The sequence below is a fragment of the Nocardia mexicana NBRC 108244 genome (genome assembly GCF_001613165.1).
Taxonomy (GTDB): domain Bacteria; phylum Actinomycetota; class Actinomycetes; order Mycobacteriales; family Mycobacteriaceae; genus Nocardia; species Nocardia mexicana.
The window spans coordinates 57,672-115,342 of record NZ_BDBV01000046.1 but is presented as its reverse complement, the minus strand read 5'-3'; the positions used below and the strand labels follow the sequence as shown (position 1 = coordinate 115,342).

Genomic DNA, 57,671 nt, shown 5'->3' with positions numbered 1-57,671 from the left:
CGAGACCTCGACACTGCACTGATACGCCAGGCCGCACTGCAGGACCCCGACGGATTCGTCGACTATCGAGATCTGATGGTGATCGACGAGATTCAACGAGCACCGGACCTGCTGCTGTCCATCAAGGCGCAGGTCGACGCGGATCCGCGACCCGGACGGTACCTGCTTACAGGATCGGCCCGGGTGTTGGGTCTGCGGTCGTTGCCCGACACCTTGGTGGGTCGCATGGAGACGATCGAGTTATGGCCGTTCTCCCAGGGAGAGATCGACGGAACACCCGATCGGTTCATCGATGCGGTCTTCGCAGTCGGCAGCAAGCTGCACCATCAGTCCACGGTCTCCCGAATCGAATATGCGGAACGCCTTGTCCGGGGCGGCTTTCCGGAGGCGGTGGCGCGGACCAACGATCGTAGGCGGCGCAACTTCTTCAATTCCTATGTCGGAGACCTGATCACCCGAGACGTCCAACAGCTGTCGGAAATCGAACGCACCAGCGAGATGCGGGCGCTCGTACAGATGCTGGCCGCCCGCTCCGGCCAACTGCTGTCCACCTCGACGCTGGGCAACGAGCTCGGCCTCGGCGCAACAACCGTGAAGAAGTATGTCGCTCTGCTGGAAGAGGTCTATCTGATCAAGCGAATCCCGGCGTGGTCCCGAAACATCAGCAGCCGCGCCACTAGAACTCCGAAGCTGGCATTCGTCGACTCCGGGATAGCGGGCAGCCTGATAGGCACTGATGCCCGCAGCCTGCTGCGCCCAACAGGACAATTCGGCCCCCTCCTCGAGGGATTCGTCCTCATGGAGCTGGCACGCCAGCTGACCTGGTCCGGCGAGGAGGCCGAACTCTTCCATTACCGAACTCGAGACCAGGTAGAGGTCGATGCCGTCCTGGAAAACCGTCGTGGCGAAGTAGTCGGCATCGAAGTCAAGGCAGCATCCACCGTGGGCCCAGGTGACTTCCGCGGACTACGGCATCTTTCCGAACGCCTCGGTGACAATTTCCTGGCCGGGATCGTGCTCCACACGGGATCCCAGACGTTGCCCTTCGGCCCGAAGATGATGGCGATGCCGGTCAGCGCCCTATGGGAGCCTCTCGAGCCCGTGGCCCGCTGACGATCAGCTGGCGAGCGGGCGGGCTCCGCGGACGCTGTACAGCTCGCGGGCCTTGGCAGGGGTGACGGTTTCGGGGGTGGTGGGCGGTTCCATCCGCACGTGCTGCGCGAGGATCTGTCCGGCCATCGGCGCGATGAACGGTGCGGCCTTGATGAGGCCGAACTTGTTGAAACGGGTGAACATCCACACCAGGACCCTGGCGGGAAGTTTGATGCCGAGGTCCACGATGCCGGGGCGGTCGAAACCGCCGAGGCGGCGCATCCATTTCGGCAGCGTCGCGACCGATGCGAGCGAAAGCAACCGGCTGCCAAGGGCATACGAGAGTCCGGCGCCGTTGCGGGGAGAGGTCCACAGCAGGTGATGCATGCCCTCCTCGGCCCGTTCGGAGCTGCACAGACGCGGGCGGACGCGGTCGAAGTAGGCGCGGACCTCCTCGCGGGAGCGGGGCACGTCCTGCGGCTTGCAGGTCTGCAGTTCGGCCGCGATCGCGCACTCCTGCCAGTACCGCGCCTCCTCCTCGGGGGCGAGCGGGCCGGGACCGAACATCTCGTAGGCCTTCAGGACCGAATGCCAGCCGGTGATGTGGATCCACAGCTGCGTCTCGGGGCTGTTGGCGGCGTAGCGCCGGCCGCTGATGGGCTCGATGCCCGTCATCGTGGCGTGCACCTGCATCAGATGCTCGGACGCCCGAATCGCGGTGCGGCCGTCGCCGATCGCGACGATCAAGAAGTAGGCGAACGTGTTGTCCAGGCGGCTGCGGGGGTCGCTGTAGATCCCGCGGGCATCGGCGACGGCCGCGGTCAGGAACGGGTCGAAGTGCTCGAGGACGACCGCGCGCTGGAAGCCGATCACCGCCGTCGGGGCGGTCCAGATCTTCCAGCTGGGCGAGTCCGGGCCGAAGAACCCGAAGTCGTCCCGGCGAAGGGTGGTCGGATCGAAGCCCATCAGCTACTCCTTTGTGCGCTGCCGCGGCGAATACAACGCCACCGTAGCAATTGCGCGCGATGAATACAACGGTCGAGTAATATTCGGACCGGGACCGCCCGCACCTTCGGGTGCGAGTGCTGACACGATGGGCCGTAGGAGGTGAGGTTGCGGTGACGAAATCCCGCGGCGCGGCCGGTCGGCCACGGCGCCGCTACGCGCCGCGCCTGCCCCGCGAGCAGCGGCGCGCGCAACTGCTCGACGCCGCGTTCACCGTGTTGAGCCGCGTGGAGCTGCACGAGCTCAGCATGGAGGCCGTCGCGGCCGCGGCCGGAGTGGGAAAACCCGTGCTCTACACCGTGTTCAAGACGCGCGCCGAATTGGTGGAGGCGCTGCTCGAGCGCGAGCGTGAGCGCGGCCTCGAACAGGTGGCCACCACCCTGCCCACCGACCTGATCGGCGCCGACCCGGTGACCGCGGCCTCGGCGACGATCGAGGCCTTCGTCGGTGTGGCACTGGATAATCCGACCAGGTGGCGCCTGATCCTCGCCACCCCCGGCAGCGCCCCGGACGAATACCGTGCGGCACTGCGGAGTTCGCGCACCGGCATCTTCGACCAGGCCGAGGCGCTGGTCCGGATGGGCACCGCCCTCGATTCACGATGGGCCGCAGTGGATTCCGCGCTGCTGACGAATTCCCTGCTGAGCATCGCCGAAATGCTCGGCACCCTCGCGGTCAGCGAACCGGACGCCTATCCCAAGGAGCGCCTGGAGGAGTTCGTGCGCTCCATCGTCGGCCTACTGGTCGGCGTCCCCGCCGCCGAGCGGCAGTAACGACGCCCTCAGCTCAGTTGCGCCGCACCGAAGGACACGTGGAAGCGCTGGCACCAGATGCTGACGCTGGTGAGCACATTCAGATCCACATCGGGCGGAATGACGTAGTTCTGGCTTCCCTTGTTGCCCTTGAGGCTGCCGAGGTCCTCGTGCCGCCCGTCGTCGAAGACGAACCAGCCCGCGCGGCCCTCCAGGACGGGTGCGTCGGTGAGCCACACGTGCAGGTCCGGCCCATCGGAGGTATCGAGATTCTCGAGGCGCAAAACCCTACTGCCGTCCGGCAATTCGACAACGACGACGCTGCCCGAGGTGCCGTGCTCGTGTGAGACGAACTCGCCGCGGGACAGGATCCGCGGTTCCTGCCGAAGTTCGGCCCCGGCGGTGACCGCAACGGTCGGCGCCGCCTCGTCCACCACCGTGTTGGTGAACAACCGCCACGGCTGGAACAGGGCCAAGCCGACACCGACCCCGATCACTACGATCACGGCCAATGCCCAGGTAATGCGCGAGCGGGCGATCTTACGTACAGATGGCATTTCGGTCCTCCGGACAACGCACGGGTCTTGACCAACTCAACCGCTTCGGCCGCCGGATCGAGCCCGATCCGTGCCGGTCGTCACCGATTCGTCAGACTTCGGGACAGTGCACCCGGGACCACCCAGCCCTGGTTCCATCAGCTGGGCCCGTCCAATCGCGTCGAGGTCCGCCGCATCGACCTGACCCCGGACCTGCCGAGCGTTCCGGGTCTACATCCCCCGCTGCCCCGCCAGTACCTCGCGGAGTGTCTCGACCCACCAATCGAGCATCCGAGCCCGCACGTCTCCGAGCCCGACGCTTCTGCGAAATTCGTCGCCGAACAACGGATCCATCGCGACGGCCTGATGCAGTGCGGCCACCGTCACCTGAACCTCCTCGCGCGACGGGGGTGTGCGGCCGGTGCCCGCGCACTGCTCCCGCGCCTGCGCGTGCAGCCGGTCCACGACGTCGTCGAGCATGCCGAGGCCGGTGTCGCGCCACCCCGAGCGATGTAGGGCGAGCGCCAGTTCGGCGTAGCCGTCGGCATAGAGCGCGGCCAAGGTATGGACCAGCGTCGCCGGATCGACCGGGCCCTCGGCCCACGCGCCGACGACGCCGTCCAGTTCGGCCTTCAGCGTGGCCCCGCCGAAACGCAACAGCGCCTCCAGCAGCTGCTCGCGGGTGCCGAAGTGGTGATTGACGGCGGCATCGGAGACCCCGACCTCGGCGGCGACGGCGCGCACCTGCACCGCGGCAGGACCGCCCGCCGCCAGCAGCCTGCTCGCCGCCTCGAGAATCAGGCGCTTGGCCTCGTCGGGTTTGCGTCGTACGCGGGCTGGCACACTTCCGATACTACCTTGACTGGTCAAGGTATGCCGTCCTACCTTGGAGCCCCAAGGTATCGGAGGTACCGCCGTGCACCACACAATTCCCGCGCTGACCGAACTGGCGGCCGATCTCGGTGTCACAGCCCACGATCCGGCCCCGCCGCGCGCCTTCCGATATCGCCGCGCGGACTGCTCGCTGCACGGATTCGACTGGGGCGGAACAGGTTCGGCGGTCTTCCTGCTACACGGCGGCAGACTGACCGCGCACACCTGGGATCTGGTGTGCCTCGAGCTGCGCACCGGCGTACGTCCGGTCGCACTGGACTTACGCGGCCACGGCGACAGCGACTGGTCCACGGACTACCGCCCCGCGACGATGGCCGCGGACGTGATCGCCGCGGCCGATCACCTGGGCCTGGACCGGGTGCACCTGGTGGGAATGTCACTGGGCGGAGTCGTCGCGGCCCATACCGCCGAGGCCCACCCCGACCGCGTCGCGAGCCTGACGCTGGTCGACGTCGCGCCCGGCGTCGATTTCGACAGCACCCGCCGCATGCGCGCGTTCATCACCGGGCTCGGCCCCGTACGGAGTCTGGACACCGTGGTGGACGAGGCCATGCGGGTCAGTCCCCGCGCTCACCGCGCGACCGTCGCCTATCGGATGAGCACCCTGTTCCGCCGCGGCCCGGGCGGCGAGTGGGTCCCCAAGGCCGACCCGAGCCCGCCCGACTTCCCCGCCATTCTCGCGGCGGTGGATCGCCTCGCCGCGCAAATCACCGGCGTCCCGGTGCTGCTGGTGCGCGGCGCCCGCAGCCGAGTGCTCGGCCGGGCCGCGGCCGAACGACTCGTCGCACAGGTCCCCGGAGCGAAGCTGGTATCGATACCGAACGCGGGCCACAACGTCCAGGAGGACAATCCCGCCGCACTCGCCGCGGCCCTGCGCACGTTTCTGAGTGTGTGACAAAAGGTCAGGCGTTCCGGCCGGGACGGCTACCATGCGACGCATGGCCATCAAACTCGAGAACGTCGCCATCGCCGTTCGCGACCTCGAAGCGACGATCGCCTTCTTCACCGATCTCGGGCTCACGGTCCTCGGCCGCGACACGGTCAGTGGTGAGTGGACCGACACCGCCGTCGGCCTCGACGGCAACCACGCCAAGATCGCCATGCTCCAGACGCCCGACGGTCACGGCCGCCTCGAACTCTTCGAGTACATCCACCCCGAAGCGATCGAGACCGAGCCCACCCGCCCCAACGAGATCGGCATGCACCGCGTCGCCTTCTCGGTCGATGATATCGACGCGGCCCTCGAGACAGCCGCGAAGCACGGCTGCTATCCACTACGCGGCGTGGCGACCTATCAGGACATCTACAAGCTCACCTACGTGCGCGGCCCCAGCGGCATCATCGTCATGCTCGCCCAGGAGCTGAAGAAATAGCGGCCGTCCAGCTTCGATAGGGCGAGTCATCGCCTCGCGGTCGAGACCGGACCCCGGCTTGCGGCGTGGCGATACCCGCTGCCGCGCACGGAATTCCGGCCGCCTGCGCCAGCCAACCGCTTTCGACACCGGCAGCTCTCGGCCGACCTCCTGTCTTGGGCAGCCGACGGATCCGTGGAACCGATTGCCCGAGTTGCGCTGGTGAAACTCCGTGAGCGGCTTGCTCATTGATGATTGATTGAGTGGTGGACAGAGCAGAAACGAGCAAGTACTCTACGACCAATCGATTGCGGCCCGCGCAACCACGGCGGCCGATCGGGATTCGTCCGTTACGTCGTTAAGGGTCCGCCCATGCACGGTGACCTTCCCGCCCCCGACCTGATCGGCACGCTCTCCGGCTATCTGCTCCTGATGCCGCTCTCGCTGGCACACAACCTGCAACTGCTGTTCGCGACGGTGTTCTGAGGGGGAATCGTGCCGAAACGCCTGTTCGCCGTGACAGTGGCAGCCATACTGGCCGCCGCGATCATCGCGGCCTGCGCACCGCGGGTCGTCGCCGTACCGATTCCCGGCGCACAGGCGACCACCCTGTTCGTCCCCGGCGCCGACGGCGTCCTGCTCAATGCCGTCATCACGGCACCGCCAGACCTCGCCGAGCACAAGAACCCGCTGGTCCTGCAGCCGTCGGGCTGGGGTATGCCCGCGATGGGCAGCATCGGATCGGCCTACAGGCTCTCCAGCGGAGCAGGTTTCGTCTCCATCGAGTACACCGCGCGCGGCATGTATCTGTCCGGCGGCGAGGTGGATCTGCTGGGCGACCGGGACGCTCGGGACGCCTCGGCCGTAATCGATTGGGCGATAGCGAATCTCAATGTCGATCCCGATCGCATCGCCATCGCCGGCGGCTCCTACGGCGCGGGCCTGAGCCTGCTCGCGGCCGCGCACGACCCCCGAATCAAGGCCATCGTTGCGGATTCGCCGCCCGCCGACGGAACCGCGGCGCTCGCCCCGAACGGCACCCTGAAGACCGGCGGGCCTGCGGCACTGGCCTTGACGGGCGCGTCGACCAACCGATTCAGCCCCGAGATGACCGCCGCGGGACTGCACGCGATCCTGACCACCGACCCGAGTTCGCTGGCGGCGCTGACCAATACGCGACTGCTGGCCGACGCCGTCGACACACTGAACGCGAACGGGACCGCGGTGTTCCTCGCCCACGACTGGCAGGACTCGCTGCTGCCGGTCGGCCCGGTGTTCCACCTGTTCGACCGGTTGACGGGGCCGAAGATGCTGTACCTGCAGCCGGGCGACCACTCCACCGGCGGCGGGCCCGGCCAGGTGGCGGGCCTGCCGAATCCCGTGTGGGATGCGGGGATTCGCTGGCTCGACCACCACCTCAACGGCGCCCCGAACGGCATCGACACCGAGCCCGTCGTCAATCTCGCCCCGGCCGATGGCGGCCCGTACGACGGCTATCGCTCCGTCGCCGACGCGGTGCCGGCCGCACAGGCATTCCCGCTGTCCGCTCCGGCAGCCGGGGTGCTCGGCGCCGATCCGGGCGATAGCTGGAGTCAGCCACTGCGTTCCGGCGCCACCACCGCCGTATCCGCCGTCCCCTACGTCACCGGATCGCTGGCGCAGCTCGGATCGGCGCCGCCGATCCCGCTCGGCAGCGTGGACCGCACTCTCGCCGGGGTCTGGCACACCGCGCCGTTCGACGCGGGGGCTCGGATCGCCGGAAGTCCGCGGCTCGATCTCACCGTCATCCCACCGACCGCCGATCTCAGCCTGTTCGGCATTCTCTACGACGAGGCTCCCGACGGCTCCGGCACGCCGGTCACATACTGGCCGATCACCCGGCACGACCTGCGGCCCGGGCAGCCGAACGCCGTCGCGTGGGAGCTGTCGCCCACCTACTGGAAGCTCGCACCGGGCCACCGGCTGGCGCTCACGGTCACCTCGCAGGATCCGGTGCCGTTCGTCAGCGCGACGCCGGTGGGGAGCACCGTCACCTTCGCCGCGCCGTCGACGGTCGAGATACCAGTGGGGGCAGCGTGAATCGGGCCGCGGAGCGGTGGCGCGCAGTCGGCTCGAGTCGCGTTGCGGACCGGCAGCGCTCATTCCGGTGCGGTAGTGCGGAATTTCGCGGCACACTGTTGATAGCTTCGGTAATTCTGTTGTCCGCGAGCCTCTTTCAGGTAGCACCCGCCCGAGCGGATTCCGGCGTCGCGCTGCCCGCGACCGTGCCGTCGGTGCAGCAGTGGTCGCCGGGACAGGGCCGCTTCCAGCTCGGCGACGTGGCACGCCTCGTTGCCGAGGGCTCGGCCGAACCCGTGGCCCGCCGCCTTGCGGACGACATCGCCCGATCCACACGGCGGATCCTCGCCGTCACCGAAACCGCATCGCGCCCAGGCGATGTGGAGTTGCGTCTGGCCGACTCCGGTCCGGCGGAACCGGAGTCTTATCGCATCGAGATCGGCGACACCGTCACGGCGACGGCCCGTACCCGCGAAGGTCTCGTGCACGCCGCCCAGACACTGCTGCAATGGTTCGGGGCGACGGCGGCTCTGCCGCGCGGCCTAGTCGAGGATCGGCCGGACTATCCCGAGCGCGGCCTGCTGCTCGACGTCGGCCGCCAGTTCCTGACCGTCGACTGGATCAAGCAGCGGATCCGCGAGATGGCCTACTACCGAATGAATCTGCTGCACCTGCATCTGTCGGATGTAGGCGGATTCCGGCTGGCCAGTGCGACCCATCCGGAGATCACCTCACCGCAGCACTACAGCCGCGGCGATATCGACGAGATCGTTTCCTACGCAGCGGAATACGGTATAGAAGTGCTCCCCGAGATCGACTTCCCCGCGCATATGAACGCGATCCTCGAACCGCATCCCGAACTGAAATTGCGCCCCGCGCAGACCTCTCCGGCCGACGCGGCCGCCGATACCCTGCTCGCCGGGAGCGCGGAGGGCCGACTGGATCTGTCCCGGCCCGAATCGTATCGGCTGGTCGAGGATCTGCTGCGCGAGTTCGTGCCGCAGTTTCCCGGGCGCTCCTTCCACATCGGCGGCGACGAATACGTCCGCGACTACGGCCGGTACCCCCAGCTCGGTGACTACGCCCGCGCCACCCTTGGCCCCGAATTCACCGCCGAGGACCTCACCGTGGACTTCTTCAACTGGGAGGCCGAAATCGTGCGGTCCTACGGGAAGACCGCGCGCGTCTGGAACGACGGCATACCCGACAGCGCCCGCATCCCGGTCGACCCGTCGATCACGGTCGAGTACTGGACCGGCGGAAACCTGCTGCCCTGGGCGGGCGGCGCACGGACCCCCGAACAGCTGGTCGACGAGGGACATCCGATCGTGAACGCCGCCTTCACCCCCACCTACTTCGCCACCGGCGGCTACGCGCAGCCGCTGAACTCCCCGCCGGAACTCCTCTTCGCCTGGGACCCGGCCGTTTTCGTCACCGGCGCCCGACTGCGCCCCGACCAGCGCTCCCGCCTGCTCGGCGCGAAACTACACATCTTCTGCGACGACCCCACCGCCATGACCGAGCAGCAGATCACCGCCCCGGTACAGGAGCGACTACCGATCCTCGCGCAACAACTCTGGTCCGGCACCGACGGCATCGCCTACCCCGACTTCACCACCAGAGTCCGCACCACCGCACTGCCTCCATACTGATCCCCGCACCTCGCACACTCACACGCCCACACACGCCTCCCGCACCGAGCACACTCACACACCCAGTACTCCGCAAACGCTCCCACACCGCGCACACACTCCAGCACCGGTACCCCACACGCACTCCCGCACTCCGCACACACCTCCGCGCCCGCCGCACTTCAGCACCCGCCGCGCTACCGCACCGCAGCCACAACACTCGGTACCCCACACGCACTCCCCGCACCCCACAAACACCCCAGCACCCCGCCGCGCTACCGCACCGCACACACACCACAGCACCCATTCCCCCACACACCCCTGCACCCCACAAATACCGCCGCACTTCGCACACACCCCCGCATCCACACGCACTCCCGGACTCAGCACACACCCCGCATCCACACGCACTCCCGGACTCAGCACACACCCCGCGCCCCGCCGCACTCCGTGCCCCACACACGCTCCCGCACCCCGCACGTACTCCCGCACTCCGTGTCCCACTCACACTCACGCACCCCGTGCGCGCCCTCGCACCCCGTACACGTGCTGCAGCGGGTGCGGGAACGAAGACGGGGTGCGGGAGAGCGACAAGATCACTTCGGGCGACTGCCGGGCTACTGTGGAAATCGGTGGTCCACGACCACGCGGGCCCAAGGGCGGGTTCGTCGGCTATCGGAACGGACACGCGCATGCAGATTCAGGTCAACACCGACAGCACCATTACCGGCAGCGCCGACCTGGTCCAGCAGGCCGAGGCGACGATCGGCACCCACCTCGAACGCTTCGCCGACCAACTCACCCGCGTCGAGGTCCACCTCAGCGACCAGAACGGGGCCAAGGGCGGGTCCGACGACATCAAATGCGTGCTGGAAGCGCGTCCGGCCGGCCAGCCCCCGGTCGTGGTCACCCACCGCGCAGGCTCCGTCGAGGCCTCCTACACCGGCGCCGCCGAGGAAATGAACCGCCTGCTCACCAGCCGCTACGGCAAACTCCGCCACACCAAGGGCGGCGAATCCATCCGCCACCTCCCGGTCGACTAACCGAACCGCCACCGACGCCCCTGACCTCGGGCGCCGGTCGACCAGTTCCCCCGCCCGGTTCGATCACCGCAGACCGATGGCCCCGACGCGGCCGATGGTCGTCGTGCCGTCCGGGTTGTCACCGCCGCGACCGCACAGACCGGCTCCAGTCCACTCCACGTCATGGCGGGCCAGAGTTCGGCACCGGCCTTGCGCGCCGCGAAATGCGGCTGTGCAGTCCGGATTGTCACCGCCACAACCGCACACACCGGCTCCGGTCGATCTCGACCTCGTGGCGGGGCGGAACCTTGGCGCGGTTCGGACTGTGCAGTGCCGGGGAGGCCGTTGCGCGGAGCCGACGACCTGGTCGAGGCCGGGCACGGCCCGGCCGACGTGGCCTCCTTCGGGCGCGCGCTATCATTGTCGGCGTGTCTACCCCCCGAGTTTCTTAGCTGAGGACCTGTTTCCCGGCTAGAAGTCTGTCCTCTGACAACTCGGAGTAATTCTCATGATCACCGTTCGCGGTGTCGAGCTGCGGGTGGGTGCCCGCGTGCTGCTGTCCGACATCTCCTTCACCCTTTCTCCCGGCGACCGGGTCGGCCTGATCGGCCGTAACGGCGCGGGGAAGACCACGCTGCTGCGTGCCCTGGCCGGGCTGGACCGGCCGGCCGCGGGGTCCGTCACCACCACCGGCCCGATCGACGTGCTGGCCCAGGACCCGCGCGACGTCGACCCGCGGCTCACCGTCGCCGACCGCATCCTGTCCGCGCGCGGGCTGGATGTCGCGGTGCGCGACCTGCGCGCGGCCGAGACCGCGATGGCCGAGGCCCGCGACGCGGGCGCGCTCGAGCGGGCGATGAGCGACTACTCAAGGGCCGAGGCCGCCTTCGTGGCGGGCGGCGGCTATGCCGCCCAGGCCGAGGCCGCACGCATCGCCGCCGGGCTCGGCCTGCCCGATCACGCGCTCGATCAGCAGGTGTCCGCCCTCTCGGGCGGGCAGCGGCGGCGTGCCGAACTGGCGCGAATCCTGTTCGGCGGCAACGGCGGAACCCTGCTGCTGGACGAGCCGACCAACCATCTCGACGCCGACGCCGTGGGCTGGTTGCGCACCTTCCTGCGCGGGTTCGCGGGTGGGCTGCTGGTGATCAGCCACGATTCGGCGTTCCTGGCGGGGTTCATCAACCGCGTATTCCATCTCGACCCGCAGCGCGCGGCGCTGGACGTGTACAACACCGACTGGGACCGGTATCTGGCCCAGCGCGACACCGACGAGCGGCGGCGAATCCGGCAGCGCGCCAACGCCGAACGCAAGGCCGCCGCCCTGCACGCGCAGGCGGAGAAGATGAAGTCGCGGGTGGCCACGGCCGTGGCGGCCCGCAATATGGCCCGGCGCGCGGACCGCATGCTGGGCGACCTGGAACCGCGGCGGCGAGCGGAGAAGGTGGCCCGCATCAGGCTGCCCGAACCGCAACCGTGCGGGCGAATACCGCTGGGCGCGATCAGCCTGGCGAAATCCTATGGCGGGCACCGCGTTCTGGATTCGGTGGACCTGGCGGTGGATCGCGGCAGCCGGCTGGTGGTGCTCGGACACAACGGTGCCGGGAAGACGACCCTGCTGAGAGTGCTTGCGGGCCAGGAGGTTCCGGACAGCGGCCGCGTGGTGCCCGGACCCGGGCTGCGGTTGGGCTACTTCGCGCAGGAACACGACACCCTGGACCCGGCGCTCACCGTCCGGGAGAACCTGGCCGTCGCCGCCGGGAACCTGACCGACCTCGAGGTACGGCGGGTGCTGGGTGCGTTTCTGTTCACCGGAACCGACGACGCCGACAAACCGGCGGGTGTGCTGTCGGGCGGCGAGAAGACGCGGCTCGCGCTGGCCGGGCTGGTGCACTCGGGAGCGAACGTGCTGCTGCTGGACGAGCCGACCAACAACCTGGACCCGGCCTCGCGCGGCGAGGTACTCGGGGCGATCGACGCCTATCCGGGCGCGATCGTCATGGTCACCCACGACGAGGGCGCGATCGATGCGCTGCGCCCCGACCGGGTCCTGATCCTGCCCGACGCCGACGAGGACCTGTGGACCGAGGACTACCGCAGCCTGGTCGCGCTGTCCTGACCTGTTGTCACTCGCCGTCCGGAGCGCCGCCCCTCGGGCCCATGGCTCGTGTCCCGGGGGCCGGTTTCAGCAGCACACCGGCAATTCGGCCTGAAAACGCGCACACTGCCGGTTCGGCGACGGCACGGCGGACGTAGGACGTAGGACGTAGGACGTAGGACGAGTATGGACCGCTCCGGACTCAGTCCGCGAGGTCGGCGATGATCTGCCGGGCGACCGCGGTCGTTCCGGCAGCGTCGGGGTGGTACGAGCTACCGACCGCCGACACCGGATCCCCTTGTGCGGCAAGGGGGTTGTTGAAGCCGAACGTCCACGGTTCGGGACTGCAGGCGGTGTGGGCGTTCGCCTCGGGGACGGCGATCAGGCGCGCCCCGGTCGCCAGCGCCGCATCGCGGGTGGCCACGGTCAGGCCGTCGTAGGTGCGCCGAGCGCGGGCGGCCTGTTCGGGGCTCATCGGCGTCGCCGCACAGGGTGTGCCGTCGGCGGGCAGCACGGGCAGGTACTGCACCAGCGCGACCGTGGCCCGCGGAGCCCGCTCCCGCACAGCGGTGACGACCTCGGCGATAGAACGCTCGACATCCTCGAAGGCACCGCGGCCGGGTTCGGTTGTGGCCAAGGCACGATCGCACAGACCGGGCACCGCGCCCACCGCGGCGTGGCAACCGCTCCCGGCGATCATCGAGCCGACCAGGTTCAGATCGTTGCCGCCGATGCTCACGGTGACGAGCCGGGTGTCGGCGGTGACCGCGTCGATCTGCGGCGGCAGCAGCCGATTCGGAATCCGTTGCGGCCGTTGGAGAATGTCGGCCGTCGTGGCGCCCGAGCAGGTCACATCGACCAGCTCCAGCCCGGTCGCCGCGGCGACCTGGTGTGGATAGTTCTGCCCGGAGCGCCCGCAGCCCCGCTCCACCACCGGCGGCAGGCCGGGACCGGCGGCATACGAACTCCCCAGCGCGACATAGCGTTCCCCGTCCGCGGGCGGCTCGGCACCGGCCACACCCGGCGCCAACGCCAGGGCCGACACCGCTATCGCGAGCATTCCCGACTTCATCCGTCCACCTCTCGATTCGTACCGAGCGCCTGCCCAGAGGCTAGCCGCCCGGCACACGGCAAGCCCGCTATCCCCCGATCCATCGTTGACATGTGACCATTTGGTCACATATCGTCGTGACGTGGCAGACGACGACCTCGCGTTCAAGGCACTCGCCGATCCGAGTCGCCGATTCCTGCTCGACCTCCTGTTCGCCCGCGACGGACGCACGCTGGGAGAACTGGAGTCCGAGCTGGAAATGACCCGTTTCGGCGTCGCCAAGCACCTGCGGGTGCTGGAGGACGCGGGCCTGGTGGTCACGCGCCGCTCGGGCCGGGAGAAATTGCACTTCCTCAATCCGGTGCCGATCCGGCTGATCCACGACCGGTGGATCGGCAAATACACCGAGCGGGCGGCCGCCGCGCTCGTCGACCTCAAATTCGAACTGGAGCAGCAAGCCATGACATCGACATCCGACACCACCACCAGCACCGTCAGGGTCTACCGCGTGTACATCAAGGCGACCCCGCAGGCGATCTGGGACGCCATCACCCAGCCGGAATGGACCGTGAAATTCGGCTACCAGGCACCGGTCGACTACGACCTGCGCCCGGGCGGCGCGTTCCGCGGACTGGCCAGTGCCGCGATGAAGGAGCACGGCGCGCCGGACGTGGTGATCGACGGCGAGGTCATCGAGGCCGACCCGCCGCGCCGGCTCGTACAGACCTGGCGCGCACTGTTTCTCGGCGAGGACTTCACCCGGCTCACCTACGAGATCGAGGACGAGGGCGCGGGCATCTCGATCCTCACCGTCACCCACGATGTGACCGGCGCGCCGCAGACCGCCGCCCAGACCGATGGGCAGCTGCCGGGCGCGGGCGGCGGCTGGAATCAGACGCTCAGCGACCTGAAGACCCTGCTGGAGACCGGAAAAGCCCTGTACTCCTGACTATTTCACGACCGCCTCGCACCTCGACCGACAGGTGCGAGGCCCCGTTCCCGATAGATCCGAGCCTCGGAGCACCGCCATGTCCACCGTCACATCCACCAACCCCCTGAGCACGCCCGCCGAATCACGAACCACCCGTGGGCTTCTCGCCTGCGGCATAGCGGCGGGCCCGCTGTTCGTCCTCTTGATCGTCGCACAAGCGTTGACCCGCAACGGTTTCGACGCCACCCGCCATCCGCTGAGCATGCTGAGCCTCGGCGCGCACGGCTGGATCCAGATCGGAAACTTCGTGGTCTGCGGCGCCCTGGCGCTGGCCTCCGCCGTCGGCTTGCGTCGCGCACTCGACCGCACGCGCACCGCGGCGTGGGCGAGCGCGCTCGTCGGCGTGTACGGCGCAAGCCTGATCTGGGCGGGCATATTTCCCACCGATCCCGCCGACGGCTTCCCGCTCGGCACCCCCGACGGCGCGCCCGCCGAGGTCAGCTGGCACGGCATGCTGCACAATCTCGCACCGGTCGGCTCCGGCCTCGCAGTCAGCGCGGCGTGTGCGGTGTTCGCCTATCGGTATGCCCGCGCCCGGCACCGGGGTTGGGCGTACTACTGCGCACTCGCGCCGATCCTCTACTTCGCGCTCGGATTCACCGCCTTCCCCCTGCACGACTACCGACTGATGCTGGCGGGTGGCGCCCTGGTCTGGACCTGCGCCTCGGCCTGCACCCTGAAGACACTGACCGAGATGCCCTGAACCGGCGGCCCGCCGATTCGGCCGTTCCTCCTCCGGCGCACCGCGAATCCTGGTGACATGGGGGCGATCATCCGTCGTGAGGAGGCAGTCGTGTTGTCGCTACAGGAAATTTCGGATCGGCTGGAGATCGAGGACCTCATGGTCCGCTATTCGCACGCCGTCGACACGCAGCGGTGGGATGCGCTCGACGAGATCTTCACCCCCGACGCCTTCATCGACTACACGACGATGGGCGGGCCGAAGGGCGGCCTGCCGGAGATCAAGCAGTTCCTCGCCCAGGTGATGCCGAACTTCCTCGCCTTCCAGCATCTCATCAGCAACTCCTCGATCACGGTCGACGGCGACACCGCCACCGGCCGCACCATGTGCCACAACCCGATGCTCACCCCGGACGGCGACGGCGGGCAGCGCCTGATGCTGTGCGGCCTCTGGTATCTCGACACCTTCGCCCGCGTCGACGGCTCGTGGCGCATCGCCCGCCGCGAGGAGGAGAAGAGCTACATGTTCGTCGCGCCGTCGGCCGGATGAGCCGAGGTCACCCCATCTGGAACCCATGACAATTTCGCCCCGTGGGGTCCGTTGATCTATCACCTCTCGGGACGGCCGCGTGATCGCCGGTTCCGCGTGTACCCGGCGAAATTCGATGCGACACTGAAGAGAGAATCCGACATTGTGCGGGCAGCGAGACCGACGGCGTCCGCCAGATCGCGGCCTGCCTCGGCGCGGGCCCGCCGACGGAGGTGCCATGAAAGTCGGCGACAGGGTCAAATTGACCAAGAACCACGACATCGCCCCCTTGGCCGCGATAGCCGCCGGCACGGTCGGCGAGATCGTCGGTGTGCGCGACGAGACGTGGCAGCGGATTCCGACGCGCCTGTACACGGTTCAGTTCGACATCCTGCAGGTGACGATCGCCGAAATGCGCAACGAGCTCGCTCCGGCCTGACCGCCTGGAATCAGCGGCGGCCGGGAGCGTTGTCAGGGGTATGACGTCGTTGCACTCGGTCCGGTTCTCGATCCTGGACCGCTCCCGTGTCCGGCAGGGGCAGAGCCATCCGGCGGCGCTGCGGGACACCGTCGAGTTCGGACAGCTGGCCGAGCGGTGGGGCTACCACCGGTTCTGGGTATCGGAGCATCACAGCGTGCCGGGCGTGGCCGGGTCCGCGCCGACCGTGCTGGCGGCCGCCGTCGCCGCCGCGACCGACCGGATCCGGGTGGGGACCGGCGGGGTGATGCTGCCCAACCACCAGCCGCTGGTCGTCGCCGAGCAGTTCGGGGTGCTGGAGTCGCTGTATCCCGGGCGGATCGATATGGGGCTGGGCCGGTCGGTCGGATTCACCGGCGGGGTGCGCCGCGCGCTCGGGCACGACAAGGACGACGCCGAGGATTTCGACGCCCAGCTCACCGAGTTGCTGGACTACTTCGCCACGGGGCGCGACGGCGTGCACGGCTGGCCCGCAGAGGGGCTCCGGGTCCCGGCATACCTGCTGGCCATCGGATCCGGCGCGGATCGGGCCGCGCGATTCGGCCTGCCCCTGGTGATCGCCGCCGCGCACGGCGAGGAGGCGATGGTGCGCTCGATCGAGCAGTACCGCAACGATTTCCGGCCTACCGCGTGGGGCGTGGCGCCCTACGTGATCGTCTCCGGATCGGTCGTCGTCGCCGATACCGCCGAGGAGGCGCGGCGGCTGCTGATGCCCGAGGCGTGGTCGGCCGCGTACTCGCGCACCCGCGGCGAGTTCCCGGTGCTGATGCCGCCGGACAGCATCGATCCCGGGGCGATGACCGAGCGGGAGCGGCGCATCTTCGACGAGTCGATGCGGGGACACCTGGCAGGCACCGAGGACACCGTCGCCGACGGCCTCGAGCGGCTCATCGGTCGCACCGGCGCGGACGAGATCCTGGTACACACCAGCACCTTCGACCGTGCGGCCCGGATGGAGTCGCATCGGCGGCTGGCGCGGCTGGTCGGGCTCGGGGCGGCGGACCGGCCTGCCGAAGCGACAGACTCTGTGCCCCGGTAGGGCACAGAGCCTTGGTCGCCTCGAGGGCACGAACTAGCGCGAGCCAACAGGAGCCCGGCACCGGTCCGAGCGGGAATCTTACTTCCGCACGGGCGTATGTTCGGTAACTCGAGCGTGCGAGTTGCCTCCGAATCCGACATGCGCCTCTTCCCGCATCCGATCGACCATGTGCGGGTAGTGCAGTTCGAACGCCGGACGCTCCGACCGGATCCGCGGCAACTCGTAGAAGTTGTGCCGCGGCGGCGGGCAGGTGGTCGCCCACTCCAGGGAGTTGCCGTAGCCCCACGGATCGTCCACCGTCACCACCTCGCCGTAGCGGTAGCTCTTGAAGACGTTCCACACGAACGGCAGCACCGAACCGCCGAGGATGAAGGCACCGATGGTGGAGATCGTGTTCAGCATCGTGAACCCGTCGGACGGCAGGTAGTCGGCGTAGCGGCGCGGCATACCTTCGGCACCCACCCAGTGCTGCACCAGGAAGGTGGTGTGGAAACCGATGAACGTGGTCCAGAAGTGCCATTTTCCGAGACGCTCGTCGAGCATGCGGCCGGTCATCTTCGGGAACCAGAAGTAGATGCCCGCGTAGGTCGCGAAGGCGATGGTGCCGAACAGCACGTAGTGGAAGTGCGCGACCACGAAGTAGGAGTCGGAGACGTGGAAGTCCAGCGGCGGGCTGGCCAGGATGACACCCGACAGGCCACCGAACAGGAACGTGACGATGAATCCGACCGAGAACAACATCGGTGATTCGAACGTCAACTGCCCCTTCCACATGGTCCCGATCCAGTTGAAGAACTTCACGCCCGTGGGGACCGCGATCAGGAACGTCATGAACGAGAAGAACGGCAGCAGCACCGCACCGGTGGCGTACATATGGTGCGCCCATACCGCGATCGACAATGCCGCGATCGCGAAGGTCGCGTACACCAGCGCGGTGTAGCCGAAGACCGGTTTGCGGCTGAAGACCGGGAAGATCTCCGACACGATGCCGAAGAAAGGCAACGCGATGATGTACACCTCGGGATGGCCGAAATACCAGAACAGATGCTGGTAGAGCAGGCTGCCGCCATTGGCCGGGTCGTAGATGTGGCCGCCCAGCTGCCGGTCGTAGAACAACCCCATCAGCGCCGCGGTGAGCACCGGGAAGGCGACCAGGATGAGCACGCTGGTAATCACGATCGTCCAGGTGAAGATCGGCAGCCGGAACGGCGTCATACCCGGCGCGCGCAGGCAGACCACCGTTGTGATCATGTTGACGCCGCCGAGAATCGTGCCCAGGCCCGAGACGGCCAGGCCCATGATCCACAGGTCGGCGCCGACGCCGGGCGCGTGCACGATATCCGACAGCGGCGAATACGCCGTCCAGCCGAAATCGGCGGCGCCGCCGGGGGTGATGAAACCCGCCGTGGCCATGGTCGCGCCGAACAGATACAGCCAGTAGCTGAACGCGTTCAGACGCGGGAACGCGACGTCGGGCGCACCGATCTGCAGCGGCAGCACGATATTCGCGAACGCGAACACGATCGCCGTCGCGTAGAACAGCAGCATGATCGTGCCGTGCATGGTGAACAGCTGATTGAACTGCTCCGTCGACAGGAATTGCAGACCCGGCCGCGCCAGTTCGCCGCGCATCAGCAGCGCCATCAGACCGCCGATGAGAAAGAACGACATGGCGGTGAACAGATACATCTGGCCGAGCATCTTGGGATCGGTCGTCGTCAGGGCCTGATACAGAAACGACCCCTTCGACCGGCCCCGCGGCGGATAGGGCCGCACGGCCTCGAGCTCGCGCTCCGGCTTCGGAGATACAGCGGTCAACACATCCTCCTAGGTCGTTCCGCAGCGACCGTGTGCTGACGGAACCGGAACATGAAACCCACGAATGACGCGCACGACGAACGCAAGCAGCATACTTGCAGCTACTCGAGGGTGCGGGGGAACACTCCGAGCCCGCCGGGTTCGATCCCGGCCGAGAACGCGCCGGAATGACGAAGCGGCCCGGCCCCGACTCACGGGACCCACACACCACCGCTGACGTGGGGATTCGTCGTTGCCCTCGCCGATCGACTATTCTTTCCCTCGTCGCCGAGTGCGAAATGCGGATGTAGCGCAGCTGGTAGCGCATCACCTTGCCAAGGTGAGGGTCGCGGGTTCGAATCCCGTCATCCGCTCTCCGATTCATCCGGCAGCACCGCTGCAGGGCCGAATTCATTGCCCCGCAGGCGTTTTCATCCCCGTAATTCGATTTCCGCACCTCAGCTGCCGGTCCGGTAGTCGTCGACCTCCTCCCCGGCCACGACTCCATCCCTATTGCGTCCGACCGGAGTCCGGCGTGACGTGGCGGACCTCGACCAATCTCTCCCAGGCCGCGCGCTTCCGTGCGCAGTCCTGGCGGCGGCACGTCTTGTGCTGACGCATGACCTGGTGCGCAGCCTTCACTGTGAAGGGCTCCGGCGGCGGTCCGTGGTGCCACCCGACGACCTCGACCACCCGTGTAGAGTCCTCGCCCGGCTCCCATACGTCTTCGTCGTCGAAGCTCAGCAGCAGGTACACAGCACCGCCGAGGATCACGACAAGACCCAGGAGTGTCGACCACATCGCCGTGCTCATGCCTCTCCAGAGAGGGAAGGGGACGTGGTCCAGCGAGTGAAACTCATTCGTGGTTGGGCGGTTTCAATGTCCACGATGCACATCAGCGCGTGCAGTTGGATCACGTCGAAATGGCTTGGCGACGGTGCGATCACCGCATCCACATCCGCGGCACGAACCTGGTCGACCAGAGGCAGCACAGACGGACGGGGCCAGTAGAGGCGATACCGAGCTGTCGTGCGAGCCTTCGGATTCTGACATTCTCCAGCTCTGACCACGAGCTGACAGCAAGGTCGATCCACGCCAATGCAGTCGGATGCACCCTCATCGTCCGTCCCCTCGATCTGTTGCTCTACCGGTGACGCCCGTCGATGGATGGCAGGCCGATCCCGGGACCGCCGCTAGCGGATCCGCGCGACTGTGGTGGACCAACCCGCCGCCGGAGCCAGCCGCCGTTTCGAACGCTACGTGTGGGATGCACGGGACCGAAAGGATGTTGCGAAATGTTTCTAGAAACTGAACTAGTGACTCAAAAATACAGGTACAGCTGTGTATTGGTGTTGGATTCACTCTTGACTAGGTGTAGATACTGCGGTGAATATGGAATCCAGAAGCGCAACATTTCGCAACGAACTACGTAGGGGCCGACCATGCGTCTAACGTTCATTGCCAAGGATCCGGGCTCGAATCCTTCGGGCTCGCCGACGCTCTACCGCACCGATCGGGAGTCCTGGGTCATCCAGGGGTGGGTCTTCACCGACCCAGAGGCGCTGGCGCAGATGGGCATCCCGGATGGAGAATCGTGCGTCGAGATCCCCGACAGGCTGGTTCCGTTCTTCGGGCAGGGAGATAGTGACTTCGATCAGTGATGGCGAATTCGACCGTCTGCTAACCGAATTCGATACAGCAGCGGTCCACCTCGAGACGCGGGATGCATACGGTACCGCGGTCGAGCTGCCGTACATGCAGAAGTGGGCCGATGGTGAGCCAGACGATCTCGAATGGTTGCAGAGCTGGTGCGCCACGGTGCGCAAGCATGTGGCCGCCGGGCGGGCGGTGCGGCGGGCACGCGTCGTTTCCGAACCTCTGAGCGACTATCAGCGGTGGTCGTACAGCGTCGCTCACCCGATGGTCGGTGCGGGCGAGGACATTCGCTGGGTTCCCCGGCGGCTCGTGTCGTCGATCGGGATCCCGGGCAACGACTTCTATCTGCTCGACGATCGGCTCGTGATCTTCCTGCACTACGCCGGTGACGGACTCGCCGTCAACAAGACCACCTCGACCGACCCTCACGACATCCGGTTGTGCCGCACGGCATTCGAGTCGATATGGCAGCTGGCGATACCGCACCGTGAATACCAGCCCGTCTAGCGCCGCACACGAGGCCCGGCGTGCGCTCGGCAACCGTCTCCGCGAGTTGCGCCATGCGGCCGGCCTCACCGTGCGTGAACTCGGCGCGGCCAATGAGTGGCACTTCGCACGAGTGTCGAAGATCGAGAACGGCATCCAGGCGCCCACCGACCGTGACATCCAGCAATGGTGCCTCGCCTGCAATGCCGAAGATCAAATACCCGATCTCGTTGCCACCTTGCGCACCGTCGACGAAGCGTACGTGGAGTTCCGGCGGCAGAGCCGCGCGGGCATGAAACGGGTCCTCGGCGCCCACACGCTCAAGAAGTACGAACAGACCCGGGTATTCCGGATCTACGAGCACAACGTCATCCCCGGGCTGTTCCAGACGGCCGAATACTCCACGGCCATGCTGTCGTTCTGGATACGGTTCCTCGGCACGCCCAACGACATCGAAGACGCGGTCGCGGTCCGGATGAAGCGGCAGCGCATCCTGCAGCGGGGCGGCAAACGCTTCGTGGTCCTGCTGGAGGAACAGGCATTGCGGACCTGGTTCGGCAGCGCCGATGTACAAGCTGGCCAGTTGGGTCGCCTGCTGGAGGTGATGGCGCTGCCGAACATCTCGATCGGCATCATCCCGTTGATGACCGAGCGCAAGGCCGTGGCCTCGGCGGGGTTCTGGATCTTCGACGATGACCTCGTGGCACTGGAGACGCCCTCAGCGACCATCCAGGTCACACAACCGGCAGAATGCCACCTGTATGCGCGCATGTTCGAGGAGCTGAAACAGTCGGCTGTCTACGGCCGGGACGCTCGGCGATTGATCCTCGACGCGCTCGACGAACTCAGCCGATGACGTAGCAACTCGAACAACTCAGTTGCCGACGCGGTGGTCGTCTACCTCTTCCCCGGCCATCGCGCCGGTCATGATCGCCACGGCGTCGGACATGGTGAATTCGTGGGGGCGGATCACCGCTACCCGGCGGCCGAGGCGCTGGATGTGGACGCGGTCGGCGATGTCGAACACGTTGGGCATGTTGTGGCTGATCACGATCACCGCGAGGCCGCGGTCGCGGACCTGGCGGATGAGGTCCAGCACCATGCCGGTTTCCTTGACGCCGAGGGCCGCGGTCGGCTCGTCCATGATCACCACGTGCCGGGCGAAGGCCGCGCTGCGCGCCACCGCCACACCCTGCCGCTGCCCGCCCGACAGCGTCTCGACGGCCTGCTTCATCGACCGGATGCCGATCTTCAGATTCGACATGTGCTCCTGGGATTCCCGCAGCATCCGGTCCTTGTCGACCATCCGGAACACCGAGCCGAGCAGGCCGCGGCGGCGCACCTCCCGGCCGAGGAACAGATTGTCGGCGATATCGAGGGCCGGGGCGACGGCCAGATCCTGGTATACGGTTTCGATACCCGCGCGGCGCGCGTCGATCGGGCGGCGGAAGCGCACCCGGGCGCCGTCGAGGTAGATCTCGCCCGCGTCCGGGATGAGCGCGCCCGACAGCGCCTTGATCAGCGTCGACTTCCCCGCGCCGTTATCGCCGATCACCGCCAGGATCTCGTTGGGGTACAGGTCGAAATCGGCGCCGTCCAGGGCGGTGACGTGGCCGTACCGCTTCACCAGACCCTTGGCCTGCAGCACCGGCTCGCTCATCGCTGCCTCCCGCGGTTGAACTGGTCGATGGCCACCGCCGCGATCACCAGCACGCCGGTGATCAGGGTCTGGTAGATCGACGCAACACCCATGAGCTGCAAGCCGTTTCGGATGATGCCGACGATCATGGCGCCCAGCAGCGTGCCGATCACGCTGCCGCGCCCGCCGAACAGGCTGGTGCCGCCCAGCACCACCGCGGTGATCGAGTCGAGATTGTCGGTCTGCCCGGTATTGGGGTCGCCGACGCCGGTGCGCGCCACCAGCAGCAGCGCCGCCAGTCCGTAGATCAGGCCCGCCGCGGTGTAGACGCCCAGAAGTACACGGCGCGTGTCGATTCCGGTCAGCCGCGCGGCCTCCGGATTGTTGCCGACGGCGTAGATGTGACGGCCCGCCGCGGTCTGGCGCAGCACATACCAGGCGACGGCGAACAGGATCAGCATCGCGACCGAGCCGTAGGTGATGTCGGTATCGCCCACGGGGAAGGTCTTACCCAGGTACGTCAGGGCATCCGGCAGCCCCGAGATCGTCTGCTCCTGCGAGTAGATGTGGGTGAGCGCGAACGCGATGCCGTACATGCCGAGGGTGACGATGAACGGCGGCAGCCGCAGGAAACTCACCAAAGAGCCGTTCAGCAAACCGAATCCGGCCGTCAGCGCCAGCCCGAGCGCGATCGCCAACAGCGGCGGCATCCCCGAATCGACCGCCAGTTTGGTGATCACGATATTGCCCAGTGCCATCACCGCCCCGTTGGACAGGTCGATTCCGGCGGTCAGGATGATCAGCGTCTGGCCGATCGCCAGCGTCCCGACCACCATCACCTGCTGCACGATCAGCGAGAAGTTGCCGCCGGTGAGGAAACGATCGGACTGCGAGGCGAAGAACACCACGGCGATGACGATCGCCACGATCGGCCCGAAACTGGGCAGCGATACGATCCGCGTCAGTGCCGACATCGACTGTGTCGGAGTCGATGTCGAGGACGTAGTCGTCATGCGATTTCACCCCCAGCAGTTGTCCAGCCCGTACTGCACATCCTTGGAGTCCACTCCCCCTTGCGGTTTCGCGGTGACCAGGGTGACGCCGGTATCGGTGTACCCCTCGGACTTCTTGCCGTTCTTGGCGTGATCGACCACCGCCTTCACACCCTCGCTGGCCATCTTCAGCGGGTACTGCTGGGAGGTGGCCGCGATCTTGCCGTCCTTGACCGCCTGCACCCCGCTGCATCCGCCGTCGACCGACACGATCAGCGCGTTGTTCTCCCTGCCCGCCGTCTTCAGCGCGGTGTAGGCGCCCAGCGCGGAGGGCTCGTTGATGGTGTAGACGACGTTGATATCCGGATCCTTCTGCAGGCAGGTCTCCATCGCCGTCTGCGCCTTGGACTGGTCGCCCTGGGCGGGCTGGGCGCACACCACGTTCGGCGCGCTCACGTCCTGCCGCATCTCCTCGGTGGCCTGCGCCGCGCCGAAGCCGGACAGAAAACCGTTGTGCCGCAACACACCTACGGTGACGCCCGGATTCAGGTCGATCATCGCGATCTTGGCGGGCCTGTCGCCCTGTACCGCCTTGGCGTACTTGCCGATCAGCTGCCCGGCGGTGAAGTTGTTGGTGGCGAACAGGGCATCGACCGCGCTCTGCGGATCGGTCGGGGTGTCCAGCGCGATCACCTCGACATCCTTGGCGCGGGCCTTCTCGATGGCCGGGACGATCGCCTTGGTATCGCTGGCGGCGATGAGAATGCCCTGTGCGCCCGCGGCGACCATATTCTCGATCGCGGTCACCTGGCTGGCATTATCGCCGTCGAATTTGCCTGCGGCCGTGAGCAATTTGACCCCCGCCGCGTCGGCCTCCTGCTGCGCGCCCTCCTTCATCTTGACGAAGAACGGGTTGGTGTCGGTCTTGGTGATCAGCCCGACCGTGATCTTGCCGTCGCCCGCGCCGTTGCCGCAGGCGGTGGCGGCGAAGGCGAGGGACGCGGCGGAGAGAGCGGCGAAGGCGATGCGGACGGCACGTGAGGACATCGATGTGCTCCTGCGGTACTACGTATGACAACGTTGTCACGACGATAGATCGTGATCCAGCTCACGTCCAGAGAATCGTTCTAAGATGTTCGGCGAGAGGGCGTTTGCGGGGCGTAAGGCGAAAATGGTTGTGATGTCAGCGTTGTCGGACCCGGGTGCGCCGCGCCGCGGTGCCACCATGCGCGAGGTTGCCGCGCTGGCCGGGGTCAGCATCAAGACAGTGTCGCGGGTGGTGCGTGGCGAGGGTGGGGTTTCGCCGGAATTGACCGCCCGGGTCGCCGACGCCGCCGCGATGCTCGACTACCGGCACAATCTGGCCGCCAGCACGTTGCGCGGGCACGGGCAGAAGACGGCCGCGATCGGGCTGCTGCTGATGGATGTCGCCAACCCGTACGCCTCGGCCCTGCACCGCGCGGTCGAGGATTTCGCCCACGGCCGCGGCACCCTGGTGTTCGCGGTGAGCACCGACGAGGATCCGGTCCGGCAGCGCGAGGTGCTCGACGCGCTGCTGTCCCGCCGGGTCGACGGGCTGATCGTGATGCCGGTCGGCACCGACCACGGCCTGCTGCTGCGCGAGCAGCAGCGCGGCACCCCCATCGTGTTCGTCGACCGCGGCCCGGCCGTCGCCGGTATCGACAGCGTCACCGCCGACAACCGCGACGGCGCCCGCCGGGCCGTCGAACACCTCGCCGCCCACGGCCATCGCCGCATCGCCTATCTCGGTGACCTGCAGTCGATCTGGACGGCGGCCGAACGCTACGCGGGTTACGTCGAGGGGCTGGCCCGCACCGGAGTCACCCTCGACCCCGCGCTCGTCCGAACCGACCTGCACTCCCCCGCGGCCGCCGAGGCCGCCGCCGAGGCGCTGCTGTCGGGCCCCGGTCGCCCCACCGCGCTGTTCAGCGCCCAGAACATGATCACCCTCGGCGCCCTGCGGGCCATTCAGAAACGCGGCCTGCACAACGAGATCGCGCTCATCGGGTTCGATGATCTCCCCCTCGCCGAACTGCTGCACCCCGCCCTCACCGCCGTCGCCCAGGATCCCGGCGCCATCGGCCACACCGCGGCGGAAATCTTGTTCACCCGCCTGGACGGCGATAGCTCCCGGCCCCGGCACGAGGTGATCCCCACCCGTCTGCTGGTGCGCGGCTCCGGCGAAATCGCCCCCGACGACCGCTGACAGCCCCCTCGACACATGGTTGCCACGAGGATGCTGCTGCGTCCGTAACGATCTCACCCGCCACCAAGGGTGGAAATTACCCACCCCCGGGGTGGACGGTCGCAGCACTGGGGGCGCTGTCGGCGCGGGTCCGCAGCGCCGACAGTGAATGTGTCCAGAACACGAGCAAGACCCGAGGGGTTGGCATCATGCGGAACCACAGCGAACCGGCAACCGTCGCCGTCACCACCGACGACTGCGAACTGACGTGGGCGGACCTGGATCGCTGGTCGAACCGGCTGGCGCGGATGCTGATCCAGCGCGGTGCCGAGAGCGGCAGCCGCATCGCGGTCGCCGTCACCGCTCCGATGGAGGCCGCGGTCACCCGCGCGGCGATCGCCAAACTCGGCGCCGTCCCGGTCGATGACGAAATGCTCTATACCCGGTCCGATCTGGGGGTCACGATCAGGGCGGAGCGCGACGGCCTGAACGACTCGATCGGCTGGCTGGTGCTCGACGACCGTACAACGCTGGTGGGTTACCTCACCGGTTCGGATGCACCGCTCGCGAACGCCGAATGCCCGCTGGCGAGACAGGCTGCCTGACACCGATACAACACGCCGCCGGACACTGAAATCTCCAGGAATGCCCATGCCTCAGCGCCCGGAACCGGCGCCCGCCGTCTCGCGCCCGCCCACCGGAGCCTTCGCCCTGTCGGCCGCCCAGCGCGGAATCTGGTTCGCCCAGCATTTTGCCGGTGATACGCCGATCTCCATCGCCCAGTTCGTCGAGTTCGCGGGTGCGGTCGATGTTGACGCGCTCGCCGCGGCGGCCCGGCAGGCCGGTCGCGAGTTCGGCACCGGCTATCTGCGGCTGATCGAGGTCGACGGCCAGCCGTACCAGCTGGTCGACACCGAGCTCGACGATCACATCGAAACCATCGACCTGCGCTGGGAACCCGATCCCGAGGCGGCGGCGCGGGCCTGGATGCGCGCGGAGTATTCCGCGCCGCTGGACCTGCTGACCGATCGGCTCGTCCAGGTCGTCATGCTGCGGATCGGCGAGGACCGCTGGTTCTGGTATTCCCGGCTGCACCACATCGTGCTCGACGGTGTCGGCGCGCTGACGATGATGCAGCGGACCGCCGAGATCTACGACCACGCGGTGCAGGGCCGCGCGGTTCCCCCGGGACGGGCCGAGCACCTGCGCCGGATCGTGGAAGACGATCTGGCCTACCGGGATTCGGACCGGCTGCGGACCGACCGCGAGTACTGGCGCGAGCACCTGTCCGGAATGGCACAGCCGGTCACCTTGGCCGGGCGCGAGGCCGGCGTCGACGCGCAGCCGAATCTGGTCAGCGGCGAACTGCCCACCGCGACAGCGCAACTGCTCGAAGTCGTCGCCGAACGGCAGCAGTCGAGCGCGGCGCCGATCATCGTCGCCGCGTTCGGCGCGTACCTGGGCGCCATGACCGGTGTGCCGGAAGTCGTACTCGGCCTGCCGGTTTCGGGCCGCACGACGGCGACGCTGCGGCGCTCGGGCGGCATGGTCGCCAATGTGGTGCCGCTGCGGCTGCGGCTGGATCCCACGCAGACGGTCGGCGATCTGATCCGCGCCACCCAGGCCGAACTCACCGGGGCGCTGCGCCGGCAGCGGTATCGGCAGGAGGACATCGTCCGCGATCTCGGCTGGGCGATGGACGAGGTCACGTCGTTCGGGCCGACGGTGAATCTGATGATGGTGGACAGCCGGATTCGGCTCGGCGAGGTCACCGGGCGGCTGCACGTGCTGACCTCCGGGCTGATCGACGATCTGTTCGTCAATGTGTATCCGGGTGTCGGCGGGGAGAGCACCCATATCGACTTCCAGGCCAATCCTAATCTCTACGGCGAGCGCGAACTGTCCGCGCAGCACGATCGCTTCCTCACATTCCTGTCCCGGTTCCTCACCGCCGGTGCGGATTCCGCACTGGCGTCGGTCCCGGTCACCTCGGACGCCGAACGGGCCGAGCTGGTTCCCGCGCGCGGTCCGGCCGATGCGGCGCCGTGCACGCTGCCCGACATCCTGGCGGGGGCGGCGCGGCTGCGGACCGACGCGATCGCCGTGCGCGCCGAGCACCGCGTGCTGTCCTACCGAGAGCTCGACGAGCACGGCGCGCGGCTGGCGCGGCTGCTCATCGCCGCGGGCGCGGGACCCGAACGCGCGGTGGCGATCTCCGTCCCGCGGTCGCTGGAGTCGGTGCTGGCGATGTGGGCCGTGGCGCAGACCGGGGCGGCCTTCGTCCCGATCGATCCGACCTATCCGGCCGATCGGATCGAGTACATGGTCGCCGACAGCGGCGTGGTCATCGGGGTGACGGTGGCGGCGGCGCGGGAGGCGCTTCCGGACCGGATCCGCTGGCTGGTCCTCGACGATCCGGACACCGATTCTGCGGTGGCCGAACAGGATTCGGCGCCGATCACCGATGCCGACCGGCACGCGGCCGTGCATCCCGACCAGCTCGCCTATCTCATCTACACCTCGGGTTCGACCGGTCTGCCCAAGGGCGTGCCGGTCTCGCATCGCGGTCTCGCGAATCTGGCGGCAGGCTCCGGGGCCGCATTCGGTGTCGGCGCGGATTCGGTGGTGGCGCACGCGGTGTCGCCGAGCTTCGACATCTCGGTGGAGGAGCTGCTGGTGGCGTTCGCGGCGGGCGCCACGGTCGCGGTGGTACCGCCGCGGGCCTACGGAGGGCAGGAGCTGGCGGACGTGCTGCGCGCGCATCGCGTCACGCATCTGAATGTCACTCCGGCCGTGGTGGGTTCGCTGGATCCCGCGTTGCTGCCCGATCTGCGCACCGTCGTCGTGGGTGGTGACGCGTGCCCGCCCGAGCTGGTCTCGACCTGGTCGGACCGCACCCTGCTGAACGGGTACGGGCCGACGGAGACGACGGTGACGGCCACGGTGAGCGGGCCGATGGCGCCCGGTGCACCCGTCACCATCGGCGGCCCGGCGCGCGGCGTGACCGCGCTCGTGCTGGATCCCTGGCTGCGGCCGGTCCCCTCGGGCGTGACCGGCGAGCTGTATCTCGGCGGTGCGGGCCTGGCCCGCGGCTACCACCGGCGCACCGGACTGACCGCGACCAGCTTCGTGGCGCACCCGTACGTGCCGGGCGAACGCATGTATCGCACCGGCGATCTGGTGCGCTGGTGCCGCCGCGACGGCCGCCCGGAGCTGGAGTATGCCGGTCGCGGCGACGCGCAGGTGAAGGTGCGCGGGTACCGCATCGAGCTCGGGGAGATCGACGCGGTGCTGCAGGGGTTGCCGGAGGTCGACTTCGCGGTCACGATCGGTGCCGAAACCGGTTCGGGCGCTACCGCTCTGGTGTCCTATGTGCTCGGCAAGCCGGGCACGGACCTGGATCCCGAGCAGCTGAAAAGCGCTGCCGCGCGAACTCTTCCGGCGTACATGGTGCCCGCGCTCGTCATGGTGCTGGACCGTGTCCCGCTGACCCCGGTCGGCAAGCTGGATCGCCGCGCGTTGCCACCGCCGGATTTCCGGACCCGCGCAAGCACCGGCCGCGCGCCCGCGACAGCGCGGGAACAGACCCTGGCCGCGCTGTTCGCGGAGGTCCTCGGGCTCGACACGGTGGGCGCCGACGACAGCTTCTTCACCCTCGGCGGCGACAGTATCGTCGCCATCCAGCTGGTATCGCGGGCCAAGGCCGCCGGACTGAGCTTCAGCGCACGGGACGTGTTCGAGCGCCGCACGGTGGCCGGGCTGGCGGCCGTCGCCTCCGATGCCGCCGCGGCGGCCGTACCCGAACTGCCCGGTGGAGGCGTCGGCAGCGTCGAACCCACGCCGATTGCACACGCCATGCTCGAGACCGGCGACGCCTGGGGACGTTTCGCGCAGGCCGTGCTGATCGGACTGCCCGGCGATCTCGACCGGTCGCGGCTCACCGCGGCGGTGCAGACGCTCGTCGACCATCACGACATGCTGCGCAGCTCGCTGCGGCGCACCGGCGATGGCTGGGAATGGGTTGTGGGCGAACGAGGTTCGGTTCATGCGGCCGATTTCATCGGCAGCGTGCCGGTCGCCGGGGGCAGCGCGGATTCGGCGATCGACAGCGAACTGCACAGGGCCGCCGACTCTCTCGACCCCGAGGCGGGTGCGGTCTTCCGCATCGTACTGCTCGAATCCCCGGGAACCGATCCGCTGCTGTGGCTGGTGCTGCATCACCTGGTCATCGATGGGATCTCGTGGCGAGTTCTGCTGCCCGACCTCGCCACCGCCTACTCCGGCGGCATGCTCGAACCGGTCGGCACCTCCTACCGGCGCTGGGCGCACGGTCAGCGCGAGCAGGCCGCGCAACGCATCGATGAGCTGTCGCTGTGGCGGAACATTCTCTCCGCCGACGATCCGCCGCTGGGGGCGCGCGCCTTCGATCCGGCCGTCGATGTCGTGGCCACCGAGGCCCGGCTGCAGACCACCATCGACACCGACCTCGCGACAGCGGCACTGGAGACGATTCCGGACCGCTTTCATTGCGGCACCGACGATGCCATGCTCACCGCCCTTGCCTTGGCCGTAGCTCGGTGGCGCGAGCAGCACACCACGCTGCTCACGCTGGAGGGTCACGGCCGCGAGGAGGCGGTGCTGCCCGGGGCCGACGTCTCGCGCACGGTGGGCTGGTTCACCACCGTCCATCCGGTCGCCCTGGACCTGCGGGGTATCGATCTCGACGACGCCTTCGCCGGGGGCGCGGCCGCCGGCGCGGCGATCAAGGCGGTCAAGGAGCAGCTGCGCGCGGTACCGGACAAGGGCGTCGGCTACGGCATGCTGCGCTATCTGAATCCCGATACGGCCGAGGAGCTTTCGGCGTTGTCGGAGCCGCAGATCAGCTTCAACTACCTCGGCCGCACCGCCACCGCCGACTCGACTGCGGACGGGATGAGCTGGCTGCCACGGCGTTTCGCCGCCACCCGGGACGATCGGGCCCCGCTTGCCGCCGTCGTCGACATCAACGCGATCATGGGTGTCGACGGGCTCGAGGTGACGTGGGCCTACGCCTCCCTCCTGCTCGGCGAGGACCGGGTCGGCGAGCTGGCCGACCTGTGGGCCGCGGCGTTGAAAGCGCTTGCCGCCCATGCGGAGAACACCGGGTCGGGCGGGCACACGCCCTCCGATTTCGATCTCGTCGCGGTATCGCAGCCGCAGATCGACTCCTGGGAACACGTCTACCCCGGCTTGACCGACGTGTGGCCGCTGTCGCCGCTGCAGTCCGGCATGCTGTTCCACGCCCGCTACGACACCGACACCGCCGACGACTACACCGTTCAGACCCGCCTCACCCTCGCGGGTCGCATCGATGCGGACCACCTGCGTGCGGCCGCGCAGGCGCTGGTCGACAGGCACGAGAACCTACGGGTGGCCTTCGTCGAGACCGCCGACGGCCCACGGCAGATCGTCGTGGGCGCGGCCGAGATCCCTTGGAGCGATATCGATCTGACGGAAATCGCCGACCCTTCCGAGCGGGAGCGGGAACTCGAGCGGGCGATCATCGTCGACGCGAGCACCCGATTCGACACCACCCGTCCCCCGCTGCTGCGCTTCGCGCTCATCCGCACCGGGACCCAGGCGTGCACGCTGCTGATGACGAACCACCACCTGGTGCTGGACGGCTGGTCGACCCCGCTGCTGGTGCGCGAGCTGCTCGCCGGATACCTCGGCCTGGTGTCGGGTCGGCCCGCCGAGTTGCCCGCACCGCCGTCGTATCGCGCATTCCTGGCCTGGCTCGCCGAACAGGATGACGCGGCCTCGCTCGCGGCATGGACCGAAGCCCTGTCGGGCGTCGACTCGCCGACCCGCGCGGTGCCGTCGCTGGCGGGCATCACCTCCACCGAATCCGCCACGGTGACCGTGGATCTGACCCGCGACGCGGTGGCGCGGCTGGAGTCCACCACGCGGGACGCGGGCGCCACCGTGAACACCGCGGTGCAGGCGGCGTGGGCCCTGCTGCTGGCCATGCTGACCGGGCGCGGCGATGTGGTCTTCGGCGGCACCGTCTCCGGTCGTCCGCCGCAGTTGCCCGGCGTCGAGGACATGGTGGGCCTGTTCATCAATACGGTCCCGGTTCGGGTGCGGCTGAATCCGTCCGAGTCGATCGCCGACCTGCTCGGCCGCGTCCAGGCCGAACAGGCGCGGCTGCTCGACCATCAGCACGTCGGGCTGGCCGCCGTGCACCGGGCCGTCGGGCTGCCCGAATTGTTCGACACGCTGGCGGTTTTCGAGTCGTATCCGATCGATCGGGAGGCGCTGTCGCAGGCCCTCGATATCGCCGGGATGCGGATCCTCGACGTGACCGGCACCGACGCGACACCGTATCCGCTGAACCTCATGGTGATTCCGCTGCCCGGCGGCCTGCGGTTGTCGGTGAAGTATCTGGCCGACCATCTCGACCGCGATGCCGCGCAGGGGCTTCTCGACCGTTTCGTCCTGCTGCTCGAGCAGATCGCCGAGTACCCGCGGCGTAGCGTCGGCCGATTGCGGCACTGCGACGGGAACGAGCTGCGCGCACTGCTTCCGGTGCACGGCGCCGATTCCGTTGCGCCACGGATACTTCCGGACATCCTTGCCGCAGGTGCACGGATCGACCCGGACGCGGTCGCGGTCTGCTCCGGAGATCTGACGATGACCTACGGCGAGCTCGACGCCTGGTCGAACCGGTTCGCCCGGGTACTGCTGCGGCGCGGCGTGGGCCGCGAGGTGTTCGTGGTGCTGGCGCTGACCCGTTCGGTGGAGTCGGTGGTGGCGGTGTGGGCGGTCGCGAAGACCGGCGCCGCCTTCCTGCCGCTGGATCCGAACCATCCGGTCGAGCGGATCGAGCACATCCTCACCGATTCCCAGGCGCCGATCGGAATCACCGTGTGCGCCACCGGCGAAACCCTGCCCGGCTCCATCGACTGGCTGCTGCTGGACGACCTCAACACCATCCGCCGGGTGATGACCGTCTCCGACGCGCCCGTCACCGACGCCGACCGCGGCGGTCCGATCGTCCTCGACCAGACCGCCTACCTGATCTACACCTCGGGCTCCACCGGCAAGCCGAAGGCGGTGCTGCTCAGCCACCGTGGACTCGCCAATCTGGTTGCCACCCAGAGGGAATCGCTCGGACTGGATGGCACGGCTTCCGTATTACAGGTCGCCTCACCGAGTTTCGACGCCTCCGTGCACGAACTGCTGAAGGCGCACGGCATGGGCGGACGGCTGGTGCTGTCGCCGCCCGAGGTGTACGGCGGCGCCGAACTGGAGAAGCTGCTGCGCGATCAGCGGATCACCCACGCCGTGATCACGCCCTCGGTGCTGGCGACGATGGATCCGCGCGGGCTCGGCGACCTGCGCATGCTGTCGGTCGCGGGCGAGGCGGCCGGGCCGGAGCTGGTCGCCGAGTGGTCGGCGGGGCGGCGCATGGTGAACCTGTACGGCCCCACGGAGTTCAGTATCTGGGCGACGGGCCCGGGCGAGCTGCGTGCCGGGGCGCCGATCACGATCGGCGGTCCCATCCGCGGCGCGGCGGCGATGGTCCTCGACGCTTGGCTGCGTCCGGTGCCGGTGGGTGTCACCGGCGAGCTGTATCTAGCCGGTCCGGCGCTGGCGCGCGGCTACTTCAACCGCTTCGCGCTCACCTCCACGCGGTTCGTGGCCGACCCGCACGGTGCGCCGGGCGCCCGCATGTATCGCACCGGCGATATGGTGCGCTGGGTCGAGACGCCCGGTGCCGGTCTGGAACTGGAGTACCTGGGCCGCACCGATTTCCAGGTGAAGATCCGCGGTCTGCGCATCGAACTCGGCGAGATCGACGCGGTGCTGACCGGTGACGCCGAGGTCGACTACGCGGCGACCATCGGCTGCCCCGGCCCCACCGGCGCGACCGTGCTCGTGTCCTATGTCGTGCCCGCCCCGGGACACAGCATCGATACCGAGCGGCTCCGCACCCGCATCGCGGGCGCGCTGCCCGGGTACATGGTGCCGAGCTATCTCATTGTGCTGGACGAGGTTCCGCTCACGCCGGTCGGCAAGCTGGATCGCGCCGCGCTGCCCGCACCGGATTTCGCCGATCTGGAGCAGCGCTACCTGGCGCCGCGCACACCCGTCGAGCAGGCGGTCGCGCAGGCCTTCGCCGAGGTCCTGGGCGCCGACCGGGTCAGCGCCGATCGTTCGTTCTTCGAACTCGGCGGAAACTCGCTGAGCGCGACCCGCGTTGTGGCACGGGTCAATTCGGCGCTGGGTTCGACCATCGCACTGCGCGATCTGTTCGATGCGCCCACCGTGGCGCGACTGGCCGCCCGGATTCCCGCGACCGCCGACCGTGCGGGCCGCCAGGTCCTCGCCCCCCGGCTGCGGCCCGACCGGGTGCCGCTGTCGCCTGCCCAGCAACGCATGTGGGTGCTCAACCGGATGGACCCGGACTCCGCCGCCTACAACATCGCCGCGGCCCTGCGCCTCACCGGTGAGCTGGATGTCGCCGCGCTGCGGTCGGCGTTCGCCGATCTCCTGGCCCGGCATGAAAGCCTGCGCACGGTGTATCCGGCGGACGCCGACGGCCCACGCCAGGTCGTGATCGACGCCGCCTCGGCACTCCCCGATATCCACCTCGCCAACACGGAAGACGGCCCCGCTCTGCGGGACCGAATCACCGAACTCGCCGGCACGGGATTCGACCTCGCCGAGCAACCCCCGCTGCGGATCGGATTGTTCCGTTTGGTCGATGATTCCGGTCCCGCCACCGCCCCGTCGCCTTCGCATCCCACCAACACCCCGGCATCTTCCAGTACCGGCGACGCCCCGTCGTCCTCCCCTACCGACGACGCCCCGTCTTCTTCCTATTTCGGGCACGCTTTTGACCGGAATCCGAGTACACCGACGGTCGATTCCGGCCAAAAGCACGCCGGAAATACAAGGGTGGACGAACACGCCGGAAGTATGACGACGGACGAATACGCCGGAAGTGCGGAGATAGACGAGCGCGCCGGAGGACAGCCGCCTGTGCATGTCGTGGTGCTCGTCGTGCATCACATCAGTGCGGACGGGGCATCGATGGCGCCGCTGGCCGCCGATTTGATGGCGGCGTATGTGGCGCATCGGGATGGCGGCGCGAGCCCGCTCCCCTCGCTGCCCGTGCAGTACGCCGATTTCGCGCTCTGGCATCGCGAATTGCTCGGGGCCGAATCCGATCCGGAGTCCCTGGCGGCCCGCCAGATTCGGTTCTGGACCGAGACGCTCGCCGGGGCGCCCGATGTGCTGGAGTTGCCCTCGGATCGGCCGCGCCCGGCGGTGCAGTCCATGCGCAGCGCCGACCGCCGTTTCGAGCTCGGCGCCGAATTGCACCGTGAGCTGGTCGATCTCGCGGCCGACACCGGAACCAGCCTGTTCATGGTGGTCCACGCCGCCCTGGCCGTGCTGCTCGCCCGGCTCGGCGGCACCGACGACGTGGTGATCGGCACGGCGGTGGCCGGGCGCGGCGAGCAGGCCCTCGACGGCCTCGTCGGCATGTTCGTGAACACGCTCGGGCTGCGGACCACGGTCGACCCGAATGCCGGTTTCCGGCAGTTCCTTTCGCGGGTCCGCACGACGGACCTGGATGCTTTCGGCCACGCCGATGTCCCGTTCGAGCGACTGGTACAGGTGCTCGATCCCGCCCGGTCGACCGCGCATCATCCGATCTTCCAGGTTTCGCTGTCGCTGCAGAACTTCGTGGAACCGGCGCTGGAACTGCCCGGCTTGCGCGTCGAGGCCGAGCCGTTCGACCGGGACGCGTCGCAGTTCGATTTGAGTCTCGATCTGCGGGAACGCTTCACGGAAACGGACCCGGCGGGCGTGGACGCTGTGCTCACCTTCGCCACCGACCTGTTCGACGACGACACGGCGGAAGCCTTCGCGCGCCGGTGGCGGCGGGTGCTGGCCCAGATCATCGAGGATCCGGACCGGACCGTCGCCGAGTTCGCCGTGCTGGACGACTCCGAATACGCCGCGCTGGTCCCCGTTTCGGGCCCGCACGGTGCGCACAGGACGACCCTGGCGAAGCAGCTCACGGCGACCGCCGCCCGGTATCCCGACCGCCCGGCGCTGGTTGCCGACGGCACTACCCTCACCTACCGGGAGCTCGACGCGCGGGCCGGACGGCTGGCATCGGTGCTGCGCGATGCGGGCGCGGGACCGGAAACGGTTGTCGCCCTGGCTCTGACGCGCGGTGCGGACCTGATCACCGGACTCTGGGCCGCCGCGCGGGCCGGGGCGGCCTTCCTCCCCATCGACCCGGCACACCCGATCGACCGGATCGAGCATCTACTCTTCGATTCCGGCGCCGTGCTCGGGCTCACCGTCGCCGCGCACCGCACGCGGCTGCCCGCGGGCGCCCGCTGGCTTGTTCTGGACGACCCGCAGGTACTCCGGCAATGGCAGGATGCCCCGGAGGACGCGCCGCTGCCCGCGGCCCGGGCCGACCACCCCGCGTGGATGATCTACACATCGGGCTCGACCGGAACTCCCAAGGGCGTCAGCGTCACTCATCGCGGCCTCGCCGATTTGATTGCCGCACAGCGCGAATCCCTCGGCCTGGACGAGACCGCCCGGGTGCTGCAGGTCGCCTCGCCGAGCTTCGACGCGTCGGTGTTCGAGGCGCTCATGGCATTCGGGTCCGGCGGTGCCGCGGTGGTCGCACCGCCCGACGTCTTCGGCGGCGCCGCGCTGGCGGAACTCATCGCGGCCGAGCGGGTCACGCATCTGGTGATCACGCCGTCCGCCCTGGCCACCATGGATCCCGGCGCGGTCACGAGCGTGCGGGTGCTCGCGGTGGCCGGTGAGGCGGTCAGTCCTGAGCTGGTGCAGCGCTGGGCCCCCGACCGCACCATGGTCAACCTGTACGGCCCCACCGAATTCACCATCTGGGCAACGACTTCCCGGCCACTGCGCGCCGGCGCCCCGGTCACCATCGGCACGCCGATCCGCGGTGCCGCCGCCCTGGTGCTCGACGACCGGCTGCGGCCCGTCCCCCTCGGCGTGGCGGGCGAACTGTATCTGTCCGGTCCCGCCCTGGCGCGCGGCTACCAGTCCCGCCCCGACCTCACCGCGGCGCGCTTCGTCCCCGACCCGTTCGGCACACCCGGAGACCGCATGTACCGCACCGGCGACCTGGTCCGTTGGACCGGCTCGCTCCAATCCCCCGAACTGGAATACCTGGGCCGCACCGACTTCCAGGTCAAGGTCCGTGGCCAGCGCATCGAACTCGGCGAGATCGACGCCGTGCTCGGCAGTGCACCTGGCGTGGACTTCGCCGTCACCGTGGGCGTCCGGACGCCCACCGGCTCGACCGCCCTCGCCGCCTACGTGGTGCCCGAGACGGCGCGCCGTGAGCCTGTCCCCGTATCAGAAACAGCCACGGCGTTCGACTCCTTCGGCGCGGCGGACCACCACAACTCGGCCGCAGTTTTCGACGTGGCAGCTCTCCGCGCGTATGCGGGCGAGATCCTTCCCGCGTACATGGTGCCCTCCGCCTTCGTGGTGCTGGATGCGATCCCGCTCAATGCGGTCGGCAAGTTGGACCGGAAGGCGTTGCCGGAGCCTGTCTTCGACGACGCCGGCACCGAGTACGTCGCACCGCGCACCCCTACCGAGGCGAAGCTGGCGGCCGTGGTCGCCGAGGTGCTCGGCAGGCAGCGGGTCGGGGTGCTCGATTCCTTCTTCGCGCTGGGCGGGGACAGCATTCTCGCCATCCAGCTGGTGTCGCGGGCGCGGGTGCAGGGGATCACGCTCACGCCGATGCAGGTGTTCGAGCACCGCAGCATCGCCGCCCTGGCCGAGGTGGCCGACGCGGGCGATGCGGTGGTCGTGCTCGAGGAACTGCCCGGTGGCGGAGTGGGCGAGATGCCGCTGACACCGATCGTCCGGTACATGGTCGAGCGGGGCGGCGACTTCGACCGGTTCGCCCAGACCGCGGTGCTGGAACTGCCGGTCGGTATCGAGCGACAGCAGCTCCTCGACACCCTGACCTCTGTAGTCGATCGTCACGACATGTTGCGGGCCAGTCTGTCTCACGGCGAGAGCGGTGAATGGCTGTTGCGCACAGGCGGTCCCGGCACGGTCGACGTGGATTCGCTCGTCCACCGGATAGAATTCGCCTCCGACGCCGACACGATCGACCTGCGTGAGTTCGCCGTCACCGCCGTGGATTCCGCCATGAACCGCCTCGATCCGGCCAGTGGCGTGGTGCTGCAATTCGTGTGGCTCGACCCGGTCGGCGCGGCCGGTGCCCGGCACCGCGCGGGTCGGCTGATCGTGGTTGCCCACCACCTTGTGGTCGACGGGGTGTCGTGGCGAATCCTGGTGCCCGACTTCATGGCCGCCTGGGCTCAGGTGTCCGCGGGCGCGACGCCGGTCCTGGCCGAATCCGGGACATCCATGCGCCGTTGGGCTCACGCACTCACCGAGGAGGCACAGCGCGACGATCGGACCGCCGAAGCCGACTACTGGCACCGGGTCGTCGACGGTCCCGATCCGCTCCTCGGTTCCCGCGAGCTGGACCCCGTCGTCGATCGCGTGAACACCTTGCGCACTGTCGAAATCGAACTGCCCGAACGGGTTACGACCGACCTGCTCACCACCCTTCCGGCGTTGTTCGACGGCAGTGTCGAGGACGCACTCCTCGCGACGCTGTCCCTCGCCGTCTTGCGGTGGCGAGACCTCCGCGGCACGTCACCCGCGACAGCGGACGACATAGACGGCCACGACACTCATCGGCCGGTCCCGGACGCACCAGCCGCCGACACCCTGCGACCAGGCGAGAGCTCCGTGCTACTCCGCCTCGAGGGCCACGGCCGCCAACAGGAAATCGTTCGGGGCGCTGACCTGTCACGCACGGTCGGCTGGTTCACCAGCATCTACCCGATGCGGGTGGACCTGGCGGGAGTCGATATCTCCGACGCGCTGGCCGGTGGGCCCGCCATGGGCTCGGCCATCCGCGCCGTGAAGCATCAGCGGCTGGCAATCCCCGACAAGGGCATCGGATTCGGACTTCTTCGCTACCTGACTCTCCCTGCCGCAGAACAGCTTCCAGCACGTCTGCCCGGCCGGATTGCCTTCAACTACCTCGGCCGCTATGCCGCTTCGGAGATTCCCGCCGGACTGGAGGGCCTGGGCTGGCTGCCCACCGACGAGTTCGGCGACCTGCACGCCGACGAGCACGCGTCGGTACCGGTGACCGCGGAGATCGACGTGAACGCCGTCGTCGTCGGGGACCGCCTGCAGGCAGGATTCCGTTTCCCCGAAACCCTGCTGCGGCACGACGAAGTCGCCGCCCTGGCCGCCATGTGGTCCGAAATGCTCCGTGCGGCAGCCGAGTTCGCCTCGACACCGCACGCACACCGTGCCGCGGCCGAAGAGGCGGAATTCCTTGCGGCACAAGGCACGACCGGCGAACCGCCCGCACCGGCCGGACTCGGCCTGGACGTGCTGCTGCCGATCCGTCCCGAGGGCAGCGAACCCGCGCTGTTCTGCATCCACCCCTCGTCCGGAATCGCGTGGACCTACCTGGGATTCGCCGAACACCTGCGTCCGGGACGGCCGATCTACGGCCTGCAGGCGCCGGACCTGAGCGGCGAACCTCCGGCCGGTTCCATCGACGCCTTCGCCGACCGATATGTGCGCGAGATCCGCCACATCCAGCCACAGGGTCCGTACCACCTGCTCGGCTGGTCGTTCGGCGGGCTCATCGCCCATGCGGTCGCCACCCGGCTCGAGCAGTCGGGGGCCGAGGTGGGCATGGTCGCCCTGCTGGACGCGGACACCGCCGATATCGACGGCGACAGCATCGAAAAGCTCAGCGCCGGAGCGTTCGTCAACACCTTCGGCTCGGTCTTCGGCATCGACGAGGTGCCCGCGACGGCCACCGCGCACGAGGCGGCGGAGCTGATCCGGGACCGGATGGGCGGCGTCTCGATCGTCGACGCCACCACCCTCGAGCGCATGGCGGGTTCCTACAACGCCTCGGCGCGCACCCGCACCGGCTACCGGCGTCCCGTATTCCACGGTGACGTCGTGTATTTCAGTGCGACCGTCGGCACCTCCGACATCTTCGGCCCCGCAGGCTGGCGCCGCTTCGTCACCGGCGTCATCACCAACCACGACATCGACGTCACCCATGACGAGCTGACCGCTCCGCACGTGCTGCCGACCATCGCGCACGCGCTCGACCACCACCTGGAAGGCTGGCAGTGAACATCTCCGGCGGAGTCCTCGTCGAGGGCATAGAGAAATCCTTCGGCACCGTATCCGCGTTGCGCGGTGTCGATTTCGAGGCACGACCGGGCGAGGTGCTGGGCGTGCTCGGCCCGAACGGCGCGGGCAAGACGACGACGGTGAACATTCTGTCGACGCTCATCGCGCCCGACCGCGGCCGCGCGCGCGTCGCCGGGTACGACGTGGTGGCCGATCCGGCCGCGGTGCGCCGCTCCATCATGCTCACGGGCCAGTTCGCCGCCCTCGACGACATGCTCAGCGGCTACGAGAATCTCGTGATGTTCGGCCGCCTGATGGGCCTGCGCAAGCGCGCGGCCCGCGCTCGCGCCACCGAACTGATCGCCGAGTTCGACCTCGACGCCGCCGGTGATCGCCGGGTCGGCACCTATTCGGGCGGCATGCGACGGCGCATCGATATCGCCTGCGGGCTGGTGGTGCGGCCCGACGTGGTGTTCCTCGACGAACCGACCACCGGGCTGGATCCGCGCAGCCGCCAAGGGGTCTGGGACCTGGTCGCCGGATTCCGGAAGGAAGGGATCACGACGCTGCTGACCACGCAGTACCTGGAGGAGGCGGATGCGCTGTGCGACCGCATCATCGTCATCGACCACGGTGTGGTGATCGCCGACGGCACCGCCGACGAACTGAAGGCCGGCACCGGCGGCAGCTACTGCGAGGTGGTGCCGCTGAACCCGAAGGAGCTGCCCGCCATCGCCGCGGCGCTGGGCTCGCTGCTGCCCGACGCCAATCTGTCCGTGCTGACCGGTGATTCGGATCGCCTCGCCGTTCCGGCGCCCGACGGCACCCAGACCCTCACGGAGGCGCTGCGCCGAATAGACAGTGCCGGTATCGAACTCGTCGACATCGCGCTGCGCAGGCCGTCGCTCGACGACGTATTCCTGAAGCTCACCGGCCATCTCGCCGACGGCGAGGCGGCCCGATGACGGCGTGGCAGGCGTCGATGCGCGCCACCCCGATCACCGTGCAGCAGTGGTGGGTGCTGACGGTCCGGCTGATCACGCCCTCGGTGAAGACCGGCGAGGTCCTCGCCTCGGTGCTGGCCCCGGCCGCGTTCACCGCGAGCTTCTACCTCCCGCTCGACCGCGTGATGTCGTTCTCCGGCACCGGATTCTCCAGCTACGCGCAGTTCATGATGCCGATCGTGATCCTGCAGGCCGCGGCGTTCACCGCCATCTCCGCCGCCTTCCGGGCCGCGACCGACGCGGTGTCCGGGCTGGACCGGCGGTTCGGGACGATGCCGATCGGCCCGCTGGTGCCGCTGGCGGCGCGCATGTCCGGCAATATCTTCCGGCTGTTCGTCGCGCTGGCCGCCGCCCTCGCCTGCGGTCACGTCATCGGCTTCCGCTTCCACCTCGACGCCGCGCACACCCTCGGGTTCCTGCTGCTGGCGGTCCTGATCGGCGTCGGCTTCACGCTCGGCGCGGACGCGATCGGCACCGCGTCCAAGAGCCCGGAGGCCACCACCCAGGCGCTGGTGCTGCCGCCGCTGATCTTCGGCATGCTGTCCACCGGCCTCGCCCCGGCGACCCAATTTCCGCACTGGATACAGCCTTTCGTGCGCAACCAGCCGATCTCGCAGTTCGCCACCGGGTTACGCGCGCTGGCCGGGGACACCCGGGCCGACGTCGGCGCGGTCAGCTGGTCGCTGATGGGCCCGCCGCTGGCGTGGGCGGGCGCGATCGCGCTGGCGGGCATCGTGTTCGGCATCCGGTTGAGCAGGAGGAAGGCATGACCACACAGCTCACCGCCTATCGGTCCGAGAGCGGGCCTGTAATTTTCCTGCGGCACACCGCAATTCAGACGCAGCGCTTGCTGCTGCGCTGGATGCGGAGTCCGGTCACCCTGCTCGAGACCCTGATCATTCCGTGCCTGCTGCTGTTCATGCTGGACACGGTGATCGGCGGTCAGATCGAACGCTTCTCGGGCACCGACGCCCTCTACGGCTCCGTGCCGATGGTGGCGATCGTCGGTGCGCTGTCGGGGGCGGTGGCGGGCGGCGTGATGCTCGGGCGCGAACGCGATGCCGGTCTGCTCGCCCGGTTCTGGGTGCTGCCGGTGCATCGCGGGTCCGGGCTCGCGGCCCGCGTGCTGGCGGAAGGCTGCCGCATCTTCGCGGGCACCGTGATCGTGATCGCCGTGGGTTTCGTCCTCGGCTTCCGGTTCCAGCAGGGCCCGCTCGCGGCCGCCGTCTTCGTTCTCGTGCCGGTGCTGTTCGGCCTGGCCTTCGCGACCATTGTCACCGCCGTCGCCGTCTTCACCGCCAAAGCCACACTGGTGGAGGGGATTACGATCCTGTCCTCGCTGCTGATGTTCTTCAGCACGGGATTCGTCCCACTGGCCGCCTACCCGCAGTGGCTGCAGCCGGTGGTCCGCAACCAGCCGATGTCGGTCACGGTCGACGCCATGAAGGCCCTCTCGCTCGGCGGCCCCCTCGCCCACCCGCTCACCCTCACCCTCGCCTGGTCCCTCGGCGGCATCGCCCTCTTCGCCATCCCCGCGGCCCTGGGTTACCGCCGAGCCAGTAGGAGCTGACCGCCGCCCGGACTCGGTGTCCGGCCTGATCGTTCACTTTCGCGGCGAGGCGGCAATTTTTGCCGTCTCAGAACGAAAAGTGGATGCTCAGGCCGGATTTCACAGCGGCCGGAAACCAGACCCCCTGGCGTCGGCCTGGTTCAGTTCGTCCAGCACGGCGGTGAATTGATTGGAGACGGTCGGCTCATGAATCGGGTTTCCTGGTCCGGTGCAGGGCAATTCGATGTCTCCGAGGGGCGAGATGCCGCCGTTGATCATTCCGACGAGTTCTTCGCCGCGCAGCACGGGGCCGCCGGAATCGCCGTGACCGGCGCAGATCTGGCTGACCGATTGGACCGGGTCGGCGGTCCACACCACCCCGCAGGTGAATCCCGTGGTGCGGCCGTTCTTGCACAGGATCTCCCCCGCCCCGGCGGGCGCGCCGATCCCGGTCAGCGCCGAGGGGCCGACCTGCCGCACCGGCGTCACACGGTTGGGGTCGAATTCGATTACGGCCCAGTCGTCTTCGACGTCCTGCACCGCGACGAATCCGAGCGGCCCGGCGCCGGGCATCGCCTCCGCGCCGACCAATACCCCGGCATCTTCTGCGCAATGTCCGGCGGTGATTCCGACGAGCTTGTCCTCGCGGTCGTAGCCGATCGCCGTGAGCGTGCACAGCGCCAATTGACGGGGGTTGCTGGTCGTCAGCAGGATTCCCGATCCGCCGCCGATCACCGGCCCGTCGGCGTGCGCCACACCACCGGTCCCGGTCATTCCCGCCGCGACCGCAACGCCGACCACCGCAATCCTCGCCGCAATGCTCCGCACGGTGACCATGACGCTCCCTCCGGACAGATCGGTCAGAGACGCACGCCACGCTACGGGCCGATAGCCGACACGCATGACCGACACTCCGATGCCGTGAGCCGTCCCCGGTCAGGCCGGTACGCGAAGCGGTCTGCCGATCAAGGGTGGGCGGAGCGGAAGCGCGCCGCTTTGGCCTGGTTTCCGCAGGTCTTCATGCTGCACCAGCGGCGGCGCCGGCCGCGGGATGTGTCGAGGAAGAACCAGCCGCAGCGGTCGCAGCTGCGCACCGGCCGGGGTGGCGGACTCAGCACCAGCCTGATTCCCGACAGCGCGACGACGGTGAGCGCGCCCCGGGCGGTGAGCGGTTCCGCGGAACCGTCGGGCCCCACCTCGACATCACTGCCGATGCCGCGACGGGCCGTCTCGAGGAGGCCCGCCAGCGCATCCGAAGGCACCCCGCGCCCGTCGGCTTGCGCCTCGAAGACCACCCAGAAACGTTTCCGCAGTAGTCGCGCTTCGCGCAGGTCGGACCCGTCGAGGCGACCCGAACCGGGCGACGGCAGTTCGGCATGACGCAGCCACGACACCAGATCGTCGACATCGTCGAGCAGATCGGCACCCAGCTCCGGGGTGCGTCGGTAGACGGTATTCGCCAAGTCGAGGGCGATATCGCCGCCGATGAAGTGGTCGTCGCTCCAGGCGGTACTCACGCCCGGACCCCGGCATGGTCGAGCACGTCGCCGACGAAGGTCGCGAGCTGCGCCGACACTTCGGCCGCGTGCGTCTCGAGCAGGCAGTGCCCGGCGTCGTACAGATGAGCGTCGAGGCTGGTCATCTCCCGGTGGTAGGCAAGGACCTCGGCGATGTCGAAGTACGGGTCGTGCCGACCCCACAGCACCAGGCACGGGGGCTGAAATTCCTTGTGGTAGGCCGCGATATCCGCGAAGCGCGCCACATGGTTCCGGTAGTCGTAGAAGAGCTGGAACTGGATGTCGACATTGCCGGGCCGGGCAAGCCGTTCCCAGTCCAGATGCCACGACTCGCACGGATACAGCTCCTGCAGTTCCGGCCGCTGTTCGCCGATGTACTGCTCCCGGGTCCCTTCGAAGTTCAGCCACTCCGGCAGCGCCGCCCTGTTCTCCGCGGTCGGCTCCGCCCAGAACCGGCGCGGCGCATCCCACGCCTCGTGCAGTCCCGCCTCGTGCGCGTTGCCGTTCTGCACCACCAGCCCGAGCACCCGCTCCGGATCCCGCATCGCCATGAAATACCCGACGGGCGTACCGAAGTCGGTCACATAGAGCACATACCGCTCCACCCCCAGTTCATCGATCAGCGCCTCGACCACATGCGACAGTCGCTCGAAGGTGTACTCGTACTCCTCGAGCGGCGGCGCATCCGAAAACCCGAACCCTGGCAGATCCGGCGCAATCGCATAGAACCGCTCCCCGAGCACCGGCAATACGTCCCGAAACGTATACGACGAACTGGGATAACCATGCAGCAACAGCACCGCAGTCGAAGACGGCACCCCCGCCTCCCGATACCGCACCCGCACCCCACCCAACTCCCGCTCCCGATGCCTCGTCTTCGCTACCCGCATCACAACCTCCTTCACCCTCCGGAACCACTAGGCCAAAGTAACCCTACTACCGCTTTATAAAGGTTACCCAAGCTCCGGCGCCTCTATCCCTTGGCCGAGCCGGAATTCTGAATCGCGGGCTCAACCCTGGGCCGTCAGGTCCTTGCCCAGTTCGGCCGTGGCCCCCAGAGCAACGGGATGATCGCGCCCCATGTTCAGGCCGGTGCGAAATCAGCCGAGGTATGGCGTGCTTCGCCCCTCTAAATAGTGGGCCAGCCTGAGTCGCTGCGTGTGATGCATGTCGAGGCTGTCCAGTTCGGCGGGGTCCACGAACCGTAGTTCGGTGGACTCATCGGATATGACGAGATCGCCCCCGATGACACGAGCAAGGAAGCACACGTTGAACTGGCGCCGGACCTCGCCGTCGCTATAGGCAATGACGTGGCGCGGATCGGTGTAAGTGCCGACGAGCCCGGTGAATTCGATGTCGAGACCGGTTTCTTCCTTGACCTCTCGTACCGCGCAGCCGGGGAGGCTGTCGGTCATCTCCATGCCGCCGCCAGGCAGTGCCCATAGGCCGCTGTCAGCGCGTCGTTGAAGCAGGATGCGACCCATGTCGTCGCACACCACGGCGGAAGCAGTGACGACAAGACTGTTCGGCTCTGGTGCGGATGGATCGTCGTAGAACTCGGTGCGCGCCATCGGCTCAGCCTTCCACCGGTCGGGCCGTTTGCCAGACCGCGTCGAAACTGTCGGTATCGGTGTCGAACAGGCTCAGCTCTGGGCCGTCAGGTCCTTGCCCAGGTTGGCCGCGGTCTCCTGGAGTAGCGGAATGATCGCGTCCATGTCCAAGCCGGAGACTCGGGCCTGGGGGCCGGAGATCGAAATAGCTGCGCGCGTAGGGGCATTCGGGATTGCTACGGCGAAACAGCGGACGCCGATTTCCTGTTCGCCGTCGTCTACCGCGTAGCCCTGGATGCGGATGCGGTCGACCTCGGTGCGCATGACCGACGGGTCGGTGATGGTGTGGGTGGTGCGGGGGCTCATGGAGATGCGGGACAGGATGCGGTCGCTCTCCTCGGGCGCCAAGGTCGCGAGGACGGCCTTGCCGACGGCGGTGCAGTGCAGGTCGACGCGCTGGCCCACCTCGGTGAACATCCGCATGGCGTGCGGGGAGGGCACCTGGGCGACGTAGACGACCTGATCGCCGTCGAGCACCGCCATGTTGGAGGTCTCGCCGGTGAGGTCGCGCAGCCGGGTCAGGTGCGGGCGGGCCGAGGCGCCGAGCACCCGGCCGGCCGTCTCGCCGAGACGAATCAGCCTGGGCCCCAAGGAATATCGGCGGGAAGGCTGCTGGCGGATGTAACCGCCGGTGATCAGGGTGCGCAGCAGCCGGTGGATGGTCGGCTGCGGCAGGCCGGACGCCTCGGCCAGCTGCGACAGCGTCGCCTCCCCGCCCGCGTCGGCGACCAGCTCCAGCAGTTCGAAGGCGCGATCGACGGACTGCACCCCGCCGGTCCGCGGACTGGCTTCGGTCACGGCGATCCTTCCTTCATCGGTGGGCATGCCCACCATCTTCGCAGCCGGTTCCGCCTTATGGAAGTTCGCATAGCGGAAGTAGACTTCGATGATACGGAAGAGTAGTGCCGTGACCGAGGCGGGACTAGATGCCCGCCGCCCCCGCAACCCGCTGCGCCCGGATCCGGAACGCCTGGTGCAGCACGATCGCGGTGAGGCAGCCCGCGCTGATCCCCGACCCCATGATCGTAGCCAGCGGACCGGGCAGACCTTCGTAGAACGAGGGAACCACCGTCGGCGTCATGCCGATGAACAGCGACACCCCGACGATCAGCGAGTTCACCGGATCCCCCAGATCCGCCTTGGCCAGGGTGCGGATGCCGCCCGCGGCCACGGTCCCGAACAGCACCAGCCCGGCCCCGCCCAGCACCGGCTTCGGCACCAGCTCGACCACCCCGCTGGCCACCGGGAACAGCCCGAGCAGCACCAGCAGCGCACCGCTGGCGGCCACGATGTAGCGGCTGTACATCCGGCACAGCGCCACCAGTCCGACGTTCTGCGCGAAGGCGCTGCACGCGAAGCCGCCGAGCAGCGCGCTCACCGCGGTGCCGACGCCGACCGCGCGCAGGCCGTCGGCGACGGTCCGCTCCTCCGCGGGCCGGTCCACGATCTCACCGAGGGCCATCATGGTGGCGGTGCTCTCGGTCATCACCACCAGCATCACGATGGACATGGTGACGATCGCGCCGATCTGGAACTGCGGCGCTCCGAAGTGCATCGGCGGCATGAATCCGACGATCTCGGCATCGCGCAGCGGCGCGCTGTTCACCAGGCCGAGCGGCCAGGCCAGCAGCGATCCGACCACCAGGCCGATCAGCAGCGACAGCTGCTTGGCGAAACCCCGCAGGAACCGGTGGCAGACCAGCACCACCAGCAGGGCGGCACCGGCGATCAGCAGATTCTCCATCGGCACCGGCGCCGAGCCGCCCTCCCCCTCGCCGGTACCGCGCACCCAGTTCAGGGTGACGGGCAGCAGCGAGAGACCGATCAGGGTGATCACGGTGCCGCCCACCACCGGCGGGAAGAACCGCCGCAGCCTCGAAAAGTACGGCGCCGCAAGGGTTGCCAGCACACCCGCCACCAGTGTCGCACCGTAGACCGCGGGCAGGGCCGAGCCCGGCGCCGCCGTCTTGGCAATCGCCAGCACCGGCGCCACCGCGGCGAACGACGCCCCGTTCATCAGCGGCAGCCGCGACCCGAATCGCCACCAGCCCAGCGATTGCAGCAGCGTGGCCAGGCCCGCCGTGAACAGGCTGGCGGTGATGAGCATCGCCTGATCGGCGTGGTTCAGCCCGACCGCGGCCCCGATGATCAGCGGCGGCGCCACCACACCCGCGACCATCGCCGCGATGTGCTGGAGTCCGCCCGCGACGAGCTGCCACGGGGGAGGCAGCTCGTCGACCGGATGTCGTACGGGTTCTTCGGCTGCGGCCATCGCCGCACCTCCTGTATTCAGATGGTCAGGCCGCGAGTCAGCAAAAGCCGGGAATCCCGTGCCATGCCGCGCCACGCTCGGTGGCGTCGTCGCGCTCGACCGCGGCCTCGATCAGGCCGTAGGGCCGATCCGCGGCGATGAACACCTCGCCCGGGTTGTCGAGGCCGAAACGTCCTATGTCATAAAGGAAGTGGTGCTTGTTCGGCGCGGAGAACCTGATCTCGGCGACCTCGCGATGCTGCTCGAGCACGGCGCGGCCCATGCTGTAGAGGGTCTGCTGCAGGGCGTAGGAGTGCACGGCGGCGAACTGCCGCAGCAGGATCGAGCGAATGGAGTCGAAAGACTTGTCCCAGTTGACATCCGTGTGGTCGTAGCGCCACCGCGCCACCAGCGAGGTCGCCATGATCCGGTCGCTGGTCTCCTCGAGCGTGGTGTACTTGTCCTTGAAGTAGCCGTGGAACTCCGACCCGGTGGACTTCAGCACCACCAGATCCTTGATGCCCGAGACGACATGCGCGCGCCGATCCGGGCCGACGCCGTCGACGTTGATGACGGTGGTCCGCACGCCGCCGCTCTGCACGAACGAGTGATCGTGGCCGATGCCGTCGACAGGGATTCTGTCCCAGGCATATTCGTCGATCTCGACGCGCGCGCCGTCGGCGCCCGGGCAGCGGGCGATGAAGTGGTCGGCGAGGGTCAGGCCGAAGTCCTCGATCGCCTCCACGCCCTTCTCCTTGGCGAAGGCGAAGACGGTGTTCTTCTGGGTGTCGGTGGGCAGGATGTCGCGCTGGTCCCCGGTGATGTGGGCGTCGGCGAACCGGCCGCGCAGCGCGGAGGAGACGTTGAGGTCGCGGATCTGGTGCCGCGCGGTGTCGCGGAAGACGCGCACGAGGCGGTTTTCGGCCTTGCCGTACTGGTTGGGCCCGAGCTGGATGGCCATGGAAGTCAGCTCCCTCGATAGGTGGAAATGGCGAACGGGGACAGCAGCAGCGGCACGTGGTGGTGCTGCTGCGGATCGGCGACGGTGAAGGTCACCGTCACCTCGGGGAAGAATCGGTCGCGATCGCCGAAATAGCCTGCGGCGTCGAAGATCAGGCGATAGTCGCCGGCGTCCACCCGCTCCGGGCCGATGGCCGCGACCCGGCCGTCGTCGTCGGTGCGACCGGTACCCAGCTCCCGCCAGCCGTCGCCGGCGCGGGCCTCCAGGCGCACGGCGACACCCCGGGCCGGATGACCGGCGGCGGTGTCGAGCACATGAGTGGTAATGGCGCTGCGCGTCATTGAACAACCATCCGTTCCAGCCGCTTTCGTGCGATGGCGGCGAGTTCTCTTCGGGTGACCAGGATTTCGTCGTCCGGCTCGTTGCCGAGCCGTTCCGACAGATCGGCGAGCATCTCGTGGCCGCTGCGGCCCGAGGCGCACACCAGGTAGATGTGGCCGAACTTCTCCTCGTAGGCGAGGTTGCCGTCGCGCAGTTGCGCGGCGAGTTCGGCGTCGGCGGCATCGACGCCCGACTGTTCGCGCGCGGCCCGGGAGCCGGGCGCGGTGGCGGCGCCGATGCGCGGATGGTCGGCCAGCGCCCGGCGGACCTGGCTCTCGGTGAGCGCGAGCGCCGACCGTTCGGCCAGGTCCAGCAGCGCCGAGCGGTCGGCGTAGGGCCGGGCAGCCGCCACCTCGTCGATCCATTCCGCAACGGCCACAACGGGTTCCAGGGCCGCCCGCCAAGTTTCCACGGGCAGCTCGTTGAGCTGGGCGATCGACTGCGATTCCGTCACCGGACGCACCTCCATCCGGAAGACCGGGATAGCTGAACTTCTGCAATGCGGAATTCAAATTCCGTATGACCGAATGTAAGACCGCTCACAACGACTGTCAACGGGTCGGCCGAGGTTCACCCGGATTTCGGCCAAAGTGTTGACCGCCACACTTGGTTGCCGCTACCGTCGAATAGCGGAAGAAAGATTCCATATCACGGAACCACTATCGAGCGTGGTGTCCGGGCATCGACGCCCTCCGTGATCGGTCCGAATATCGCCCCCACCAGGGCATTGCCGGACGCCGACACCTCGACCCGGCGCTCGCCAACCGGCGCCGTCGTTCCGGTGGACGCCGGAACCGAGACGGGACATAGATCCTCGAGTTGCGTCTCCCGTCATTCGCCGGAACGACGGATCGGTCGACAACGACGGTCCCGACGACAGCAACGGGTCCTGTCGACGAGGTCGGACCTCCAAGGACGACGGCGCCCCCAACCCGGCTCACACCGGCGCGGCGGGTCCGACAGAGAAGAGAACGCATGACTGACCAACCACTGCCCTACGCGGTGAACCTGTCCATCCTGTTCAAAGAGATCCCCCTGCTGGACCGCCCCGCGGCCGCCAAGGCGGCCGGTTTCGACGCGGTCGAATTCTGGTGGCCGTTCGACACCGCCACCCCCACCGACGCCGAGGTGGATGCCTTCGTGCAGGCCATCGAGCAGGCCGGTGTGCAGTTGATCGGCCTCAACCTGTTCGCCGGTGACATGCCCGCCGGTGAGCGCGGCCTGGTGTCGTGGCCGGGGCGCGAGCAGGAGTTCGCCGACAGCGTCGCCGTCGCCGTACGGATCGGTCGCCGGCTGGGTTGCCGCGCGTTCAATGCGTTGTACGGCAACAGGATCGACGACGTCGACCCCGGCGAGCAGGACGAGGTGGCGCTGCGCAATCTGGCGCTGGCCGCGCGCGCGATCGCCGAAATCGACGGCACCGTGCTGCTGGAGCCGGTCAGCGGCATCGAGGCCTATCCGCTGAAGACCGCCGCGGACGTGGTCGGCGTGCTCGATCGGGTGCGCGCCGCGCAGGGGGCGGCGAACCTGGGCCTGCTCGCGGATCTGTATCACCTGGCCACCAACGGCGACGACCTGGACAAGGTCGTCGAGCGCTACGGCGACCGGATCGCCCACGTGCAGATCGCCGACGCTCCCGGGCGGCACGAGCCCGGCACCGGCGAACTCGACATCTTCGGCTACGTCGACAAGATCGGCGCGGCCGGATATCGCGGTCATATCGCCGCCGAATACCTCCCCTCCGGCGCCAGCGCCGACAGCTTTGCCTGGCTGCCCACGCGATAAGGAGCAAGTGAATGAGCAAGATCGGTTTCATCGGCCTCGGCATCATGGGTTCGCCGATGGCGGGCCACCTGGTACGAGCCGGACACGAGGTCACCGGCTACACCCTCAACACCGAGGCGCTGGACAAGCTGGAGGCCGAGGGCGGCAAGAAGGCCGAGAACATCGCCGAGGCGGTGCGCGACGCCGAGATCGTGATCACCATGCTGCCCAACCATCCTCAGGTCGAGGAGGTGGTGCTCGGCGAGGACGGCGTCTTCGCGAACGCCCCGAAAGGCGCTCTGCTGATCGACTTCTCGACCATCCGGCCGGAGAGCTCGATCGCGATCGCCGAGGCGGGCGCCAAGGGCGGGTTCCGGGTGCTGGACGCGCCGGTGTCCGGCGGCCAGGCCGGTGCCGAGCAGGGCGTGCTGTCCATCATGGTCGGCGGTACGGACTCCGATTTCGACTCCGCCACAGCGATTTTCGACGCCGTCGGCAAGACCTTCATCCACGTCGGCGAGCACGGTGCCGGGCAGATCGTCAAGGCCGCCAACCAGTTGGTCGTGGGCGGCACCTACGCCCTGGTGGCGGAGGCCATCGTGCTGATGGAGTCGCTGGGCGTCGACGCGGGCAAGGGACTGGACGTCCTCGCCGGTGGCCTCGCGGGCAGTCGCATCCTCGAGCTCAAGCGCAAGTCCATGGTGGCGCGCGAATTCGCGCCCGGATTCCGAATCGACCTGCACCACAAGGATATGGGCATCATCGCCGACGCCGCCCGGCAGGCCGATATCGCCTTGCCCACCGGCGCGCTCGTGGGTTCGCTCATCGCCGCGGGCCGCGCGCAGGGCTACGGCTCGCTCGATCACTCGGCGCTGCTGAAGGTGATCGAGAACCTCAACGGCCGCGGCGAGAAGTAGCAGCCGTGAACGCACCACGAATCGTCCTGGCCCCGGACAAGTTCAAGGGGTCGCTGAGCGCCGGTGCGGTCGCCGATGCGGTGGCCGCCGGGATCCGCCGGGTCCGCCCCGACGCCGACATCCGCTGGGTCCCCGTGGCCGACGGCGGGGAGGGGACGGTGGACGCGACGGTGGCGGCCGGATTCGACCGCGCCACTGCGGAAGTCAGTGGGCCGACGGGCGAGGTGGTGCGGGCGGCGTTCGCGCACAACGGGAACGTCGCGGTGGTGGAGGCCGCCGCCGCGTGCGGGCTGTCGCAGTTGCCGGGCGGCGCTCTCGCCCCGCTCACCGCGACCAGCCTCGGAGTCGGTGAGCTACTCCGTGCGGCACTCGACACCCGATGCGGCACTGTGGTTCTCGGTGTGGGCGGCAGTGCCTGCACCGATGGTGGCGCCGGCCTGCTGGCAGGGCTGGGCGCGGCGCTGCTGGACGCGGACGGGCGTCCGGCGGGTCCGGGTGGCGGTGGTCTGACCGACATCGCCTACCTGGATCTGCACCAGCTCGATCCCCGGATCCACGAGGTGGAGCTGGTGCTGGCCAGCGACGTCGACAATCCGCTGCTCGGACCGGTCGGCGCCGCAAGCATTTTCGGCCCTCAGAAGGGGGCGGGCGCCGGTGCTGTGGCCGCGCTGGAGGCGGGCCTGGCGCATTGGGCCCGGCTGGTCGCCCAGCGCACCGGGTTCGACGCGGCGAGTCGGCCGGGCGCGGGTGCGGCGGGCGGCATCGGGTTCGCGGCGATCGCCGTACTCGGCGCCCGCCGGGCCGGGGGCATCGACGTGATGCTCGACCTGGCGGGCTTCGACCGCAGCCTGAAGGACGCGGACCTGGTGATCACCGGCGAGGGCTCGCTCGACGACCAAACCCTGCACGGCAAGGCCCCTGTGGGCGTCGCCGCCCGGGCCGCTGCGGCCGGGGTCCCCACCGTAGCCGTCGCGGGCCGCACCCTGCTCGACGAGAACCAGCTGCGCTCAGCCGGTTTCGCCGCCACCTACCCCCTCACCGCCCTGGAACCCGACCTCCAGCGCTGCCAGACCAACGCCGCAGAACTCCTGGAGCACCAGGGCGAACGCCTCGCCCAAGCCTTCCTCCCCACCCCCGCCCGAAGCAGCACCCCATGACCACCTCCCACCTCCCGCACCCCCTGCACATTCCCGCACCCCCGCAGACCCTCGTAACCCGTGCGAGAACCAACAACCAGTGCGCGAACAACCGACCCACCACGCGGGCGCCCACCACCCGCGCTGCACACCAGCCTTCACGCACGCCCTGCTGGTTCCCGCACCTCCAACGGGGCCTGCAACCCGTGCGGGAGCACACAAGGCGTGCGCGAACACCATGCCCGCAACGGAAGGCACACCGTTCCTGGGCACACCCACCGCCGAGCACAAGCACAGCCGCACCCCTTATCCGTTCCCGCACCCTTTGCGAGGCTCTGCAACCAGTGCGGGAACGCGCAAGGGGTGCGCGAACACCATGCCCGCAACGGAAGGCACACCCTTCCTGGGCACACCCACCGCCGAGCACAAGCACAGCCGCACCCCTTATCCGTTCCCGCACCCTTTGCGGGGCTCTGCGACCAGTGCGGGAACGCGCAAGGGGTGCGGGAACACCAGCCGCGTCGTTGCGCCCGCCGCGCGGGTGGAAGCCGGAAACCCAGCCGCCGTCGAGGGTTTCCGACTTCCGCCCGCGTGGCGGGGGCAGCCGCCGCGCGACCGGCAGCGCCGCGCCGTCGGTCCTGCGGAGGCCGGGCACCCATCCGCCGTCAATGGGTCCCGACTTCCGCTGGGCCGACGGAGCATCCGTCCAGCCCACGGACCGGGCGGTGCCGGCCGCCCCGGCTCCCCGCCGTCCCCTGTCTCGCCGCCGACCCGACCGTCGGCGCGACACCATCGCCGTGTTCCGCCCGAACCTCGGAATCCGGCACCCGTCGACAGCTGCGCGTCCTCGGCGCCTGTGCCCGGCCCCCGGGCCCGCACCGAGGGCGACGAGAGGCGCAGCCCGCCGACGGGACGGTGCACCGCTGCGACCTGCGGCGAGACAGTCGCTCCGTTGCCGGGCGGCGGGGAGCCACCTCCCGGTATCGCGCATCGACCCGGACTCCGACTGCGCGGGGACGACCCGAGGCGCATCCGGGCGACGAGGCCTGCGCGCGGCGAGCTGCCGCGGGGACGGACCGACACCGCACGGGAAATCGCCCGCCGATATGGCACACCCACCGACCGGCCCTGCACCACGGCGGGCCGCCGCAAGCCGGGACAGGCCGACACCGTGCGGGCTCGTCCGCCTAGCGGCCCTCGCCGACGGGCTCTGTGCCCTAACGACGCGGCGGCAACACAGCCGGATGACCTGGCACCGATCGTCACAGCAGTACAGGAGTAGTCGTGAATACCAACGCACCCAAGGTGTTTCGCGCCCGCCGGGTGATCACGCCCAACGGTGAGGTCGCGGCGTCGGTGGTGGTCCGGGACGGGCGTATCGCCGAGATCGTGCCGTTCGACGCACCGGTCGACGCGACCGACATCGTCGAGGTGTCCGACGACGCCGTGCTGCTGCCGGGCCTGGTCGACAGCCATGTGCACGTCAACGAGCCGGGCCGCACCGCATGGGAGGGGTTCGCCACGGCGACCCGAGCGGCCGCCGCCGGGGGCATCACCACGCTGATCGATATGCCGCTCAACAGCATTCCGGCCACCGTGGATGTGGCGGCCCTGCGGGAGAAGCGGTCGGTCGCGGACGGGCAGTGCCACATCGACGTCGGATTCTGGGGCGGCGCCGTCGGCGACAATCTCGCCGCGCTGCCCGCGCTGGCCGAGGCCGGGGTGTTCGGCTTCAAGGCCTTCCTGCTGCCGTCCGGAGTCGACGAGTTCTGCCATCTGGACGCGGCGCAGCTCGAGGCCGCCGTGCGGGCGGTGGCCGACATCGACGCGACGCTGATCGTGCACGCCGAGGATCCGGCCGTCATCGACGCCGCCCCGCAACCGCACGGCCCCATCTACGCCGACTTCCTGGCCTCACGCCCGACCGAGGCCGAGACCCGCGCCGTCCGCACACTTGTCGAACTGGCCGAGCGATACGACGCGCGGGTGCACGTACTGCATCTCGCCGCCGCCTGCGCGCTGCCGCTGCTGGCGGCGGCCCGGGCGCGCGGTGTGCGGATCACCGCCGAGACCTGCCCGCACTATCTCACCATCAGCGCCGAGCAGATTCCGGACGGCGCAACGGAATTCAAGTGCTGTCCGCCGATCCGCAATCGCGTCAACCAGCAGGGCCTGTGGAACGGGCTGCGCGACAACGTTATCGACTCCGTGGTCAGCGACCACTCCCCCAGCACCGTCGAACTCAAACGGGCGGGCGGCGGCGATTTCGGCAAGGCGTGGGGCGGCATCGCCGGTCTGCAACTCGGCCTGTCCGCGGTGTGGACGGCCGCACCGGACTGGGCCGGACTGACCGATGTCGTGCACTGGATGGCCACCGCCCCTGCCGACCTGGTGGGTCTGAACCACAAGGGCCGCATAGCGATCGGCGCCGACGCGGACCTCTGCGTATTCGCGCCGCACGAGGAGTTCGTCGTGGACGCGGCGGCATTGCAGCACCGCAATCCGATCACCGCCTACGACGGCCGCACGCTGCGCGGCGTGGTGCGATCCACCTGGCTGCGCGGCGAACACATCACCGGCGACCATCCCCGTGGCCGCCTGCTGCAGAAAGGGGTTTAGATGAGTGACTGGGACCGGCTACCCGACCTGGCCGTCCGTCAGGTCGGCGGGAGCGTCGTCGCCGCCAACGACGAATTCTTCGCCGAGCGGGAGAATCTCATCAAGGACGCGGCGCCGGTGTATCGCCCGCACACCTTCAACAACAAGGGCCAGGAGTACGACGGCTGGGAGACGCGCCGCCGCCGCGACGGCAGCGCCGGGCCCGACTGGGCGCTGATCCGGCTCGGCATCGCCGGGGTTCCGGCCGCGCTCGTCGTCGACACCGCGTACTTCGTCGGCAACTACCCGCCGGAGGTGTCCATCGAAGGCACCTGTGTCCCGGGCCAGCCCACGGTCGACGAGCTGCTCGCCGCCGACTGGCACACGGTGGTACCGCGCTCGCCGGTCGAGGGCGACACCCGCAACGTGTTCGAGGTGTCCGACGACCGGCGGCTGACTCACGTCCGGCTGAACATGCACCCCGACGGCGGTATCGCGCGGCTGCGGGTGCACGGCACCGCCGTCCCGGATCCGCAGTGGCTCGACGACGTCCCCTTCGACCTGGTGGCGCTGCGCAACGGCGGCCGGGCCGTCGCCTGCAGCGACGGATTCTTCTCCCCGCCGAACAATATGCTGCAGCCGGGCATTTCGCGGTTCATGGCCGACGGCTGGGAGATGCGCCGCCGCCGCGACGACGGAAACGACTGGGCCACCGTCGCTTTGGCCGCGGAGGCGGTGCCTTCGGTGCTGGAGCTGGACACCACCCACTACAAGGGCAATGCGCCCACCCGGATCTCGCTGGACGGCTACACGCCCGGTGGCGACCTGGTGTCGCTGCTGAAACCCACCGACCTGCAACCCGACGCCCCGCACCGGTTCCGACTCTCGGGCGAACAGCCCGTGAATCAGGTGCGGCTCAACGTCTTTCCCGACGGCGGCATCGCCCGCCTGCGCCTGTACGGACCGCTCACCGCGTCCGGCAGGCAGCACCTGCTCGATCGTTTCACCGCCACATCCGGCAACTGACCGAACGGAGATCCCGATGGTCCTCATGTTCCTCAACGGCGACGGCATGCGCGGCGGCCGCCTGCACGACCAGATCGCGGGCGCGCCGCTGCTGCGCACCGCCCGCAGCGCACCGAAGTACCGCTACTACTCGGTCGGCGACCGCTTTCCCGCCATGATCGCCACCGACGCCGACGGCCGCGCGGTCACCGGCGAGGTCTACGACGTGCCGATGGAAACCCTGCGCGACAACCTGATTCCGGCTGAGCCGCCGGAGCTGGAGCTCGGCCTGATCGAACTGGACGACGGCACCGCCTGCCTGGCGACCGTCCTGCGCAACGACCACCTGGGCTCGCCGGAGCTGATCGATATCTCCGATATCGGCGACTGGCGCGCCTACCGCGGCAACACGGTCACCACCTGACCACGCCGCATCCGTGACCCGGGTGCGGCGGGGAGCACCCCACACAACCGTTCACAGCCGGACGCGGCAGACCGAGGGTGACGGCCCCTCGAGCCGAGCTCGGACTGGAATACCCACTGGCACCGAGTAATTGGAGAACCTGTAATGCCACGCATGCGGGCCGTCGACGCGGCCGTCAAGATCCTGGAGCTGGAAGGCGCCACGCAGGCGTTCGGTCTGCCCGGCGCCGCGATCAACCCGTTCTATTCGGCGCTGCGCGCGCACGGCGGCATCAAGCACGTCCTGGCCCGCCACGTCGAGGGCGCCTCGCATATGGCCG

47 protein-coding genes and 1 tRNA gene (2 of these 48 cut by a window edge) are annotated in these 57,671 nt (G+C 68.7%); 30 read left to right on the top strand and 18 right to left on the bottom strand.

The genetic code is table 11. The features are described from left to right. Nucleotides 1-1,113: the 3' portion of an ATP-binding protein gene (locus NM1_RS19180; RefSeq protein WP_246010827.1), read on the top strand. It extends 108 nt beyond the left edge of the window; 1,113 of the gene's 1,221 nt are visible here — the last part of the coding sequence; the start codon falls outside the window, past its left edge; the stop codon is at nt 1,111-1,113. 3 nt (nt 1,114-1,116) lie between these two features. Here NM1_RS19180 and NM1_RS19175 read toward each other — a convergent pair whose 3' ends face one another. Further along, nucleotides 1,117-2,058, bottom strand: coding sequence for an oxygenase MpaB family protein (locus NM1_RS19175; protein ID WP_068021425.1), 942 nt, complete (start codon nt 2,056-2,058; stop codon nt 1,117-1,119). Between the two features lie 152 nt (nt 2,059-2,210). Here NM1_RS19175 and NM1_RS19170 point away from each other — a divergent pair, with 152 nt between their 5' ends. Continuing rightward, nucleotides 2,211-2,870: a TetR/AcrR family transcriptional regulator gene (locus NM1_RS19170; protein ID WP_068021424.1), complete on the top strand. Its 660-nt coding sequence runs from the start codon at nt 2,211-2,213 to the stop codon at nt 2,868-2,870. Between the two features lie 8 nt (nt 2,871-2,878). On the opposite strand, the gene NM1_RS19165 is transcribed toward NM1_RS19170, so the two are convergent. Beyond that, on the bottom strand, nt 2,879-3,406 hold the full coding sequence (locus tag NM1_RS19165) for a DM13 domain-containing protein (protein ID WP_068021422.1): 528 nt from the start codon (nt 3,404-3,406) through the stop codon (nt 2,879-2,881). 210 nt (nt 3,407-3,616) lie between these two features. Further along, complete coding sequence (locus NM1_RS43055; RefSeq protein WP_068021420.1) at nt 3,617-4,228, bottom strand: TetR/AcrR family transcriptional regulator; 612 nt, start codon at nt 4,226-4,228, stop codon at nt 3,617-3,619. Between the two features lie 73 nt (nt 4,229-4,301). Here NM1_RS43055 and NM1_RS19155 point away from each other — a divergent pair, with 73 nt between their 5' ends. The 6 genes from NM1_RS19155 (at nt 4,302) to NM1_RS19130 (ending at nt 12,458) form a co-directional block, all read left to right on the top strand. Next, nucleotides 4,302-5,174, top strand: coding sequence for an alpha/beta fold hydrolase (locus NM1_RS19155; RefSeq protein ID WP_068021418.1), 873 nt, complete (start codon nt 4,302-4,304; stop codon nt 5,172-5,174). 43 nt (nt 5,175-5,217) lie between these two features. Continuing rightward, the gene (locus tag NM1_RS19150) at nt 5,218-5,652 is read left to right on the top strand and encodes a VOC family protein (RefSeq protein ID WP_068021417.1); all 435 of its coding nucleotides are present in this window, start codon (nt 5,218-5,220) and stop codon (nt 5,650-5,652) included. Between the two features lie 474 nt (nt 5,653-6,126). Continuing rightward, a complete protein-coding gene (locus NM1_RS19145) occupies nt 6,127-7,710 on the top strand; it encodes a CocE/NonD family hydrolase (RefSeq protein ID WP_068021415.1) in 1,584 nt (527 codons plus the stop codon). 119 nt (nt 7,711-7,829) lie between these two features. Beyond that, complete coding sequence (locus tag NM1_RS19140; RefSeq protein ID WP_068021414.1) at nt 7,830-9,341, top strand: beta-N-acetylhexosaminidase; 1,512 nt, start codon at nt 7,830-7,832, stop codon at nt 9,339-9,341. A gap of 671 nt (nt 9,342-10,012) precedes the next feature. Continuing rightward, nucleotides 10,013-10,363 (top strand): HPF/RaiA family ribosome-associated protein, encoded by a 351-nt coding sequence (locus tag NM1_RS19135; RefSeq protein ID WP_068021412.1) that lies wholly within the window; start codon nt 10,013-10,015, stop codon nt 10,361-10,363. Nucleotides 10,364-10,850: 487 nt separating this feature from the next. Further along, nucleotides 10,851-12,458 carry an ABC-F family ATP-binding cassette domain-containing protein gene (locus NM1_RS19130; protein ID WP_174556890.1) on the top strand — a complete coding sequence of 536 codons (1,608 nt, stop codon included), beginning with the start codon at nt 10,851-10,853 and terminating at the stop codon, nt 12,456-12,458. A 181-nt stretch (nt 12,459-12,639) separates the two neighbouring features. Here NM1_RS19130 and NM1_RS19125 read toward each other — a convergent pair whose 3' ends face one another. Then, the gene (locus NM1_RS19125) at nt 12,640-13,509 is read right to left on the bottom strand and encodes an SGNH/GDSL hydrolase family protein (RefSeq protein WP_068021410.1); all 870 of its coding nucleotides are present in this window, start codon (nt 13,507-13,509) and stop codon (nt 12,640-12,642) included. Between the two features lie 121 nt (nt 13,510-13,630). Between NM1_RS19125 and NM1_RS19120 the strand changes: the two genes are divergently transcribed. The 5 genes from NM1_RS19120 (at nt 13,631) to NM1_RS19100 (ending at nt 17,206) form a co-directional block, all read left to right on the top strand. Continuing rightward, nucleotides 13,631-14,437, top strand: coding sequence for an ArsR/SmtB family transcription factor (locus tag NM1_RS19120; protein WP_068021408.1), 807 nt, complete (start codon nt 13,631-13,633; stop codon nt 14,435-14,437). 79 nt (nt 14,438-14,516) lie between these two features. Then, a complete protein-coding gene (locus NM1_RS19115) occupies nt 14,517-15,182 on the top strand; it encodes a DUF998 domain-containing protein (protein ID WP_068021406.1) in 666 nt (221 codons plus the stop codon). A gap of 90 nt (nt 15,183-15,272) precedes the next feature. Further along, nucleotides 15,273-15,710 carry a nuclear transport factor 2 family protein gene (locus NM1_RS19110; protein ID WP_068021506.1) on the top strand — a complete coding sequence of 146 codons (438 nt, stop codon included), beginning with the start codon at nt 15,273-15,275 and terminating at the stop codon, nt 15,708-15,710. Nucleotides 15,711-15,927: 217 nt separating this feature from the next. Further along, the gene (locus tag NM1_RS19105) at nt 15,928-16,128 is read left to right on the top strand and encodes a hypothetical protein (protein ID WP_068021404.1); all 201 of its coding nucleotides are present in this window, start codon (nt 15,928-15,930) and stop codon (nt 16,126-16,128) included. A 40-nt stretch (nt 16,129-16,168) separates the two neighbouring features. Continuing rightward, complete coding sequence (locus NM1_RS19100) at nt 16,169-17,206, top strand: LLM class flavin-dependent oxidoreductase (protein ID WP_068021402.1); 1,038 nt, start codon at nt 16,169-16,171, stop codon at nt 17,204-17,206. A gap of 78 nt (nt 17,207-17,284) precedes the next feature. Here NM1_RS19100 and ctaD read toward each other — a convergent pair whose 3' ends face one another. Further along, nucleotides 17,285-19,024, bottom strand: a complete 1,740-nt coding sequence (gene ctaD / locus NM1_RS19095; protein WP_068021504.1) for an aa3-type cytochrome oxidase subunit I — start codon at nt 19,022-19,024, stop codon at nt 17,285-17,287. A gap of 280 nt (nt 19,025-19,304) precedes the next feature. Here ctaD and NM1_RS19090 point away from each other — a divergent pair. Beyond that, nucleotides 19,305-19,377, top strand: a tRNA-Gly gene (locus NM1_RS19090). Between the two features lie 136 nt (nt 19,378-19,513). Here NM1_RS19090 and NM1_RS19085 read toward each other — a convergent pair. Next, nucleotides 19,514-19,816 carry a hypothetical protein gene (locus tag NM1_RS19085; RefSeq protein WP_068021400.1) on the bottom strand — a complete coding sequence of 101 codons (303 nt, stop codon included), beginning with the start codon at nt 19,814-19,816 and terminating at the stop codon, nt 19,514-19,516. Between the two features lie 629 nt (nt 19,817-20,445). Between NM1_RS19085 and NM1_RS19080 the strand changes: the two genes are divergently transcribed. The 3 genes from NM1_RS19080 to NM1_RS19070 are packed head-to-tail and all read left to right on the top strand — an operon-like array spanning nt 20,446 to nt 22,001. Next, a complete protein-coding gene (locus NM1_RS19080) occupies nt 20,446-20,664 on the top strand; it encodes a hypothetical protein (protein WP_068021398.1) in 219 nt (72 codons plus the stop codon). Further along, nucleotides 20,588-21,166, top strand: coding sequence for a DUF6879 family protein (locus NM1_RS19075; protein WP_342773684.1), 579 nt, complete (start codon nt 20,588-20,590; stop codon nt 21,164-21,166). Before NM1_RS19080 ends, NM1_RS19075 begins: the two co-directional genes overlap by 77 nt. Next, nucleotides 21,147-22,001: a helix-turn-helix domain-containing protein gene (locus NM1_RS19070; protein WP_068021394.1), complete on the top strand. Its 855-nt coding sequence runs from the start codon at nt 21,147-21,149 to the stop codon at nt 21,999-22,001. The genes NM1_RS19075 and NM1_RS19070 overlap by 20 nt, the downstream gene beginning before the upstream one ends. Nucleotides 22,002-22,019: 18 nt before the next feature. Here NM1_RS19070 and NM1_RS19065 read toward each other — a convergent pair whose 3' ends face one another. Genes NM1_RS19065 through NM1_RS19055 form a run of 3 tightly spaced genes read right to left on the bottom strand, consistent with a single transcriptional unit; the run spans nt 22,020 to nt 24,823 of the window. Next, nucleotides 22,020-22,805: an ATP-binding cassette domain-containing protein gene (locus tag NM1_RS19065; RefSeq protein ID WP_068021391.1), complete on the bottom strand. Its 786-nt coding sequence runs from the start codon at nt 22,803-22,805 to the stop codon at nt 22,020-22,022. Further along, a complete protein-coding gene (locus NM1_RS19060; protein ID WP_068021389.1) occupies nt 22,802-23,797 on the bottom strand; it encodes an ABC transporter permease in 996 nt (331 codons plus the stop codon). The genes NM1_RS19065 and NM1_RS19060 overlap by 4 nt, the downstream gene beginning before the upstream one ends. A 6-nt stretch (nt 23,798-23,803) precedes the next feature. Next, on the bottom strand, nt 23,804-24,823 hold the full coding sequence (locus tag NM1_RS19055) for a sugar ABC transporter substrate-binding protein (RefSeq protein ID WP_068021387.1): 1,020 nt from the start codon (nt 24,821-24,823) through the stop codon (nt 23,804-23,806). 133 nt (nt 24,824-24,956) lie between these two features. Between NM1_RS19055 and NM1_RS19050 the strand changes: the two genes are divergently transcribed. From NM1_RS19050 to NM1_RS19025, 6 genes are all read left to right on the top strand, one after another. Next, on the top strand, nt 24,957-26,003 hold the full coding sequence (locus NM1_RS19050) for a LacI family DNA-binding transcriptional regulator (RefSeq protein WP_068021503.1): 1,047 nt from the start codon (nt 24,957-24,959) through the stop codon (nt 26,001-26,003). Nucleotides 26,004-26,191: 188 nt separating this feature from the next. After that, on the top strand, nt 26,192-26,587 hold the full coding sequence (locus NM1_RS19045) for an AMP-binding protein (RefSeq protein ID WP_084519773.1): 396 nt from the start codon (nt 26,192-26,194) through the stop codon (nt 26,585-26,587). A gap of 46 nt (nt 26,588-26,633) precedes the next feature. Further along, nucleotides 26,634-40,235: a non-ribosomal peptide synthetase gene (locus NM1_RS19040; protein ID WP_068021501.1), complete on the top strand. Its 13,602-nt coding sequence runs from the start codon at nt 26,634-26,636 to the stop codon at nt 40,233-40,235. Continuing rightward, nucleotides 40,232-41,200 (top strand): daunorubicin/doxorubicin resistance ABC transporter ATP-binding protein DrrA, encoded by a 969-nt coding sequence (locus tag NM1_RS19035; protein ID WP_068021382.1) that lies wholly within the window; start codon nt 40,232-40,234, stop codon nt 41,198-41,200. Before NM1_RS19040 ends, NM1_RS19035 begins: the two co-directional genes overlap by 4 nt. Continuing rightward, complete coding sequence (locus NM1_RS19030; protein ID WP_068021380.1) at nt 41,197-42,009, top strand: ABC transporter permease; 813 nt, start codon at nt 41,197-41,199, stop codon at nt 42,007-42,009. Before NM1_RS19035 ends, NM1_RS19030 begins: the two co-directional genes overlap by 4 nt. Beyond that, nucleotides 42,006-42,809: an ABC transporter permease gene (locus NM1_RS19025; RefSeq protein WP_068021378.1), complete on the top strand. Its 804-nt coding sequence runs from the start codon at nt 42,006-42,008 to the stop codon at nt 42,807-42,809. The genes NM1_RS19030 and NM1_RS19025 overlap by 4 nt, the downstream gene beginning before the upstream one ends. A gap of 99 nt (nt 42,810-42,908) precedes the next feature. On the opposite strand, the gene NM1_RS19020 is transcribed toward NM1_RS19025, so the two are convergent. From NM1_RS19020 to uraD, 9 genes are all read right to left on the bottom strand, one after another. Further along, nucleotides 42,909-43,625, bottom strand: a complete 717-nt coding sequence (locus NM1_RS19020; RefSeq protein ID WP_068021376.1) for a trypsin-like serine protease — start codon at nt 43,623-43,625, stop codon at nt 42,909-42,911. Between the two features lie 128 nt (nt 43,626-43,753). Beyond that, nucleotides 43,754-44,305 carry a CGNR zinc finger domain-containing protein gene (locus NM1_RS19015; protein ID WP_068021374.1) on the bottom strand — a complete coding sequence of 184 codons (552 nt, stop codon included), beginning with the start codon at nt 44,303-44,305 and terminating at the stop codon, nt 43,754-43,756. Beyond that, nucleotides 44,302-45,195, bottom strand: coding sequence for an alpha/beta fold hydrolase (locus NM1_RS19010; protein ID WP_068021372.1), 894 nt, complete (start codon nt 45,193-45,195; stop codon nt 44,302-44,304). Before NM1_RS19010 ends, NM1_RS19015 begins: the two co-directional genes overlap by 4 nt. Before the next feature lie 210 nt (nt 45,196-45,405). Continuing rightward, on the bottom strand, nt 45,406-45,876 hold the full coding sequence (locus NM1_RS19005) for an NUDIX hydrolase (protein WP_068021370.1): 471 nt from the start codon (nt 45,874-45,876) through the stop codon (nt 45,406-45,408). Nucleotides 45,877-45,948: 72 nt separating this feature from the next. Further along, nucleotides 45,949-46,713 (bottom strand): IclR family transcriptional regulator, encoded by a 765-nt coding sequence (locus tag NM1_RS19000; protein WP_373864053.1) that lies wholly within the window; start codon nt 46,711-46,713, stop codon nt 45,949-45,951. A 124-nt stretch (nt 46,714-46,837) separates the two neighbouring features. Next, a complete protein-coding gene (locus NM1_RS18995) occupies nt 46,838-48,187 on the bottom strand; it encodes a nucleobase:cation symporter-2 family protein (RefSeq protein ID WP_068021368.1) in 1,350 nt (449 codons plus the stop codon). Between the two features lie 37 nt (nt 48,188-48,224). Next, complete coding sequence (gene pucL, locus NM1_RS18990) at nt 48,225-49,127, bottom strand: factor-independent urate hydroxylase (protein WP_068021366.1); 903 nt, start codon at nt 49,125-49,127, stop codon at nt 48,225-48,227. Nucleotides 49,128-49,132: 5 nt separating this feature from the next. Further along, the gene (gene uraH / locus NM1_RS18985) at nt 49,133-49,468 is read right to left on the bottom strand and encodes a hydroxyisourate hydrolase (RefSeq protein ID WP_068021364.1); all 336 of its coding nucleotides are present in this window, start codon (nt 49,466-49,468) and stop codon (nt 49,133-49,135) included. Next, nucleotides 49,465-49,962 (bottom strand): 2-oxo-4-hydroxy-4-carboxy-5-ureidoimidazoline decarboxylase, encoded by a 498-nt coding sequence (uraD, locus tag NM1_RS18980; protein ID WP_169814288.1) that lies wholly within the window; start codon nt 49,960-49,962, stop codon nt 49,465-49,467. Before uraD ends, uraH begins: the two co-directional genes overlap by 4 nt. A 521-nt stretch (nt 49,963-50,483) precedes the next feature. On the opposite strand from uraD, the gene NM1_RS18975 reads away from it, so the two are divergent. The 7 genes from NM1_RS18975 to gcl form a co-directional block, all read left to right on the top strand. Next, nucleotides 50,484-51,293 carry a hydroxypyruvate isomerase family protein gene (locus NM1_RS18975; RefSeq protein WP_068021360.1) on the top strand — a complete coding sequence of 270 codons (810 nt, stop codon included), beginning with the start codon at nt 50,484-50,486 and terminating at the stop codon, nt 51,291-51,293. Nucleotides 51,294-51,304: 11 nt separating this feature from the next. Continuing rightward, nucleotides 51,305-52,189, top strand: a complete 885-nt coding sequence (locus tag NM1_RS18970; protein ID WP_068021358.1) for a 2-hydroxy-3-oxopropionate reductase — start codon at nt 51,305-51,307, stop codon at nt 52,187-52,189. A 5-nt stretch (nt 52,190-52,194) separates the two neighbouring features. Continuing rightward, nucleotides 52,195-53,346, top strand: coding sequence for a glycerate kinase (locus NM1_RS18965; RefSeq protein ID WP_068021356.1), 1,152 nt, complete (start codon nt 52,195-52,197; stop codon nt 53,344-53,346). Nucleotides 53,347-54,609: 1,263 nt separating this feature from the next. Next, nucleotides 54,610-55,944 (top strand): allantoinase AllB, encoded by a 1,335-nt coding sequence (gene allB / locus NM1_RS18960; protein WP_211339340.1) that lies wholly within the window; start codon nt 54,610-54,612, stop codon nt 55,942-55,944. After that, nucleotides 55,945-56,949 carry an allantoicase gene (gene alc / locus NM1_RS18955; RefSeq protein WP_068021354.1) on the top strand — a complete coding sequence of 335 codons (1,005 nt, stop codon included), beginning with the start codon at nt 55,945-55,947 and terminating at the stop codon, nt 56,947-56,949. A gap of 16 nt (nt 56,950-56,965) precedes the next feature. Continuing rightward, nucleotides 56,966-57,352, top strand: a complete 387-nt coding sequence (locus NM1_RS18950; protein ID WP_068021353.1) for an allophanate hydrolase-related protein — start codon at nt 56,966-56,968, stop codon at nt 57,350-57,352. Between the two features lie 144 nt (nt 57,353-57,496). Then, a protein-coding gene (gene gcl / locus NM1_RS18945) for a glyoxylate carboligase (protein ID WP_068021351.1) crosses the window boundary here: on the top strand, nt 57,497-57,671 show its 5' portion. The gene runs 1,616 nt beyond the window's last position; 175 of the gene's 1,791 nt are visible here — the first part of the coding sequence; the start codon lies at nt 57,497-57,499; the stop codon falls past the right edge of the window.

What these genes read in the sequence shown, in the direction of transcription:
- NM1_RS19175 (WP_068021425.1), bottom strand. Translation starts at nt 2,058, where the DNA reads ATGGGCTTCGATCCGACCACCCTTCGCCGGGACGACTTCGGGTTCTTC.
- NM1_RS19165 (WP_068021422.1), bottom strand. Translation starts at nt 3,406, where the DNA reads ATGCCATCTGTACGTAAGATCGCCCGCTCGCGCATTACCTGGGCATTG.
- NM1_RS19150 (WP_068021417.1), top strand. Translation starts at nt 5,218, where the DNA reads ATGGCCATCAAACTCGAGAACGTCGCCATCGCCGTTCGCGACCTCGAA.
- NM1_RS19135 (WP_068021412.1), top strand. Translation starts at nt 10,013, where the DNA reads ATGCAGATTCAGGTCAACACCGACAGCACCATTACCGGCAGCGCCGAC.
- NM1_RS19130 (WP_174556890.1), top strand. Translation starts at nt 10,851, where the DNA reads ATGATCACCGTTCGCGGTGTCGAGCTGCGGGTGGGTGCCCGCGTGCTG.
- NM1_RS19125 (WP_068021410.1), bottom strand. Translation starts at nt 13,509, where the DNA reads ATGAAGTCGGGAATGCTCGCGATAGCGGTGTCGGCCCTGGCGTTGGCG.
- NM1_RS19115 (WP_068021406.1), top strand. Translation starts at nt 14,517, where the DNA reads ATGTCCACCGTCACATCCACCAACCCCCTGAGCACGCCCGCCGAATCA.
- NM1_RS19105 (WP_068021404.1), top strand. Translation starts at nt 15,928, where the DNA reads ATGAAAGTCGGCGACAGGGTCAAATTGACCAAGAACCACGACATCGCC.
- NM1_RS19100 (WP_068021402.1), top strand. Translation starts at nt 16,169, where the DNA reads ATGACGTCGTTGCACTCGGTCCGGTTCTCGATCCTGGACCGCTCCCGT.
- NM1_RS19085 (WP_068021400.1), bottom strand. Translation starts at nt 19,816, where the DNA reads ATGAGCACGGCGATGTGGTCGACACTCCTGGGTCTTGTCGTGATCCTC.
- NM1_RS19080 (WP_068021398.1), top strand. Translation starts at nt 20,446, where the DNA reads ATGCGTCTAACGTTCATTGCCAAGGATCCGGGCTCGAATCCTTCGGGC.
- NM1_RS19075 (WP_342773684.1), top strand. Translation starts at nt 20,588, where the DNA reads ATGGAGAATCGTGCGTCGAGATCCCCGACAGGCTGGTTCCGTTCTTCG.
- NM1_RS19065 (WP_068021391.1), bottom strand. Translation starts at nt 22,805, where the DNA reads ATGAGCGAGCCGGTGCTGCAGGCCAAGGGTCTGGTGAAGCGGTACGGC.
- NM1_RS19060 (WP_068021389.1), bottom strand. Translation starts at nt 23,797, where the DNA reads ATGACGACTACGTCCTCGACATCGACTCCGACACAGTCGATGTCGGCA.
- NM1_RS19055 (WP_068021387.1), bottom strand. Translation starts at nt 24,823, where the DNA reads ATGTCCTCACGTGCCGTCCGCATCGCCTTCGCCGCTCTCTCCGCCGCG.
- NM1_RS19050 (WP_068021503.1), top strand. Translation starts at nt 24,957, where the DNA reads ATGTCAGCGTTGTCGGACCCGGGTGCGCCGCGCCGCGGTGCCACCATG.
- NM1_RS19045 (WP_084519773.1), top strand. Translation starts at nt 26,192, where the DNA reads ATGCGGAACCACAGCGAACCGGCAACCGTCGCCGTCACCACCGACGAC.
- NM1_RS19040 (WP_068021501.1), top strand. Translation starts at nt 26,634, where the DNA reads ATGCCTCAGCGCCCGGAACCGGCGCCCGCCGTCTCGCGCCCGCCCACC.
- NM1_RS19030 (WP_068021380.1), top strand. Translation starts at nt 41,197, where the DNA reads ATGACGGCGTGGCAGGCGTCGATGCGCGCCACCCCGATCACCGTGCAG.
- NM1_RS19025 (WP_068021378.1), top strand. Translation starts at nt 42,006, where the DNA reads ATGACCACACAGCTCACCGCCTATCGGTCCGAGAGCGGGCCTGTAATT.
- NM1_RS19020 (WP_068021376.1), bottom strand. Translation starts at nt 43,625, where the DNA reads ATGGTCACCGTGCGGAGCATTGCGGCGAGGATTGCGGTGGTCGGCGTT.
- NM1_RS19010 (WP_068021372.1), bottom strand. Translation starts at nt 45,195, where the DNA reads ATGCGGGTAGCGAAGACGAGGCATCGGGAGCGGGAGTTGGGTGGGGTG.
- NM1_RS19005 (WP_068021370.1), bottom strand. Translation starts at nt 45,876, where the DNA reads ATGGCGCGCACCGAGTTCTACGACGATCCATCCGCACCAGAGCCGAAC.
- NM1_RS18995 (WP_068021368.1), bottom strand. Translation starts at nt 48,187, where the DNA reads ATGGCCGCAGCCGAAGAACCCGTACGACATCCGGTCGACGAGCTGCCT.
- pucL (WP_068021366.1), bottom strand. Translation starts at nt 49,127, where the DNA reads ATGGCCATCCAGCTCGGGCCCAACCAGTACGGCAAGGCCGAAAACCGC.
- uraH (WP_068021364.1), bottom strand. Translation starts at nt 49,468, where the DNA reads ATGACGCGCAGCGCCATTACCACTCATGTGCTCGACACCGCCGCCGGT.
- NM1_RS18975 (WP_068021360.1), top strand. Translation starts at nt 50,484, where the DNA reads ATGACTGACCAACCACTGCCCTACGCGGTGAACCTGTCCATCCTGTTC.
- NM1_RS18970 (WP_068021358.1), top strand. Translation starts at nt 51,305, where the DNA reads ATGAGCAAGATCGGTTTCATCGGCCTCGGCATCATGGGTTCGCCGATG.
- alc (WP_068021354.1), top strand. Translation starts at nt 55,945, where the DNA reads ATGAGTGACTGGGACCGGCTACCCGACCTGGCCGTCCGTCAGGTCGGC.
- NM1_RS18950 (WP_068021353.1), top strand. Translation starts at nt 56,966, where the DNA reads ATGGTCCTCATGTTCCTCAACGGCGACGGCATGCGCGGCGGCCGCCTG.